This window comes from Ruania alkalisoli (assembly GCF_014960965.1).
Taxonomy (GTDB): domain Bacteria; phylum Actinomycetota; class Actinomycetes; order Actinomycetales; family Beutenbergiaceae; genus Ruania; species Ruania alkalisoli.
Genome location: NZ_CP063169.1, coordinates 401,475 through 459,145 on the forward strand (window position 1 = coordinate 401,475; position 57,671 = coordinate 459,145).

The following is a 57,671-nucleotide window of genomic DNA, read 5'->3' on the forward strand; positions in this document are numbered from 1 at the left end:
CGGGCCGCCGACATCACCTCCTCACCCACTGCCTCGGTGTGCCCGGCTCCCGCGGCTCGCGCCGACGATGCACCGACTGGACAGTCCCCGCCCAGCACCTCCTGCAACGTGGCGAGCTCGGTCGCTGACACTCCCAGCCCATAGGCGTCCTTGACCAGGATCTGCTGGACCACGTACGCGCAACGGAACCCTCGGTTCGGCGGCAGCCAGCCCGCAGCGTCGGCGGCGCCCTTGGCCTGGTTCGCTGCGCCGTCAACGGGGATGAGGTTCGCCGGATCGTTGGCGAATGCCAGTGCGTGCCCTGGCAGCCAATGCGATGCTCCCTTCCGCCACGCATCCGCGAGCGCGACCACGTGGTCGATCTGAACCGCCGCACTGGTCGAGGGACCACGTCGGAAGTCGATGACATGGCCGGTGTACGGATCGTGCAGGCGCCCGGATTCCACGACGCAGTTCACGATCGGATCGCGCACCTGCGTGGTCAACCACCTCCCCAGCACGTCGTTGCGAGTGTCGCAGCCGTTGCCGTCCACGTCGGCCCACGGGTCGCCGAAGAACTCCCGTTCGTACTCGGTCAGTGGCAGCGGCTCTACCACCGCCAGGCCAGGTAAAGCCGCGCGAGCGGATTCCAGCGCCGCCGTGGGAACCGGCGTGGGAGTCGGTGAGGCCACCTGCACCCACCAACGGGGGACCACCCAACCGGCCGCGACGAGAAGGAGCGCCACCGCGACCACGGTGACACTGCGCCGTCGGGACCCTGCCATGAGCGACAGGCTGGACTACCGGCACGCGCCCTGCAGGCCCGAGAGGGGTGGGTTGTGGACGGAGCGTCCAGTGGGGGGTGAGTGCAGCAGGCAGGCGGCGGTCCGGACGACTCGGGGGAACGTCGTCCGGACCGCCTCTGGATGGTCCTGTGATCAGCTCTGATAGCTCAGTGGCCCACCATCAGCTGCCCATCAGCCCTGCCGTGCCCAGCGACGCCGGGAGATGACCGCCAGGAGCAGGCCACCGGTCAGGGTGACCAGTGCCAGTGCGGCCAGATCCAGCGATCCTGCACCGGTGGACGGCAGTTGTGGCCCGGCCGTCACTTGCGGCACCTGCGTCTGCGGGCACTCCGGGTCCGCAAACGTCACCTCGTACGTCGCCTCGGTCGCCGAGACGAGTGTCCACCCTTCCGGCCAGCCGGCGGGCATTCCCTCATGGTCCATCGGGGCGTGCCCGATCGGTGCTCGCGCGGGAAGAGCCCGACCACCGGAGGTTGCCGCGGTCGGCGCCATCATGGACTCGCCCGGGTCAGCCCACTCGTAGCCATCGGCGAGGGTGGCCGTGACCGTGACCGTCTGTCCCGGCTCGTACGGGCCGTCCGGGTCCACCGTGTAGGTGACCCCGGCCGTCTCGACCAGAGACAGGGTCGGCGGGGCGCCGGCTCCGTCGAGGCAGTCACCGTCATCGATCGACGGCGGCTCCGGCAGTGTCGGGATGCAGGCGACCTCCTCGAAGGTCACCTCGGTGACCGCCGTGAGATCGTCGACGACGGTCCACATGTCGTCGACGTCGCCCCAGACGTAGCCCTCGGCCAGCGATGCCGTCACCTCCACCGTCTGCCCGGACATGTACGGCGCTTCCGGATCCGCGGTGTAGGTGATGCCGGGTGTGTCTGCGAGGGTGAGTGCCGGGGGAACCAGGTGCCCGTCCGTGCAGATGGCCTGGGCGAGCGCCGGGGACTGCGGAGCGGTCTCCAGGCACACGATCTCGACCACAACCGACTCGGTGACCGACGTCTTGGCCTGCAGGAGCGTGGCGGTGTTGTCGAACGTGTGCTCCCCGCACTCGTTCGTCCCGAAGTCCGACCAGTTGAACGTCCAGTCGTAGGTGACCATGCCACCCTCGGGAGCGGTGAACGTCTCGTTCAGGGTGCCGTTGATGTCGCTGATGTCCTCCAAGTCCATCGTGGCGCCGAACTCGTTGTCCGGGTCGCCCCAGGTGATAGCAGCTGGCGCGGGGTCGTAGCTCGCCTCGGCGGTGAAGATGCTCACCACGCTCTGGCCGGTGACCGCGCTGCCGACCTCCTGGGAGTACGTGCATGTGACGCTCTCGCCCGGGTCGAGCGTGGGTGTCAGCGGCGCGCAGTCGAGGTCAGGGTGGTAGTCGCCCTCGCTCGTCTCCAGCACGTGCGAACCATCGAAGGTGGCGGTGGTGTCCCCGGTGTTCTCGATCCAGATCGTTCCCGAGACCACGTGGTTGAGATCGGTGTACCCGTCGTAGCCGACGTCGATCGTCCACATCACCGTGCCGCTGGTCGGGCCGTGCTCCTCGTGCGGGTACAGCGTGAGTTCGGTGACGTCGGCCCACTTGTCCAGCGTCCAGTGATGGGCGCGATCGAAGCTGGTCTCCACCTCCTGGGTGACGGTCAGCTCTTCCTCCTCGCTGTAGCAGAACGTGACGTGGCTGATCTCGTGCTGGCCTCCGATACTCCGGACACCGCCTGACCCGCCCGCGAGCACGTGCGAGTCGGTGCTGGCCTTGACGAGAATCCCGTCGACTGCTGGATCGGCGGTGAAGGAGAAGCTGAAGCCGCTCGTGAAAGTGACGCTCAGCGCGACGTCGAGGTCACTCGGCTCCCACGGGCCGGTGGGGTAGGTGTAGCTGCCTTCACCGGTGTCGAGCTTGACCCCGTAGTCGAAGCCAGCTGCCTGACACTCGGCTGTGGGATTCCCGCTCGGCGGGTCGATCTCCTCGATCTCCTCAACCTCGATCGCCTGCAGCTCCGCGTCCTCAGTGGTCGCTTCCTCGGTACCGCGGGCTTCGGGTGCCTGCGCCGCACCGGACTCCTCCTCGACGGCCGGCTCGGGTTCACTGTCCGGCTCTTCAGCCGGCTCCTCGGCCGGAACCTCCTCAGCGGGCGGTTCCTCGGCTGGCTCTTCGTCCGGCGGCGGTGCTGCGGGCTCTTCTTCGACGATGGGCTCGGGCTCCTCGGCCGGTGGCTCTGGTGCTGGGGGCTCCTCCGCCGGAACGGACTGAGGCTGCACTGCCTCCTGCGTCTGCTCCTCGGTGGATTCGGTGGTCGTAGCGGCGCTCTCCTCGGCGACGACCGCGGGCTCCTCACCCGTGGTCTCAGCCCACACCGCGCTGGCCCCGGCGGTCATGGCGAGGATCGCTGCCATGGCACCGCCGAGGAGGACTCCGGCCGGACGGCGACGGGCCGTGCCGGGACGTGAAAATGCGTGTCTCATCAGGTCTCCTCAGGACGTGATCTCGTCCGCCGGAACGGTTGGCCGGTGATAGGGGCCGACGTCCAGCAGGCACTGTCCTTCGCATAGTCCTCTCGGCATATGCCCCGGATACATGCCGAAAAGTCGCTACCTGGGTGATCTTTGAACGGCCGCGCAGGGTGAAGAGGGTGATGGTGCAGGGTGACGTATGCCACCGACCAGCGCGTTCGTTCCAGGGCCTCGTCCTGGCCCGGCGATCAGGAAGGCTGGGACACTGGAGTCATGACCGGATCCGTCGTCGACGAACAGCCTCAGCGCGCTCAGGTGCGCCGCTGGCGCCGCTACCTTGCCGAGGAGCGCGCCGAGGCAGCCGTGTACACCCAGCTGGCTGCTCGTCGCGAAGGGGAGGAGCGAGAGATCCTGCTGGCGCTGGCGAGTGCCGAAGGCCGGCACGCGGCCCACTGGGAGCAGCTGCTGGGCGACCAGGTCGGCCGGCAGCGCCCACCGTCATTGCGCTCCCGGCTGCTGATCAGCCTGGCCCGCCGGTTCGGGTCTGTCTTCGTCCTCGCGCTCGCCCAACGAGCCGAAGGCCGGTCCGAGTACGCCGGCGACGACCACGCCACACCGGCGATGGCAGCGGACGAACGCATCCATGAAGAGGTCGTCCGATCGTTGGCGATGCGCGGCCGCGCCCGGATGTCCGGGACCTTCCGGGCGGCCGTGTTCGGCATGAACGACGGACTCGTCTCGAACCTCGCCCTCGTCCTGGGTATCGGCGCCTCCGGAGTCGGGACGACCGCCGTCCTCGTGGCCGGTGTGGCCGGTCTTCTCGCCGGGGCGCTCTCGATGGGGGCCGGGGAGTACGTCTCCGTTCGCTCCCAACGTGAGCTGCTGGAAGCCTCCACCCCCAGCCCCCAGGCGCATGCCGCCGTCGGTGATCTGGACGTGAACGCGAACGAGCTGGCCCTGGTCTACCGGGCCCGGGGCATGTCGGCCGAGGACGCCCAAGCCCGTGCCGAGGAGCGGCTCGCCACCTACAACCCGACCGTTCCACCGCGGCGGGTGGCACCGCACTCGCTCGAGGAGATCGGTTCGGCGTGGCACGCCGCCCTGTCCAGTTTTGCCTTCTTTGCCTCAGGTGCGATCATCCCCGTCCTTCCCTACCTGTTCGGGCTGACCGGTTTGACCGCCGTGGCTCTCGCCAGCGGCATGGTCGGCCTGGCGCTCGTGGTCACCGGCGCAGCCGTCGGGGTGCTCTCCGGCGCCTCCCCGACCCGACGGGCGCTGCGGCAGCTCGCCATCGGATGGGGTGCTGCGGGTGTCACCTATCTCCTCGGGCTGGCGTTCGGTACCACGGTCGCTTGAGTACTCCCGCCCCGGTGGTGAGTCCGCCCGATCGGCGTGACACTGGTGGTGTCAGAACCACCGCTCACGACGGGAGGTCACGATGAAGGCTGCAGTGGGCGACCAGGTGGTCGTCGCGTCCGCACACACCGACGTTCCGGCGCGCGAAGGGGAGGTCGTCGAAGTCTCTGACGACGGTCAGCCGCCCTGGCGCGTGCGCTGGGCCGAGGATGAGCACGAGTCCGTCTACGTACCGGGACCGGATACCTTCGTCCGGCGCCAGGAGTAGCGCGAGGGCGCCCGCTGACCTCTCACCCGCTGGTGGCTCGACGCCTGTCTGACCTACGAACGGCAAGCTGACCCACCCGACGGCGGTCGCTCAGTCCGCCCTCGGTGTGTCAGGTGGCGTGGGGTTGCCTGCCCCGCCCAGGACGGCGCTGAGTTGCGGCGCAAGGTCGAATCCATCTGCGCCGCTGACCTCCGGTGCCGGACCGGAGCGACCCCGCTCCCCGGGTTCGACGCTCGGCAGCGGGCTACCGTGGGCGAGCACCTGTTCGCCGGGGGTCAGCTGGCGGATTGCGATCGCCGCGACTCGGCCCGGGTAATCGCGGGCGAACTCCCGGTAGATCGAGGGATCGTGCTGGCCGTCGTCACCTACCAGAACCCACCGCATGTGGGGGAACTCCGCGGCCAACCGGCGTAGCGCCACGCGCTTGTGCTCCTGCCCGGAGCGGAACCATCCGGTATTGGTCGGCCCCCAGTCGGTCATCAGCATCGGGCCGGCCGGGAAGGCGTGGCTGCGCAGGAACTGCACCAGGGTCGGCATGATGTTCCAGGCCCCGGTAGAGAGGTAGAACAGCGGGGTGTCCGGGTGCTCGGACTGCAGCCGCGTGTACATCTGCGCCATACCAGGCACCACGTGCCGGGCGCTGCCGTGGCGCACGAAGGTGTTCCACAGGGCGATCAGCGGTCGTGGGACGAGCGTGACGAGAGCGGTGTCGTCGATGTCGCTGACGATCGCGAGCGAACTGGACTCATCCACGATCCGTACCCGCGCCGTGGTCGGCGTGGCCGCCTTGGCCCGGACCTCGACGTCATGCCAGCCAGCCGGTAGATCGTGCCCGGCCACCACCAGATCCAGGTAGCCGCTGCGGTCGGTGAGCGCCTGATGCTCGACGCCCCCGACGGTGACGGTCACCGGGATGTAGGAGACCGGAGCGCTCAGGTAGGAGCGCCAGCCACGCCGCTCCATCAGGTCCTCGACCAGTTGGACCGGTCCCCGGGTGGCGAGCCGGGGCCGGGACAGCACCACCCGGGCGAGCACGCGGACCATGTCCCGGTTCCCGTAGCCGATATAGGAAATCGTGCGTGGTCGCCAGCCTCGCCTCCGGAGGAACGGGATGAGCCGGCGATGGAACTCGTCCTCGAAACGGGCGGCCACATGCGTCGAGGACATGACCCCAGGCTAGGGGATGGCCCATTGGCTCGCGGGATGAGGCGGACCGCGGTCGGAGTTCATCCCACGACGGCGCAACCCACCCGGCCGGGAACGTTCACCATTCGGCTGCGCCGCGTTCGCCCCGGGTGCATAGACTGCAGAGGCGTACGGCGTCGTACGACCATCGGTGAGGTGTGGAGGAGTTTCATGGGCGTGCCCGACCGGGACCGGGTGATGGCAGCGATCACCAGCCGAACCGACGACGATCTGGGATGGCTCGCCGAACGACTCCTCGAGCACGTCGCCACCGAGGATCTCGCCGAACGGAGGCCGGAGTCGGTGGCCGGTATGGTCGCCTCCATGCGCGAACTCGCGCAGACTCGCCGACCCCACGAGACCCTGGTCCGTGTCAGCCCGCCGGAGGGGGACGCCACACCCTGGTCACCCGCTCACACCATCGTCCAGGTGTGCACCGACGACATGCCTTTCCTCGTCGATTCGGTCAGTGCCGCACTCTCGACCGGTGGTCACCTGGTCGACCTGCTCGTCCACCCCACGATTGCGGTGCGACGCGACGAGAACGGGCACCTCACCCAGGTGCGCAGCGAACGTCCGCCCACGACCGCTGGAACGGTCGAGTCCTGGATGTTGTTCGCCGTCGAGCGGATGTCTGCGCAGCGACGTGCGGAACTGACCGAACGTCTGCAGGACGTCCTGCGGGACGTTCGGGACGCCGTCACCGACTGGGCACCGATGCGCCTGCGGTGCGAGGAGATCGCCCGCGAGCTGCAGGCCGGCGCACCGGTCACGGTCGACCCGGCCGAGGTGGAGCCCACCGAGACGTTCCTGACCTGGCTCGCACGTGACCACTTCACCTTCCTCGGCTACCGCGAGTACCGGCTCGAGACCGTGGACGGTGAAGACGTCCTGCACCCGATCGAGGGAACCGGCCTGGGCATCCTGCGCGACGCTCCGGAAGGTCCCGGCATCTACTCGCGGCTGCGCCCGGAGGCGCAGGCTGGTGCGCGCACCCCGCGGCTGCTGACCATCACCAAGGCCAACTCCCGTGCCACCGTGCACCGTCCCGTCTACCTGGACTACGTCGGCATCCGGACCTTCGATCCGGACGGCAACGTCACCGGCGAACGACGATTCCTGGGCATGTTCACATCCGCTGCCTACGCCGAGTCCGTGCAGCGCCTGCCGATCGTCTCGGAGAAGGTGCGGGGCGTGCTGGCGCTCAGCGGCTTCTCCCCGCACAGTCACTCCGGCAAGGATCTGCTGCAGATTCTCGAGGCCTACCCCCGCGACGAACTGTTCCAGAGTGATGCTGAGCAGCTGTGGTCCGTGGCCGAGCAGGTGATGCACCTGGAGCAGCGGCGCCGTGCCCGCCTGTTCCTGCGGCGGGATGAGTTCGGCCGGTTCGTCTCGGTGCTGGTGTACCTGCCGCGGGATCGGTACAACACGACCGTCCGGTTGCGGGTGGAGTCGATCCTGCGGGAGGCCTTCGGGGCCGAGCATGTGGACTTCACGACCCGGGTGAGTGACTCACCGCTTGCGCAGATGCACGTGGTGGTCCGGCTGCCGCGGGATGCCTCCATCCCGGACGTGACCGAGGCAGACCTGCAACCGCAGCTGGTGGCGGCTACCCGCACCTGGGAGGAGGACCTGCTCGAGGCGCTCCACGGTCAGGACGGCGAAGACTCCGCCGTGGCGTACGTGCGCGGCTTCCCGGAGGCTTACAAGGAGGACGTCGCACCCTCCGACGCCGTCGAGGATCTCGCCCGGCTCGTGGACCTGGCGGGAAATCAGACCCGTGTCCAGCTGTACACCCCGCCGGCCGGTGCGCCGACGCACCGGCGGATGAAGGTCTATCGCGCCGAGCCCATCGTGCTGACCGACGTGCTCCCGGCGTTCACAGACCTGGGGGTCGACGTGATCGATGAACGGCCCTACCGGATCGTCGACGAGTCGGAGCGGGTGCGCTACATCTACGACTTCGGCCTGCGCGCGCGGGGACGAACCGCATGGCCCGACGGCATCTCGGAGGCGTTCGAGGATGCCTTCCTCGCCGTGGGTGACGGCCGGGCCGAGTCCGACGGCCTCGGCGCCCTGGTGTTTGCGGGGCTCCAATGGCGCCAGGTGGCCGTGCTGCGGACCATCGCCCGCTACCTGCGGCAGGTTGGCTCGACCTTCAGCGTCGAGTACATCGAGGCGGCCCTCGTGGCCAACCCCCGCACCGCGACGGCGTTGGTGGGCCTGTTCGAGACGCGCTTCGACCCTGAGCTGGGCGGCGACCGCGAGGCAGCTCAGCAGGAGTACCTCACGCGCATCCACGCCGATCTCGACCAGATCGCCAGCCTCGACTACGACCGGATCATCCGTGCGTTCATGGGGGTCATCCGGGCGACCCTGCGCACGAGCTATTACGTGGCCGGCCCCGACGGTGGCCCTCACCCTCAGATCAGCCTGAAACTGCGCTGCGCGGAGGTGCCCGGCATCCCCGCCCCGGTGCCGATGGCCGAGATCTGGGTGTACGCCCCTCGCGTGGAGGGCGTGCACCTGCGGTTCGGCCTGGTGGCACGCGGGGGACTGCGATGGAGCGATCGGCGTGAGGACTTCCGCACCGAGGTGCTCGGGCTGGTGAAGGCGCAGATGGTCAAGAACGCCGTCATCGTGCCCACCGGCTCCAAGGGCGGATTCGTGGCCAAGCAGTTGCCGGACCCGGCGCAGGACCGCGACGCCTGGCTGGCCGAGGGCAAGGCCGCGTACCGGCTGTTCATCCACGGGCTGCTCGACATCACCGACAACCGCGTGGCCGGTGCGGTGGTGCCACCGGAACGGGTGGTCCGCCACGACGGCGACGACCCCTACCTCGTGGTCGCTGCCGACAAGGGCACCGCCACCTTCAGCGACATCGCCAACGAGATCGCCGCCGAGCACAGTTTCTGGCTCGACGACGCCTTCGCCTCCGGCGGGTCCGCAGGCTATGACCACAAGGCGATGGGTATCACCGCCCGCGGCGCGTGGGAGTCCACGAAGCGCCACTTCGCCGAGATGGGCCGCAACTCCCAGGCCGAGGACTTCACGTGCGTGGGCATCGGCGACATGAGCGGGGACGTGTTCGGCAACGGCATGCTCCTCTCGGAGCACATCCGTCTCGTGGCCGCATTCGACCACCGGCACATCTTCCTCGATCCCACTCCCGACGCCGCAGCCTCCTTCGCCGAGCGCCGTCGCCTGTTCGAGCTCCCCCGTTCCACGTGGGCCGACTACGACTCGGCGTGGATCAGCGAGGGAGGAGGGGTGTATCCCCGGACGGCGAAGTCCATCGAGATCACACCCCAGGTGCGCACCGCTCTCGGGCTCGCCGACGACGTGAGCGAGCTGACGCCGTCGGAACTCATCCACGCGGCCTTGCAGGCTCCGGTGGATCTGGTCTTCAACGGTGGAATCGGAACCTACGTGAAGGCCTCGACCGAGTCCCACGCCGAGATCGGCGACCGTGCCAACGACGCTATCCGTGTCAACGGTGCGGATCTGCGCTGCCAGGTGCTGGTGGAGGGCGGCAATCTCGGTGCCAGCCAGCTCGGCCGCATCGAGGCAGCACGCAACGGCGTGCGCATCAACACCGATGCCATCGACAACTCCGCAGGTGTGGGGACCTCCGACCGCGAGGTCAACATCAAGATCCTGCTCACCGGGGAGGTGAAGGAGGACCGGCTGAGCATCACCGGCCGCAATGAGCTGCTCGCCTCCATGACCGATGAGGTCGCTGAGCAGGTGCTGCGCGACAACTACGTGCAGAACGTCCTCCTCGGCAACAGCCGTGTGCAGGCACACGCCATGCTGACCGTGCACCAGCGACTGATCCACTGGCTGGAGGAACGGGGAGAACTGGACCGGGAGCTGGAGTTCCTGCCCAGTGACGCCGAGATCGCCGAGCGGGACGCCGCGGGTACGGGCCTGACGCGGCCGGAGTTCGCGGTGCTGGTGGCCTACGCCAAACTGGCGCTGAAGGCGGATCTCTCCGAGACGGATCTGCCGGACGGAGCCTGGTTCTCCCGGACCGTCACCGAGTACTTCCCGCAGCCGTTGCGCCAGCGGTACGCAGACGCGATCGCCGAGCACCCGCTGCGGCGCGAGATCATCGTCAATGAGGTAGTCAACTCGATGGTCAACCGCGGCGGGATCACCTTCGCCTTCCGTGCGACCGACGAGACCGGGGCCGATAGTGAGCAAGTGGCGCGGGCGTTCGTGGCGTGCCGGGAGATCTTCGACCTGGAGTCCTATGTCCAGGCCGTGGAGGCACTCGACCACGAGGTGCCCAGCAGTACGCAGACGCAGATGTACATCGACTTCCGCCGGTTGCTGGATCGCAGCTCACGCTGGCTGGTGCTGCATCGTGCCGAACGTGTGGACGTGGCTGAGGAGGTGGCCCGGTTCGCCGATCCGGTCCGGCGCCTGATCGGCCAGTTGCCGGAGCTGCTGCAGGGTGGGCATGCCCGGCGCTGCGCGAGGATGGCGGCCGAGTTCTCCGAGGCCGGGGTGCCCGAACAGCTGGCACAGCGTGCCTCGACGCTGCTGCCCTCCCTTGCCTTGCTGGACGTGGTGGAGCTCGCCGATCAGTGTGCCGAGCCGTTGGACGATGTGGCGGCGCTGTACTTCGCCGTGGCTGACCGGTTTGGTGTGGACGACCTGCTGAACCAGATCGGGGCGCTCGGTCTCGACGACCGGTGGGACGCCCTCGCCCGCGCCGCTCTGCGGGACGACCTGCTGGCTACCGCGCGGGACCTCGCCCGCACGGTGCAGCAGGCCACTCCCGACGGCGGAGCACCAGTTGCCAGGATCGCCTCCTGGGAGGAGGGGGCCGGTGCAGCGCTGGGGCGTGCCGAGCAGGCGCTGCCGCAGGTCACCTCGCTCGACGGGGCAGGTCTGGCGCCGTTGTCGGTGGCGGTGCGCGTGCTGCGGTCACTGGTGCGGTGATCGAGTCTGGACACGCCCGATAGATTGGCTGTGCCGGCGTCGACACGTGGAGGGAGACCATGGGGGCCACGAAGCGAGCGTTCCGGCGCCTCGACGGAGTGCGACTGAACCTCGCCGTCGACGGGATCGACACCATCACCGGCCGCCTGCCCGTCTTCGTGGTGGGCGGCCCGGACAGTGTGGTGCCGGCGTTGGCGGAGGCCCTCGGCATTGAGGACGCCGGGACATTCGACCCGGCCCAGCCGCCTGTGTTCGCTCGCACGGTCAAACCGCGCTTCCGCGTGGTACCGGCTGAGGGCGATCCAGGGCTGGAACTCCATCACACCAAACGCGGCACGATCCAGACCTGGCCCGTGGACCCTCGGGTGGTGGCTGAGGCGACGCTGAGTGGTCAGGCATTGCTGGTGCTCGTGGACATGCAGCACGGGCAGCAGCCGGCTGGGCTGATCGCACAGGCGCGCCGGCGCCCGGTGTATGCGGCGTGGATCGATGTGCTCAGCGAACGTTCTGCGGGTGAGGCGTGACGCAAGGCTGTCCCGCCCTCGGAATGCGGCGACGCCCGACCTGACCCTGATCGAGTACATCGGCACAGGAGCCGGAGCGCTCCGGACGTTGAGGAGTCACGTCTCCCAGGAACCGGGGACGAAGAAGCAGCCGGAGGCGTCGGTGATCGTGTGCCGGATGAGATCGTCCTGCTCATCGAGGCGGCGCTGTGTGGCGACGAAGGTCTCCGGGTCGCTCAAAAACGCCACGAACAGCAGCCCGGACCCGTCGGGAGTGTCGAAACTGTAGCTGCGCCGCAGCATCAGCGGACGTCCGATGTTCGCTGGATGAGCTCGACGCGCGTGGGCTGAGGCGGGGATCATCGGTTGACCGTCCGGGCTCTTCGCGAACAGGTCGATCTCGCTCATGGTCTCGCCGCCCGAGAGCGGCGCTCCGGTGTCGCGGCGGCGGCCGATCGCTCGTTCCTGCTCGACCACCGGGGCGGTCGTGAAGTCGCTCAGTATCGTCATCCGCCGGAGCACCACGTAGGTGTCCTGATCGGCTCCCGTCCACACACCTGCGGTGAGTTCCTCCTCAGTGCGCGGGGCGATGATGCCGTCGACGAAGCCGAGCCCCGTCCGGGTGGTGCCCTGCGGTGTGGGTGCGTCCCGGTACCCGGTGCTCTCCCAGACCAGACGCGAACCGGGCACAAGCGCGGTGAGCTGCGCGGTCACGTCCCGCACGGCCACGGCCGTTTCGGCGCAGACCTGGACGACCAGGTGGCCGCCGGTGCGCAGGTCGGTGGTGTCGCCGTCGAAGGTGGGGAGCTCGGTGGCGAGGGCCGCGCGTTCTGGCCAGAGGCTGCGCGCGTTATGAGGGTCGATCCCTACCGTGACCGTCACGTCGCCGGCGTCCTCGGTCGTGGTGGGGGTGGCGGTGGCGATGGTCCTCGCGGCGTCGAGGACGGCTCGCGGGCCGGTCGTGGTGAGTTCGAGGACGCTCACCTGTACGTGCCGTTGGGGAACGGCCGGGTGGGTAATACCAGGCTGTCCGGCACCAGGGGAGCTCCCACCGCTGGTGGTCGGTTCCGGGCTGTCCGTCGCCTGATCTGATCCCTCATCGCTCACCTCGCCACGCAGCACCCACCCACCGACGCCGGCGACCGTTGCCGCACCGAGCCCGGTGAGGAACTCCCGACGGCGTCTGCTCGCTCTCGGAGTCTCTACACCTTCCGCAGGGCTGGCCTCGTCGGGCGTTCCGGTCATGATCCCGCTGCGAGCAGGTCGGCCGAGGGGATGTCGATGCTCGTGACATCGGGGAGTTCGACGGCTTCGGGAAGCTGGCGCGGCTGCTCGTCAATGTCGGCGAGTCCGGGGCGCTCGTCCGGCCGGGCCACGTCAGCGAAGCTGATGCCGTCCGGTGCTGGTGGCTGGGTGTAGGTGCCGGTCGGGAGGGGTTCCTCGCACGCGATCGCGGCGATGCCGTCGGGGTCGGTCGTGACCTCGGTGCCGGATTCGATGCAGTTCCCAGTTCCGGGAGCGTGTTCGGAGGGGGAGTAGGCGATATCGAGGCCGTTGTCAGCCCAGGTGCCCGGTCCGATGGCGTTGCCGATCGGCGCGAAATCCTCCGAGGAGGTGATCCAGAGGCCGACGTTCTCATGGCCGGCGATGAGGTTGGAACGGATGTCGGCGTCGACGGCCCCGGCGAGCCCGATCCCTATCCCGAAGCCGCCACTGGCGTGGGTCGGAGTCTCTGCCTGGTCGTTGTCGGCGATGACGTTGCCCGCCACGTGGAGGGACTGGGTTGGCCCGTGGGCTTCGAGGTAGTTCGACAGCACACTGATGCCGACGCGGTTGTCGACGATGCGGTTTCCTGTGACGCTCACCGTGGAGGCGTTCGCGAGCTCGATCCCGACGGCGTTGCGGACCACCACGTTGCCGGTGACGGCGGCGTTGCAGTCGGCGCACTGACCGACGTAGATCCCCGAGTCCGAGCCACCGCTCGCGAGGTTGTGCTGGATCACGCCGCTGGTGCGATTGAAGGCGTAGATGCCGTAGAGGCCATTGTTGCTGGCCGTGACGTACTGGACGAGATAGCCCGGCACGGGCGGGGGTGCCTCCGAGGGCACGTAGCCGTCCGGACCGCGGGCGATTCCGGCGCCGCTGTCGTCGGTGACGCCGGTGATGAGCACGCCGTTCTGGAGGTAGTTGCGCACGGTGAGATTCTCGACCGTGATCCGCTCACCCGTTCCGACGATGCCGTTGCTGGCCGTGAGGCCGCCGTCCAGCACGACGTCGTTGCGGTCTTCGCCGCGGACGGTCACGTCGTCCGCGCTCACCTCGAGCGTGCCTTCGTAAGTGCCGGGGCTGATGAGGATCAGGCCGCCAGGGGCGACCATGGCGCCTGCCTCGTCGAGGGTGGCGTCGGCCGGCACGTGGACGACGGGCCGGGTCTGGGCCTCGGAATCGCCGGCGCAGGCTGACGTGGCGGCGAGAGCGACTGCGGCCACGAGGGCAGTGAGGGCGCCCTTGACGTTGAAAGTCATGGTCCGATCAGTTCTTCCGTTCTGGTCTGATGCACCCTGCGCAGGCACAGCCTCCCACTGCGTCACGTCCGTGACGAGGCCCGGGGTTCTATCGGTCGATAGTACGCGAGCGGGCTGTGTCACCCGTGCGGGGGTCATTTCGCGCGATCCACGGGAAACGTGATAGCCGGCTGATAGTCTCGCCGTGGTCGCTACAGCCACGTCGTCGTTCGTTCGAACCCGGTGACGTTGACGTCACGATCGGTTTCAGTTCGGTTGTGCGTGTCTCCCCAGACCTCTATGAAGCGAATCTCACGACTCCTTTCTCCCCTGGTGACGGACTTGAGTCTTCAGAATCCAGGCTGGGCTACGCGATCCTTGGTGTTGTCCATACGCCGGACCGTTCTCCTTGCCACAGCGGCGTGGCAACTCGTGATGGTGGCTGCGGCGATCCTGTCCCTGGGGCCCTCCGCGTGGTTGCTCGTAGCCGGCTACATGGCGCTGGCGGCCTATGCGCTCCTCGCATTGGTGCAGGCGCGTCTTCGGCCCGTCTGGTTCGTGCCGGCGATCATGGCATTGCTCGGTGCTGCTGGCTACATTGCCAGCGGGGACATCGGATCCATACTGGTCTTTGCCGCGTGCTGGCAGATCAACTTCGCGACCTGCGCGGCCGGGTTGCTCGTGTTCTCGCGCTGGGTCGTGCCAGCAGTTCTGGCGGCAGCGATCACCATCAGCGTTCTCCTCTTGCAATGGTTGCCCGAGTGGGGCACGCATCTTCCTGCTGCGATCTCGATGACGCAGGCGGCGATCATCGCCGCACTCAGGCTCGGCCTGCCGTCACTCCTCTCGCTCGCAGCCCACGCTGACGCCGAAGAGGCCGCTGCGGAGCGTGCGCGTGATCGCGCCGAGGTCGCGCATCGAGTCAGTGCACAGGTCGCTGAGGAAGCCCGCGTGCTGCATGACACCGCGATCAACACGCTCGGAGCGATCGCCAATGGTGGAGCCGGAATCAGGGACATTCACCAGGTCCGGGCCGAGTGTGAGCGGAACCTGGCCGTGCTTGAAACCCTGCGCGGAGATCAGGTCGCAGTGGCCGGTCAATGCGAATCCTTCCACGAGATCTTCGAAATTCCGGGGATCCCGATTCGTAGACTCGGACTCGGGGACGACGCAATAGAGCGTGTACTGCGAAGCGTCCCGGATTCCGCCGTCGTCGGGATGGTGCGCGCAACTCGCGAGGTGGTGATCAACGCGAACAAGCACTCGAAGGCGTCCCACATCGATATCACGATCGCCTGCGTCGAGGGTGCGTTGCAGGTCAGTGTTCTCGACGATGGAGTTGGCTTCGACGGCAAGGTGCCCTTGGGGAGGGGAATCGCGAACTCGATCATCGGTCGCAGTCGAGACAATGGATTCGTTGCTGAGCTCACCACAGCTCCCGGCGCTGGAACCGCGATCACGCTGACCGCTATGCCGCATGGCGCGAACCAGACTGATATCGGCGGGCCGGCACATGACGCTGTAGAGGAGGTCGTCGCTCGCCTCCACGAGCGGGCAGGGCTGCTGTGGAGCGTGGGCGTCACCGCGGTATCGGTGCTGCTCACTGTTGCCGGTGGCACGAATCACCATCTCGCTCTGCTCCCGATGGTTGTTCTCATGGGGTCGGCGTGTGCGGTGTCCTATGCGCGACGGAGCCGATTCCTTCCATGGTGGGGTTTGGTAGCACTAACCGTGTCAACGGTCGTCGTGTTCTTTCTCTCAGCAGCCGCCACACAGTTTGGTACGGACGGCGCGGTTCACTGGCAGGCTCTCGCCGCTACGGGCCCCTTTATCCTGCTGCTGTCCTCGCGAAGCTCTGGGCGGGCGGTGGTCGTGGCCGGATGCGCGTGGGGTGCATTCGTGGTCTGGCTGGCCACGCTCGTCTGGCCCGAGTCGACAACCGGTGCCATGATCTGCGCGATCGCCGGCGGAGTCGGGGGCGCGTTCTCGTTCGTCTGGGCGCGGTTCATGCGCAGTGTCGCCGTTCTCGGTGCCGACACCGCACATGCGCAGCGGCGCACGCTCCAGGCACAGCGCGCCACTGACGCCGATCGGGCCGCGCAGGAGACCTACCGTCGATGGGTCGCCGCCGGCCTCGACTCCGCCGTAGAACTCCTGCGGTCCATCGCAAACGGAACGCGCGACGCGCGGGCTGCGTCGACCCAGGAGGCCTGCGGAGCAGAGGAAGCCTACCTCCGCCAACTCATCCTCGTCAGTCCGGAACTCGTACACCTCGGGCGCGCGGTACTACCGACCCTTCGATACGCACGAGAACAGGGCATCTCACTGACCCTTCGACTGGGAGAGCAGGACGCCGCCGACCAGTCCAGTGCTGAGGCGATCTCCGCCACTGTCATGCGGGCACTGGAAGCATCGACACCGGGTGCGCACATTGTCGCCTCGGCTTTCCCGGTTCGGTCGGGAATCCAATTGACATTGATCGATGCCCCCGCCGAGGGTCCAGGGACATCGAGCGATGTAGGCGTATCTCACCACGCCATCCAAGGGGCAGGTCTCCGAAGTGTTCGGCAGTACATATTTCCAGCGGAATCTCGCAGCGGGCCGGTGCCGATCGCCATCGGACCTCTTGAAGAAAGGGTGAAGTAGATGAGCCAGAAAGAAAGAACGTACCAGGTCGCTATTGTCGAAGACCATCTCCTGCAACGTAAGCGCATCGAGGAGTTGATGAGATCACAGGATGAGTTCGAGGTCGTATTCAGTGGTGAGACGGCTCCTGCATTCATGTCCTGGCTGAACGACGCGAGCATAGACGAGAGCCCCGATGTTCTGATCCTGGATCTCATGGTCGAACGCCAGCCAAGTGTAGACGTTGATCTCGTCAAGACACTGCTGGCTGCTGGCTACCGGATCGTCGTGCTCTCTGCCCTCGCGTCGCCTCCGCTCGTACGCAGTATTGTACGAGCTGGAGTCAGTACGATTCTTGGTAAGCGTGACACGGAGGCCGACATCGTAGACGCCATCCGTGCCACCGTTCGTGGAGAACAATGGGTGACAGCCGAACTCGCGGCAGTCATCGCGGGCGACCCGGATCGCCCCAAGTTGAGCATACAGGAAGAACGTGCGCTTGTGCTCTACGCGACCGGCCTGTCGCTTGATGAGGTTGCGAGTGAGATGAACCTTCAACGCTACACTGCAAGGCAGTACATTAACCGAGTCAAGTCGAAGTACGAAGCCGCCGGGATTCCGGCGCGCACCAGGCTCGACCTTGGGCGCATCGCATGGAATGACGGATATGTCGATCCAATTCTCAAGCCGCTCGAACCTCAGTGACAATATCAAGAACGATCGGCTCCTTCGAGCTAACCTAGTGGCGAGGTCGGTCACGATCTGTCGAGATGGTTTAGAGATGTCGACGTGGCCTCATCGTCAATCGTCGGGCGCCACCACGTTCCGGGGATGAGCGGTATACCGGGAACTGGGTGGACTTGGCTCCGGCGGCAGATGACCCCCGTGCGGGGGTCTGTGCTGCAACGACCTGCGCCCTATCCTGCCAGGGGCATCGAGTGGCGGTGTTCGTTGGCGTGCGTCGGTCTTACTGGACTGGGTTTGACGTGCCGCACGTTCCAAGACTGGGTGACCCAGAGGAGACATGTCAGATGAAGCCATGGAGATCGGTAGTCGCGGGGCTGGCGACCTTGGTGCTTGGTGCCATGTTCGTGAGCGTTGGCCCAGGTGTCTCTGATTCCCGCGCCGCTGCGGGCGATGGCGTCCTTACCGTGCAGGTTGACCGTGACTTCTCCGGCGACGGAGTCTATGACGCCTCCTACGATCCTCCTCAGGCAGGTATCGACGTGAGTGTCACGGACGGCACGGACACCGTCGGGCCGCTTGTGACGAACTCCTTGGGTCAAGTCTCGTTCGACCTCTCGGACCTTTCGGGGGAGAGTTTCCGAGTCGATGTGGCAGTGACTGATCCTGAACTCGACTACCTTCAAGCGGCACCGGCGGCTACTGCTGATGTAGCCGACGCCTTCCGGAGCTTTACCACGTTCGTCGGCGGTGAGACGCAGACGATTCATGTCGGAGTCTGGAATCCGGATACCTTCGTGCCGGAAGCCGCACCGCTCGCTGTCGTTCAGCAGACGGATCGGTCCGCTGCCGGAGACATCCGATCCCTCATGGTGACCGACTGGGACAACCGAGGGCCGACCACGGACGACACCGGGGACAACACGAACGGGATCACGACGGTCGCAACCCAGGAAGAGACGGGCACCGTCTTCGGTACAGCCTGGGATCACACCACCAACGAGATCTACTCGGCCGCCTATGCGAAGGCACACACGGTTTACGGACCGGGGGGCAGCGGCGGCATCTACCGGACCGACGTCGATGGCGGTGGTCCTGGGAACACCGAACTGTGGGCGACCGTACCCAACGCTGGAACGTCGGCTCACCAGACGGAAGATGGGTACGATGACGACTTCTTCATGGCCAACGGTCGTGAAGGTCTAGGCGGACTTGCCCTTTCGGAGGACGAGTCGACCTTGTACGTGGTGAATCTCAACGACCGCTCTTTGTACACGTATGCCACCTCCGATTCCGCACCGGCTACACCGGTCGAGTCGGTGCCGATCACGGACCCCGGATGCGTCGGTGGCCAGTGGCGGCCGTTCTCCGTCACCGTTCGGGACGGCGGGATCTACGTGGGCGGGGTCTGCGACGCGTCGAGCAGCCTGAGTCGCTCCAACCTCACCGCTCATGTTCTTCAGTTCGACGACGGCGCTTTCACGAGCATCTTCTCCAAGGATCTCGACTTCCGGCGGGGCAACCAGAACTACTCGGATCCGACGCCCAACTTGGTCGGCCCGAACGTGGCAACGAACTGGAACCCGTGGCGGACCAGCTGGGACGCTGACCTCGCTGACTACTTCGACGCTGGCCCCCTCTACCCGACGCCGATGCTGACCTCAGTGGTCTTTGAGAACGACGGGTCAATGATCCTCGGCTTCCGCGACCGCACGCCGGACATGCTCGTTCGGCACGGATTCAGCCCCGACCCGGACAACCGAACCAGCATCACTGGCGTGATCGTCGGGGGTGACATCAACAAGGTCTGTCTCACTGATGGTGTGTACGAGTGGGAGGGTGCTGGCTCCTGCGGCGACAACTCGACGCCGGCGAACTCAGGTGGAGAGCCCGTTGACCGTGTCGAGTTCTTCCCAGGTGACTTCTTCGACGCCAGCATCCGCTACCCCAGCTCCACGGTGCGACACCTCGAGAACTCGATGGGTGGGCTGGTGCTCAACCCGCGTCAACCGGATATCGCGAACACGACGATGGATGCGTCCGGCCTCTTCAACACAGGCGGTATCGGCTTCTACGACCGCGAAGTCGGCACGGGACCTGGGAACGAGCCCCTGGACCGTGGCTTGCTGGTGGCCGGGAACGAGACCTACAACTTCGGGAAGGGAAGTGGTCTCGGCGGCCTGTCTTTGCTGGCAGCAGCGGCCCCGAGCCAGATCGGCAACCGAGTCTGGTTCGATACCGACCAGGATGGTCAGCAGGACCCTAGCGACGAACCAGCCGTGGCGGGCGCGACCGTGCGGCTACTGTCATCGGACGGGATGACGGTTCTCGCCGAGACTGTGACAGACGAGAATGGTGAGTACTACTTCGGCGGTGACGGTGGGTATGCGCTCGAGCCAGGGATCGAGTATGTCGTCGAGTTCGATGTGACCACTGTGGACACGGCGTCGCTGCCTGGTGCACCGCCGCTCGACGAACTGCAGTTCACGCTCTCGCAGGCCGCCGGCGTCCCCGACGAGCTCGACTCGAACCCAACCCCAACGGCGGACGCGCTGATTGCTCGTGCAAATGTGATCGGGCCCGAGGTTGGCGAGGTTGACCACACGATAGACGCGGGGATCTACGTGCCGTCTCTGTCGGTGAGTGTGGGTGACTTGGTGTGGTTGGACGAGGATCGTGATGGTCTTCAGGGCGATGGTGAGCCGGGGATTGAGGGTGTTGAGCTGACGTTGACTGGTCCGGATGGGGAGCCGGTTACGGATGTGTTCGGCAACCTGGTTGAGCCGGTGTTCACGGATGAGGCCGGTGAGTACTCTTTCGATAATCTGCCCGCGTTGGATGAGGGTGAGTCCTACACGGTGACGGTGACTCCGCCGGTTGGATTCGATCCCACGGTTGAGGGTGCTGGGGATGACCCGGCGTTGGATTCTTCGACTGGGTCGGCGACCAGTGGTGATCTGACTGGTGATGGTGACCGTGACCCGTCGCTGGACTTCGGGTTTGTCCCGGATCTGGTTTCGGTGGGTGATTACGTGTGGATTGATGCTGATCGTGATGGCATCCAGGACGAGGGTGAGGCCCCCGTTGAGGGTGTGGAGGTCACGTTGCTCGATTCCGATGGTGAGGTGGTTGCTACCACGGTCACGGATGCGGATGGGTATTACGTCTTCACTGATCTGCCGATCAGCACTGAGTTCACGATCGAGTTCCCGACCACTGTTGAGGTGGATGGTCAGGATTACCCGTTGACCCAGGCGCAGGTTGGGGATGATCCGGGGGTGGATTCGAATCCGGGTGCGGATGGGACGTTCTCGTTCACGACTCCTGCTACGGGTGAGAACTCGGGTGAGCCGGGTCAGGCTGATGACCCCACGATCGATGCTGGCTATGTGTCTCCGTCGGTGAGTGTGGGTGACTTGGTGTGGTTGGACGAGGATCGTGATGGTCTTCAGGGCGATGGTGAGCCGGGGATTGAGGGTGTTGAGCTGACGTTGACTGGTCCGGATGGGGAGCCGGTTACGGATGTGTTCGGCAACCTGGTTGAGCCGGTGTTCACGGATGAGGCCGGTGAGTACTCTTTCGATAATCTGCCCGCGTTGGATGAGGGTGAGTCCTACACGGTGACGGTGACTCCGCCGGTTGGGTTCGATCCCACGGTTGAGGGTGCTGGGGATGACCCGGCGTTGGATTCTTCGACTGGGTCGGCGACCAGTGGTGATCTGACTGGTGATGGTGACCGTGACCCGTCGCTGGACTTCGGGTTTGTCCCGGATCTGGTTTCGGTGGGTGATTACGTGTGGATTGATGCTGATCGTGATGGCATCCAGGACGAGGGTGAGGCCCCCGTTGAGGGTGTGGAGGTCACGTTGCTCGATTCCGATGGTGAGGTGGTTGCTACCACGGTCACGGATGCGGATGGGTATTACGTCTTCACTGATCTGCCGATCAGCACTGAGTTCACGATCGAGTTCCCCACCACCATCACCGTGAACGGGGAGACCTACCCGCTCACCACAGCAGGGGCAGGAAGCGACACCGGGCTGGACTCCAACCCAGACCAGAACACCGGCCGCTACTCCTTCACCACTCCTGCTACGGGTGAGAACTCGGGTGAACCCGGCCAGGCAGACATGCCGACCATCGACGCCGGCTACACCCCAGCCCTGGTGGGTGGCCCGTCTCCGAGCCCTACGGATACTCCGCCCGTGTCCGAGCCGACCGAACCTCTGCCAGGAACGGGCGCCTCAGGTTCACTGCTCCTGATCGGTGGGTTGGCTGCTCTCGTGTTGCTGGTGGGCATACTCCTCCGTGCCGCGCGGCAGCGAGCAGTCCGCTCGTAGGCTGAAGCGCAAACGTCGATGCCCACTGGCACACTGGTGCGGTGGGCATCGATGTGGCCAGATCGGTGCAAGAGCAGACTGCCGGGCAGGCCATAGCCAGCGGGGGAGATGCGCGGTTGATGAGGAGCGTTCACGTCGACACCGATGACGATCAGACCTGCAGTGAGGGCGCGTGCTTCCGTCGACGGATGCTTGGAATGCTGCTGGTGATGCTCGCAGCACTCGGAGCGCTGAGCGCCTGTTCCGAAGGCCTGGACGAGGACGGTGAGCCACTCACCATCCCGCAGTCTGAGCAGTTGGCCGCCGCCCGTTTCGGCCTCAGCAACGCGGGCCTATTCGCCGCGACAGTGACCTTGGGCGAACCTGACTCAGTCGACAGGTTCACGGCCGAAATCACCGTCGATCCGGACCGCCTCTACGCGTGGGGAACACTAGCGCGAGGTCCTGACAGCCTCGCTGTCGAAGAGCAGGTGCAGCTGACCGAGGGTGCGATCGCCGTGCTACGCGACGGACGGTGGCAGGTACAGGATCAGACGCAATTGCTCAACCAGCTTCGGATCGTTTTCGCGCTCGTCAGTGACCGGCCAGAGAACGCTCAATTGTTGCGTCAATCTGATGCCCGATATCTCGGTGGCGCCGGCCTCGACGGTGTCGAGATGTCCGTTTACCTCCTTCCGACCCTGGATGGCTCGGGTGGCGCTTCTCGATTGTGGCTCAATTCTGAGGGGCTCATCCGCCGACTTGATTCCGGAGATGACCAGTTCGTGATTCAGGTCGGCGCTGGGGTGCCGACAAGCGAGCCCACCGATGGGCCATTGTTCGACTCCGTGCCAGTAACTGATTTGTAGCCTAGATGGAACGTCGGCTCTCAAGGGAACGCATGAAAGTGCCAGCGCGCCCAGCGCATCGGACGTCGTCGACGGTGAGTCCTGCCGGACCTTCCCAGCCACCAGTCGACAGCGCCTCATGGGCCGTGGCCGTCAGGCCGATGCTCGGCGCCGTTGCTCTTCGGATCGGCGGGACTGTTGAAATGACCCCCGTGCGGGGCTCCAATCTTCAGGCTCCCGAGTCCTATCGTGCTCTCGTTCCGATTCCTCTGTGGTTTCCCCACAGGGATGGTTCACGCGTCACTCTCCCCCGGGCCGATGCGTGGGCTGGCGGCACCGCGACCGGGTCCCGGTCTCGCCAGGCGTCACGGCGAGACCGGGACCGCACTCCCAGCCTCACATGTGCCATGTCATCGCGACCACGAAGCGTGACCCGTGGGTGAAGGTGTTGGGCTCTTCAACGTCCGAGTCTGAGTAAGGCATCCGGGGTGCCCATCATGCTGGTTGTGGGTGTATGTGCCGACTGTGTGAGGACGGCCCCTGCTAGGTCCGCCAGCGGTGCTGCCGGACAAGCGCGCGAACGACGCGGGACCATGTCATCCCAGAATTGACCCCCATTCAGGGGTCTTCCACGAGGGCTTGTCTTCCCTACGATGCACTCTCCATAGCCGACCGGGCTGCAGTTTTGTGCGCTCCCGCGGTCCAGTCTGAATGAACGTGGAATGGGGCAGTTTCATGCAATGTGGGCGGATGCGCAGCGGCAACCGTATCGGGCGATGGCTCGCTGCAGCGCTGTTGGCACTGGGTGTGGTCGTCGCTCCCGGTGTGGCGGCGGCTGTAGACCTGGAACCTGGTGATACGCCGTACATCGGAAGTAAGGAGGGGTACGGAGGCACCGGCTTGTTCCCGATCTGGTCCAACGGCAGTCCGACTGGCGACCCCGACTACTGGGCCTACTGCATCGAGCAGCCCGTCGCTGCGATGACGGGCCTCGTGGGTGAGGTGGACGATCTCGATGGCTACCTCGGCGACAACTACTTCGCCGACCCAGAGGTTCAGGGCAAGGTCTTCTGGGTGCTCGCCCATAGCTACCCTGAGTTGAGTCTCCAGGAGTTCGGCGAGGCGATCGGTGTTCCCGGGATCTCGCGCAACGATGCGATCGAGGCAACCCAGTACGCGATCTGGCGTTACACCGATCTCACCTTCGACGCGTCCTGGCCCTTTGAGTCGGCTGACTCGGAGGCCGCCTACTGGTATCTCGTCAACGGCGCGAACGCGAATCCCGGGCTCACGTATGACGACCTGGAGGTGACCGCCGCAATCGCGGCACCGGGGAGCGCGCAGTCGGCTGACTCTCTTGTCGGGCCCTTCGTGGTGAACACAAACCAGCCCACCGTGAGCGTGACAGTCGACCCGGCCATCACTGTGACTGACGCGAGTGGCACCCCGGTTGACACGGACGCGGTCGCCGATGGGCAAGAGCTCTACCTGGACTTGCGTGGAACGACCGCAGAAGGCGAAGCAACCGTGCAGGTGACGGCTGCGGGCACTAGCAGCACCGGAAAGATCGTCAGCGTCCCGACTGTTCCGGGGACGACACCTACCGCCGAGGATCACGCGCAGACCATCATCCTTGTGACGCCTAGCACGACCCGCACGACCGCTGAGGCCAGCGTGTCGTGGACGGCCCTGCCAGTTCCGGTGATTGGGACGTCGCTGGTCGATGCCGCCGATAGTGACCGGGTGCTGCCTTTTGATGGTGGCGTCGTGGTGGACACGGTGACATATGAGAATCTGACTCCGGGTGTGGAGTACACCGTGACGGGTGAGCTGATGCATCAGTCGGATGGTTCTGGTTCTGGGATCACCGGTTCGACCACGTTCACTCCCGATGCGGCGAGCGGGTCTGTGGACGTTGAGTTCACGGTCCCGACTGGATTCGCCGGTGAGAGTTTGGTGGCCTTTGAGCGATTGTTCGAGGGTGCGGATGTATCGGGCGAGCCGGTAGCCGTGCATGAGGACATCGACGATGAGGCCCAGACGGTGACCGTGGAGGAAGCGCCAGTTCCGGCGATTGGGACGTCGTTGGTCGATGCCGCCGATGGTGACCGGGTGCTGCCTTTTGATGGTGGCGTCGTGGTGGACACGGTGGCGTTTGAGAATCTGACTCCGGGTGTGGAGTACACCGTGACGGGTGAGCTGATGTATCAGTCGGATGGTTCTGGTTCTGGGATTGTTGGTTCGGTGACGTTCATTCCGGATGCGGCGAGTGGGTCTGTGGAGGTTGAGTTCACGGTTCCGGCTGGTTTCGCTGGTGAGAGTTTGGTGGCCTTTGAGCGGTTGTTTGAGGGCACGGACACCACGGGTGATCCGGTGGCGGTGCATGAGGACATCGATGATGAGGCTCAGACGGTGACGGTGGAGGATGCGCCGGCTCCGGTGCCGGAACTGCCATCGACAGGCTTCGGCGTCGCGGGAGGTGCGGTTCCGACGACGATTCTGCTGACTGCGGTGGGCATAGCCATGGTGCTCCTGAACCGCCGCTGGAACGCCAGTTCGGCTCTAGCCCACCCGGATGCTCGGCGCAAGGTGATCTGACCTCATCAGTTTGACCTTCCTATCGCGCACTACCTCCCAGGAGCGCTCCGGTGATGGCTCGCCTAGGCTCCTCTCCCGAGGCAGATGCGCGAGCAGCCGGCAACATCACTGCTGGTCCCGGTTTCGCCACACGCCATGGTGAACCCGGGACCGGCGTTGCCCGGGGCTCGTGGGCCGAGACCAAATGACCCCCAAGAAGGGGTCGCGGGGGCCGGGGCGACCGGAAATCATAGTGAACCGTGTGTGGTGAGCATCTGAGTCGTGATGAGGTTGGCTGTGGTTCGACGTGACGTCGTATTGCATAGATCGCTCGACTGAAGTTCGGCACATCACCGCACTGTCTGTGAAATCGCGACCTAGTCGTTGAACGTGACTACTGGGTTTCGGTGTTTGAACTCCATTTCAGCGGTCGGGCGTGAGCCCGCCAGCAGCTTCGTCTCCGGGGGAGATATGCACTTGCGAAGAATTATCGGTGCGGGCGCAGCCTGCGTTCTGACTGGTGGGTTGCTCGCCGCCGGTCTAGTGCCCGCAGCGGCAGCGCCCGCTGATGGGTCGATCACCGTCACGGTGGTCGAGGATCGCAACCTGGACAGTGCGCGCAACGGCGCGGATGCACCACTTGAGAACGTTCAGGTTCGGTTCGTCGACGCAGCCGGAGACGTGATCACCCGCAGTACCGATGCCAGCGGAGTCGCTACGCTGCTGGCTGCAGAGAACGATCTCGTTGGCGGGCAGTACCGGGTGGAAGTGGGCAACCCGAACGTCGGCATCTATACCGAGGCCCAGATCCTGGACGCTCACGCCGAGCCTGAATTCGCACCGGCAGTCTCATTCGTTGACGTTGCCGACGGCCAGGACGCGACGCTGTCAGTCGGATACGTCGACCACACCGAGCTCGGGCCAGAAGGTGCGACTCTGTATTCGGCAGTTCAGCCGGACGACATCTGGCCCGCTAGCGGTGAGTCGACCGAGTTGTACTCGATCGACTACTTCTTCTCGCCGTCAACCATCAGCGATGTCACCCCACGCTCGACGTTCGGCTCGGTCTACGGCATCGGCGTCGACCAGGATAACCGGGACATCTACGCCGGCGCATATGCGAAGCGAGGGTCTGAGTATGGCCCCGATGGTCCCGGCGCTATCTACCGCGTGAACGCGCTGACGGGTGCCACTGAAACCTACGTCGTCGTCCCGAATGCAGGCAGCACCATGCATGACATGACCGGACTGGGCGACACCGGTCATGTGATCCAGGACTTCGAGTTCCGGACCGCGGTCGGTCGCGAGGCGTTGGGTGATGTGGACGTTAACGACGACAACACGTTCCTCACCACGGTCAACATGAACACCGATTCGCTGGTGGTCTACCCGGTGCAGGAAGCCGCGAACCCGGCCCCCATTCAGAGTCTGGCGGTGCCCGTTCAGAACGGGTGTGCCGCGGACTGGGCTCCGATGGCGTTGGAGGAGCGCGACGGCGTCCTGCATGTAGGTGCGGTATGTGGCGCCACGATGGAGACGTACATCCTGACGTACGACCGCGCCACAGACGGAACATTGACGGCGACGGGCACAGTGCTGTCGGGCAACGTCTACGACACTGTCGGACGTAACGGGCAGAACGGCCCGAACCTTGCTCTTTCCGGCGGTGTCTGCCAGAAGGTCGACTGGCGGCCTTGGAATGACGACGTCGACCAAGAGTGCATCGATGCGACAGCCAACACAGCCCCCATCAACCCCGCAGGAAACGGGCTCGCGAACCAGTTCGTCTATCCGCAGCCGATGTTGGCCGACATCGTCCTGACCGAGTCCGGTGAGTACATCCTCGGTTTCCGCGACCGCGGCGCGGATCAGTACAGCTCCCTCCTGTACTACGGCGAGAAGACCAACGGGTCCGCGGCGTATGCGAACTACATTGCGACCGGTGACGTCGTTGCGACCACGGTGACCGACAGTTCCCTGACGTTCGGCGATTCGAAGGACTTCTACGACTTCGCTGGATTCCACAACCAGGCTGCCTCGGCCGGTATGGCGTATATCGATGGGAGCAACCGGCTGGTGACCAACCAGATGGATGCCACTGGACTCTTCTCCAACGGGATCCGCGGGTTCAATGTCGATACCGGCAATGCCGCCAACAACGCCTTCGTCACCGACGACTTCCAGAAGTCTCAAGGTTTGGCTGATCTCGAGGTGATCGTGCTGGAGCAGACGCAGCAGATCGGCAATAGGGTGTGGATCGACACTGACGAGGACGGCATCCAGGACCCGGGCGAGGCGCCAGTCGAGGGCGTGCAGGTGAGCCTGTACGACTCAGCCGGAGAGTTGGTCGCGACCACCGAGACGGACGAGAACGGTGAGTACTGGTTCGACTCCGCCGATGGACTGCTGCCGGAGGCTGACTATCAGGTGCGGCTTGACCGCGAGTCCGACTTCCAGGCGGGTGGGCCACTGGCCGGTACGACGCCGACGGCCGATGACGCTGGTCTGAACCAGGACATCGACAGCAACGGTGTTCCAGCGGATCCGGAGTCGGGTCTAGGCGAGTACGTGGTGCTTGCGGACATCACCAGTCCCGAGCCAGGTGAGAACGACCACTCGATCGATTTCGGATTCATCGTGCCTGGCGTCTCGGTGGGTGATTTGGTGTGGTTGGACGAGGATCGTGATGGTCTTCAGGGCGATGGTGAGCCGGGGATTGAGGGTGTTGAGCTGACGTTGACTGGTCCGGATGGGGAGCCGGTTACGGATGTGTTCGGCAACCTGGTTGAGCCGGTGTTCACGGATGAGGACGGTGAGTACTCTTTCGATAATCTGCCCGCGTTGGATGAGGGTGAGTCCTACACGGTGACGGTGACTCCGCCGGTTGGATTCGATCCCACGGTTGAGGGTGCTGGGGATGACCCGGCGTTGGATTCTTCGACTGGGTCGGCGACCAGTGGTGATCTGACTGGTGATGGTGACCGTGACCCGTCGCTGGACTTCGGGTTTGTCCCGGATCTGGTTTCGGTGGGTGATTACGTGTGGATTGATGCTGATCGTGATGGCATCCAGGACGAGGGTGAGGCCCCCGTTGAGGGTGTGGAGGTCACGTTGCTCGATTCCGATGGTGAGGTGGTTGCTACCACGGTCACGGATGCGGATGGGTATTACGTCTTCACTGATCTGCCGATCAGCACTGAGTTCACGATCGAGTTCCCGACCACTGTTGAGGTGGATGGTCAGGATTACCCGTTGACCCAGGCGCAGGTTGGGGATGATCCGGGGGTGGATTCGAATCCGGGTGCGGATGGGACGTTCTCGTTCACGACTCCTGCTACGGGTGAGAACTCGGGTGAGCCGGGTCAGGCTGATGACCCCACGATCGATGCTGGCTATGTGTCTCCGTCGGTGAGTGTGGGTGACTTGGTGTGGTTGGACGAGGATCGTGATGGTCTTCAGGGCGATGGTGAGCCGGGGATTGAGGGTGTTGAGCTGACGTTGACTGGTCCGGATGGGGAGCCGGTTACGGATGTGTTCGGCAACCTGGTTGAGCCGGTGTTCACGGATGAGGCCGGTGAGTACTCTTTCGATAATCTGCCCGCGTTGGATGAGGGTGAGTCCTACACGGTGACGGTGACTCCGCCGGTTGGATTCGATCCCACGGTTGAGGGTGCTGGGGATGACCCGGCGTTGGATTCTTCGACTGGGTCGGCGACCAGTGGTGATCTGATGGTGATGGTGACCGTGACCCGTCGCTGGACTTCGGGTTTGTCCCGGATCTGGTTTCGGTGGGTGATTACGTGTGGATTGATGCTGATCGTGATGGCATCCAGGACGAGGGTGAGGCCCCCGTTGAGGGTGTGGAGGTCACGTTGCTCGATTCCGATGGTGAGGTGGTTGCTACCACGGTCACGGATGCGGATGGGTATTACGTCTTCACTGATCTGCCGATCAGCACTGAGTTCACGATCGAGTTCCCCACCACCATCACCGTGAACGGGGAGACCTACCCGCTCACCACAGCAGGGGCAGGAAGCGACACCGGGCTGGACTCCAACCCAGACCAGAACACCGGCCGCTACTCCTTCACCACTCCTGCTACGGGTGAGAACTCGGGTGAACCCGGCCAGGCAGACATGCCGACCATCGACGCCGGCTACACCCCGCCCGAGCCTCAGATGCCGGTCACTGGAACCGATGGCGCGCTCACCCTAGTCGGCCTTGCTGCCGGTCTCGTGCTCGCCGGAATGGTCCTGGCCATGCTTCGGCGCCGCACTCCGGCCTGAGCCGGTGGGCGCCTCACGTGAGGTGCCCGCCCGATACATGACGCCCACGATGCCTGCCCGTGTCGTGGGCGTCATGTATCCAGGTGGACGATGTGGTCGAGTCAGGAGATGACCAGTTCATCATCTGCATGGAGGGGGTGGCCATTGTGAGCGACCCGGTCGACGGTCCGTTGTCCCGAGCCCGGCGGGTCACATCGGCTTCGCAGCGTGACCAGCGTGAAGTCACTGGTGTGCCGTAGACGATGGTCAAGATGGCCGGTTTCGTCTAGTACCGTCCGGACACTCGCGGCGATTGTGTGTGGCCCAAGAATCAGGCAGAGCGGTTCGCCACCCTCAGAGAACAGGCCGACGTTTACCGAGTCCGACGGTTCGCAGCTGTCGATGACGCCCAGGAGGACTTCCCCGACGGCCTTCGCGGTCGCCATGTCTGGCATGTCCGTGCCGCCCGCCTGGACCTGGAGCGACAATGACCGCGCGCGAGCCTGGGTAAGGGCGAGTGCGAACCAGGGACTCATATGGATCAGGCCCGGATCGAGTGAGATCAGTTGGCGGAGGTAGCTCTCCTCCTCGGCGCACAGCCTGCGAATAGCTGGGTCCCGGGGGCTCGCCTCACCCGTCGCGATGCGTTCAAGAAGCGCAGCCGAGGAACGCGTGCCGGCACTGATCCATCGAGCCCGTGCGGTTGTCAATGCGGTGTGAGAGGAGCTCGCGACCTCGGACTCCAGAGTCATCAATCGATGACGTTCGTATCTGCGGATGGTGCGAGTGAGAACGGGCAGAAAAACCATCCAGCCCGCGAAGAGACCGAGTTGTGGGCAGACTGCGACGATGGGGAGCAGCGTCAGTTCTGGTGAGTCCTCCCGCATGATCGCGCCTGCCACCGCGACCGCGACTCCGAGCGCGACGAGCGCCGCGGACAGAGGGAATCGAGACCGAGAGGTCACCCACAAGATCAGCAACGGCACCGTCGCGAGGACAGCGGGCAGGTCGGTCATGGGGGCATCCAGCGCGTGAACCGTCAGAAGCGAGGTGAGGAATGTTGCAGGGACGGAGCAAATGACGAGGAACGTCAACCAGTGAGGCAGTCGTCTCCCCCCGCGAGTGAACCACCAGCACAACACCGCAAGAACTCCGATTGCGGTGGCGGTGGCAGCGGCAGCACCGGCTACGGGCGGCGAGCGCACCAGGGTTGCTGCGAGGTCGGCGACTACGATGAGGATCGCCCAGACCCAGCAGCCTGCCATCGTGATGGAGGTGGGGTCGAGTCCTGACGCGGGTTCGGCACGGGCAGTGGGAGTGCCGTCTGCTGAATAGGAGAGGGTTGTCGTCGTTCCTTTCCCGGGAGTCGATCGTAGATCGACATGCACCCCAGCTTCGCTGCACCGTCTGACCACCGATTCTGCGAGGCCACGGCGGGGGATTGTGCGCCCGTCGAATCCTGACCCAGAGTCCGACACGGTCACAGTGAGATGCGCATCCTTGATGGTGATGCCGATGGATACCCGGCCAACACCCGCGTGCTTCGCCGTGTTGGTGGCGAGCTCAAGGATTGCGCGTCGGATCGCCCGAGAAGTGTCGGCCGGAAGCAGCGATTCGAACCTCTCGAGATCTTCGGTAGGCGGCCCTGAATAGTCGACGTGAATTCCGGTGCGCAGACGGAGTGCCTCGATGCTCAGATCCGGAGCGTCAATATTCCTGCCATTCGCCAGTTCGGCGACCGCTGCCACGTCTTGTGCACAACGATCTCGCACAGCGCGCAGGTCTGCGACGCCAGCTCCGCCGCGAGCGATGGCAGACAACGTGTTCACGACCGTGTCGTGAAGGACGCGAGCATCCTCTGCGAGCTGTCGGCCCGCATACCGCGCTACGCGTTCGAGACGGACTGCTTCGTGCGTTCGTGCCGCTTGAATGTCCGCACGAGTGGCTCCGTTGTGCATGACGCGTACTAGCACGTGCGCACCACACGAGAGCGTGACGGAGGTCACGATCACGATCAGTCGAGCGCTCGGCGGCCAGTTGGGGCTGAGAATGATCTGCGCGCTGGTCAGGAAGACGATTGCTGTGGCGGTCACCGCGATGGCGGTGCGGCGTCGCATGATCAGGGCCGGGGTCGCGCAGGTGAGGCACGCCGTCCAGATGGCAGCGAATGCCAGGGCGCTACCAGCATCGTCCGTGACCGCGTAGTCGACAGCGGTCAGAACGTAGCTTGCCGCGAGGCACAGGGACGCCGGGCCGCGGCGCAGAAGACAGAACGCCAACGCTGCCATCAGCAGCACGTGTGCCAACAGCACGGGAACTGGATGATCGAGCGTAGGGGTGGCCATGACCGCGATGACGAGGACGAACTGCCAGACTCCTATGCCGCCGATGGCGGACCGATGCAACGCATCCACCACCAGCGCGCCGGCCGCAGAGCCAGACCCCTGACCAGGTTGCTCAGTTTTGGACATCCTTGAGCCACGTCGTTGACGCTTGGACCAGGCTAATGAGAGCACCCCTCGCGTTGCCACGAGTTTGATCCTATTCAGGGGAGTTCCCAATCAGGGAGTCACGCTCACGGGAACAGGACCCCAGGACTAACCCACAGAAGGTACTGCGTCACCAGGAACCCCACCGCCGGGTTCAACCACAGGAACCGCCGCCACCCGGCCGTCGCGCGCTGCGCGTCAGCATCGCTGACGTTCAGATAGGGAGCCGTCGACACCAGGTAGGGAACCACCAGCACGGCCAGCGGTGCCCACGCGCCACCCCAGACCGCCAGCATCACACCCGCCGCCACGTACAGCCCGGCAGCGATACGCACCGTCGCGGCCGCCCCAGCCCACGTGGCGATCGAGGCGATCCCACCCGCACGATCGGCCAGCACGTCCTGTACCGCCCCGAATGCGTGTGAGGCCATCGACCAGGCGAAGAATGCGGACAATGCGGCCAGCACGACAGCGTCGAGCTCGATGCCGGAGAGTGCCACGGCGTACACCGCCGGACTCACGAAATGCGTCGCAGACGTGACTGAATCCAGGCCCGGCCGCTCCTTGAAGCGAAGCAGTGGTGCCGAGTACGCCACCACCGCGAACACACTGACGGCGAGCACCAACGTCGCCGGCAACGACCCCAGCACCACCAGAGCCGCAATGAACGGCACCGAGGAGCCCACGGCAGCGATCACCGTGGTGCGATGCAATGAGCGTTCCAGGACCACACCGTGCACCCCGCCCTTGCGAGGATTGTGGATGTCGGACTCGTAGTCCCACACGTCGTTGAGGCCGTACATCAGCAGGTTGTAGGGCACGAGGAAGAAGAGCGTGCCCACGACCATGGTCAACGCTGGAACATCGCCCGCCAGCAGGCAGGCCACCAGGAACGGATATGCCGTGTTGATCCAGCTGATCGGGCGCGAGGAGGCGAGCACGTGACGCCACGGGAGGACCTGCTGCACCGCGCTCACGATGTGTCGTCCGCTCCGCGCCTGGTGCGGCCGTCCCGTCCCGCTCGCGCGGCGAGCGACCAGAGACCGGGCACCACCATCGCCGCCACGAGTGGCCACGCGAAGTCCTCGATCGGGGCCAGACCCACCCGGACCCCCACCGTGTGGTCGTCGGCGTACCCGAACAGGTCAGCGGCGATCATCACGTTGTCGAAGACGGCGGTGAGAACCACCAGGACCAGCGCCAGCAGGCCGATGTGCCTCCACGGTCCGCGATACGTCAGCGCACAGAACACCGCGGCCAGCGCCAGCACGACCAGGGCGAGTCCCAGGTAGGTCATGAACTTTCCGTCCTGCTCGTACGCCCGAGAAGTTGCAGCACGATGAGGCTCAGGTAGCACAGGAAGGTGATGAACACGAGCTCCTCCACGGGGAGCTCGGGCAGCACCTCGATGCCCGTCATCGCCGCGCTCTCACCTCGGTGGTAGAAGCCTGCACCGATGGCGACGACATCCCACACCAGGAAGATCGCCCCAGCTCCGAGCACGGTCGCCGCAGCACGCACCGGCGCGTGCCAGAACGCGAGTCGCCAACGGGCATCCATCAGCACCAGGCACCCCAGCGGGATCAGCAGGAACAGCAGGTAAAGGTACGGCGTCATCGACGTGCCCTGGTGCGCAGAGCGGGAAGCGGTTCCGGTAGTGGGCCGGTGCTGACATCGCCACGCAGGCGCTTGAGTACCAGCTCGGCGCTGATGAGGCACATCGGTAGTCCCACACCCGGGATCGTCCCAGATCCGGCGTACAGCAATCCGTCAACGTGCCGGGACGCGTTGCGCGCCCGGAACATGGCGCTCTGGCGCAACGTGTGGGCAGGGCCGAGCATCGTGCCCCGCCACGCGTGCAGGTCGGCGGCGAAGTCGGCCGGGCCCACGGTCCGGCGCAGGACAACGCGCTCGCGCAGGTCGGCGACCCCGGCCCGCTCGCCGATCTGATCGAGCATGCGGTCCACAAGCTCCTCGACGGCGGGCGAGCCCTTGCCGTCGAGGCCGCCGTGGCCCAGGGCCGGGTCCGCGCCCACCGGCACCAGCAGGAACAGGTTCTCGTGGCCGGCGGGTGCGACGTCGTCGTCGGTGGCCGAGGGACGGCAGACGTAGGCCGAGGGGGTACCCGGGATGCGGCCGGCGTCAATGTCGGCGAACGTGCTTGCCCAGTCCTTGGCAAAGAACAGCGAGTGGTGGGACAGCTGAGGGAGCTCGCCGCGGATGCCGAGGTAGGCCAGGATGGCGCCCGGGCCTGGGTCGCGGCGGCGCCACCACGCCTCCGGATATGTCTGTAGGTGCTCCGGCAGCAACTGGGTCTCCAGATGGTGCAGGTCCGCGGCGCCGACCACCACGTCCGCCTCGAGGTGTCGGCGCAGCCCGCGCCGGACGTAGTCCACGCCGCTCACCCGTGCCCGGCGGGTGCCGGTGGTCGCGATCGCCGTGACCTCAGCACCGGTGTGTAGCTGTGCCCCGTTCTCGGTGGCGAGATCGGCGATGGCCTGGATGAGCCGGGTGAACCCGCCCATCGGATACTGCACGCCGCCGGTCAGATCGAGCGAACTCATCAGGTGATACATGCTCGGGGCCCGCCGAGGGGAGGTGCCGAGAAACACCGCCGGGTATCCGAGGATCTGCTGCAGCGGAACGTTCGCGAACTGTCCTTTCACCTTGGACTCCAGCGAGCGCAGCAGCAGCGTCGCCAGGCGCGGCAGCCGGCGCAGTACCTCCGGCGTCAGGAACCCACGCAGGTCCGCGAAAGTGGTGTAGAGGAACCGATCCCGGGCAAGCACCTCGGTTTCAGAGGCCGAGTCGAGATAGGAGCGCAGGCGGACGCCCGCTCCTGGTTCGCGCGCCTCGAACAGGGCCACGTTCTGCTCCACGTCGGCCGCGATCTCGATCGGCTCCGCCTCTCCCTCGGCGAATATGCGATAGGCGGGGTCCAGTGTGCGAAGGTCGAGTACATCGTTCATGTCCCGCCCCAGCAGCGAGAAGAAGTGGGCGAAGACCTCCGGCATCAGATACCAGGAGGGTCCGGTGTCGAATCGGAACCCCTCGACCTCCCACGAGCCAGCGCGTCCGCCGACCTCGCCGTGCCGTTCCAGCACGTGCACCTCGTGCCCTTCGGCTGCGAGCAGGGCCGCCGTGGCCAGTCCGGAAATCCCACCGCCGATCACCGCCACCACGGAGCCCGTCATGCCCGGGCTCCGATCGCCGTCACGAGAATGCGGGCCTTCACCGCATCCGGAACGCGGATCCTGCGGCAGAGGATCTCTTCGGCAGGGGTGCGGCGCAGCCGACGGGACAGCTCCGCGAAGAAGTGATGCGCGGCCAGCACCGCGCGGCGGCTGCGAGGTGGCAGGCCCGCGATGGCCACTCGCGCGGCGGCGAGGTCGGCGTCGATCTCGTCCAGGAAGGTGTCACGCTCGGCGTCACTCAACCGCGCCACGTCCACCCCGGGCAGGTAGTTGCGCCCGAGGAGGTCCCGGTCCGCGGCCAGATCGCGCAGGAAGTTGACCTTCTGGAATGCGGCACCAAGCCTGATCGCGCCGGCTCGCAGACGTTCGTAGGCAGCGTGGTCACAGTCAGTGAACACGCGCAGGCACATCAGGCCCACGACCTCCGCGGAGCCGTGTACGTACGCATCGAGTCCGGTCCGGTCGTGATCACGCACGTGCAGATCGCTACGCATCGATGCGAAGAAGGGATCGATCAACTCGGCCGTGATGCCGTACCGCCGCGCCGTCCCAGCGAACGCATGCACCACCAGGTTGGCGCTGCGTCCACTCTCGAGGGCAGCCAACACGTCCGCCTGGAGACCATCGAGCAGGCGCGCGCGGCAGGCGGGATCGAGGGCTGGATCCGGATCGTCGACCAGTTCATCAGCGATGCGCACGAGTGCGTAGATCGTGCGCACGTGGGTGCGGTCCGGCTCGCCCAGCAGCGCTGTCGCCCAGCCGAAGGAGGTCGAGTACTGGCGGATCACCACCTGCGCGCTGGCGTGAGCAGCGTCGTCGTATCGCGTGCGTCCGGTCGCGTCAGTCATGCGGCGCTCCACGCGAGGTCATGGGCGAGCCAGGCAGCGCCGATGAGTTCGGCGCCGGCACTGCCGAGGAGGATCGCGCGCTCGCGGGCTGCGCGCTCGTGCTGGTCGGCCAGCTGCTCCACACTCGTGCGGGCGCCGCACTCGGTCAGTAGGTGGCGCACTCTCGCCAGTGCGGCCGTGTCGACGTCGGGATCTCCTACGTGCGGTCGCACCTGGTCCCACGCATCGGTCGTGGCGGCATGGGCGAGTAGGGCGGTCCGCTTGCCTTCGCGAAGGTCGGAGAGGGGGTTCTTGCCGGTGCTGGTCTCGTCGCCGAACATTCCGCCGAGATCGTCGCGGAGCTGATAGGCGATCCCGAGCAGCCGTCCGACCTCTCCGATCTCGGTCACGACCTCCTCATTGGCACCTGCGAGCACCGCACCTGCCTGCAGCGGCAGGGAGAAGGAGTATGCGGCGGTCTTCAACTCCTCCATCCGGAGCACCTCAGCCACCGGGAGCGAGTCGTCCAGCGTGGCGCGCACATCGGCGAGCTCTCCAGCAGCACTGTCCAGGAGAGCATCGTCCATGAGATCGAGCAGTCGTGCGACGCGCTCGGCCGGCGCCCCGCAACGGGCCACCAGCTGGACCGCACCAGCGAGAGCAAGGTCTCCCGCGAGGAGCGCGGCAGCCTCACCGTAGCGGCGTGCCACATCCGGCGCGGCACCGACACGGGCGCCGTCGTGGGCAAAGGAGCCGGAGATGTTGGGGAGGCCGCGCCTGGTCTGATCGCCATCGATCACGTCGTCGTGGATGACGAAGGCCGTGTGCAGCAGTTCCACCGCGGCGCCGATCGTGGCGCTGTGGTCGGCGTCGGCGCCACCACAGGCAACTGCTCCTGCCTGGACCAGCCGCGGCCGCAGCCGCTTTCCGCCGTCGCTGGCATGTCGGAGCGCCGTCCACAGGTCGTCGGCACCGCGCGCTGCCATGCGGGCTGCGCGGGAGGCGAAGAAGGCATCGAGCCGTGCCTGGACGGCTGCGTCGTGATCGTGCGTCATGATCGCCGCTCCGCGTCCAGCAGTGGCACCTGGAGGGCCATCCACGGGCTCACGCTCCAAGGTGCGAGCCGAACGAGGTCGACGACGTCCGACCATGGCTCCCACCGCCACGAGACGACCTCGCCCGGGTTGGGTGCCGGATCGGTACCGACCGTGGCGGTGAACACCGGGCACACCTCGTTCTCGACGATTCCGGAGTCATCCACGGCCCGGTAGCGGAAGTCCGCGACCGCCATCCGTATCCCGTCGGCCCGGAACCCGAGCTCGTCACCGGCGCGACGACGAACAGCCGATTCGAGCTCCTCGCCAGGCCGGGGGTGCCCGCACCAGGAGTTGGTCCACACGCCCGGCCACGCACGCTTGGACAGGGCACGTCGGGTCAGCAGGACATGGCCGTTGACGTCGAAGGCGTAGCACGAGAAGGCCTGGTGCAGCGGTGTCGATCGATGGTGGCTCTCCTCGCGCGGCGCCGTCCCTCGTGGCCGGCCGTCGTCGTCGAGAAGGATCACGAGGTCCTCGGAATTCATGACACTCCCTCCTTATTGCTAGATAATCTAGCAATAAGCGTGCTGAGTAAAAAGGGGAGTGCTGATGGGTCGCCGTAGCATCGACGTCATGTCAAGCGAGGGCTACTGGTATGACGCGAGCGCCGAGGGCACGCAGATCCTCGCGGCGCTGCGGCGATTCCGGGCGGCCGAAGAGCATTTCCGGCGCCAGCTGGTGCGAGATATGGGGATGAACATCACCGATGTGGTGGCGATCCGTCACGTAATCGCCGCAGAGCAGGCCGGTGCTGCGCTCACCCCCCGCGACCTCGCCGACCGTCTGGAGATCTCGACGGCGTCCGTGACCACTTTGCTGGACCGCCTGGCTGGCTATGGGCATCTGGACCGTGTCGCGCACCCCACCGACCGGCGCAAAGTGGTGGTGCGTGCCACAGCGCACGCTCACGAGGAGGTGCGCACCCGTCTGGCCGCGATGCACGAGGAGATGGCCCGGATCGCTGCCGGCGTCCCGCCGCACTGCCGGGACGCCGTCGTGGGCTTCCTCGACGCGATGGCGGGCCACTTTGCCGGAGCTACGGTCCCAGCCGACCACGACCCAGCCGGTACGTGATCAGCCGATCGATATGCCGATCGATTCCAGCAATCCGATCCGGGAGGCGGCATCGCGTAGCAGCAGGAACCCGGCGATGCCCATCACCCAGGCGATGGTCTCGCCCGAGGATTTCGCCATCCAGGCCGAGACCCGGATCAGCAACGGTTCGATCAGCCGGCGAGCGGCGATCCGTGCGCCGAGCAGCAGCAGCGCCGGAAGCACCATCACCGCGCAGTAGCCCGTGAGCAGCAGCACCCGCTGCGCCACCGGCAGGTCGGCGGCGGTGAGCATCCCGACGGCGCCCAGGTAGGGAAGCATGGTGGCCACCTCGAGCGTGGCCGCCCCGAGCGCCAGCCCCATCAGGGCCGGCAATCCGCCCCGCCCCTCGGCCGAGACCGTGCGCTCCCGCCAGCGGGAGAACCGGCCCGGTGCGGGGCTGCTGCCGTCCTTCGGCTCTCGCCCGACAAAGAACGCGCCGACGAACAAGACGGCCCCCAAGACGAGTTGCGCGTAGGTGAGCACCGGGGAGTCCTGGTCCAGCGCCGTCATCAGGGTGTCGGCTCCAGCGAGCAGGAGCAGCCCGACAGCCCAGTAGAAGGCGGCCACGGTCACCAGGAACACCAGTATCCGGCCCGGGCGTAGCCGCCCCGGGGCGAGCATCAACCAGATCGGGATCAACAAGGTCCCGAAACTGGCGGAGTCCACGAGCGCGAGCACGGCGAGCGTTCCGAGCAGAGGTGCAGTCATGCCAGCAGCATGCGTGGGCGGGCATCGATGCGGCATCGGCCAGGAGGAGAGGGCGGATCTCATCCTTTCGTCGCATCGGTGCAGGCCCGTCGTGGCGCAAGAATGGACGGATGCAGCGGTGGATCGAGGTGTGGCGCCGGCGTCTGCGCGGCACGTCGCGACGCCAGGTGGTCACGGAGGCGATGGCCGTGGCCATCGTCGGTCTTGCACTGCACGGGCTGGGTGTGGGGCCGGTCATCAGCGATGCGCCGTTCGACGTTGCCCCGTTCTGGCACGTCCCGTTGCTGCTCGCCGGAGCCTTGATCATGCTCGGTAAGCGCCGCCATCCGGTCGCTGCTCTGGGCGCCGGTTTCGTGGTGTTCGCCGCAGATTTGCTCATCGGCGGCAGCCTCGGCGCGATGCTCGTCCTCATCGACCTGCTGTATACGCTCGCGTTGCACGGGTCCGCGCGTGCTGTCCGGCGCCTCATTGCCCTCACGGCCATGATCATCGCTGCCGTGACAGTGCTCGGCTGGGCACTGCTGCACGATCTGCGCGCCGGCCTCCTCATCGGCCTGCAGGCGTTCGCCGTGCTGGCGACTCCCACATGGTGGGGAACCTCGGTCCGGCGGCAATCGGAGCTGGCCGAACTTGCCTCCGCCCGCGCCGCCGACCGTGAACGACTCACCCGGATGGAGCACGAGGAAGCCCTCCGTGACGAACGCGAGCGGATGGCCCGCGATCTGCACGACGCCGTCGCCGGGAACCTCTCGGCCATCGCCCTGCATGCCGAGGCAGGGCTCACGCGACCGGTCACGGACCACGGTGCCCGCCGCGCGCTCGAGGCGGTGCGCGCCTCGAGCCTGTCCGCCCTCGCCGAGATGCGCACCATGATCCGGCTGCTCCGCGGCGGTACCCCGGAACGATCGCCCACCGGCATCAGCGACGGCCGGGCCGTCCGGGAACTGGTGGTGGCGCACCACGGAGCTATCTGCGCTGACCCAGCCGATCTACCCCAGCTCCCGACGGCGGTCGATCAGACCGCCTTCCGGCTTCTGCAGGAGGGGCTCACCAATGCGACCAAGCACGGATCGGGTCCGCCGGAGGTGGAGGTCAGCCTCGCCGGAGGTCACCTGGACCTGTTGCTGCGCAACCCCAGTCCTCCACGCTCGGATCGGGGGAGCGGCATGGGACTGGAGATCATGGCGGAACGGGCGTGCGCCGTCGGGGGCTCGTTGACGGTGGGGGAGGATGATGGGGTGTGGACGGTGCGAGCGCGACTGCCGATCGAGGGGGAGGCGGGATGATCCGCGTGCTGCTTGCCGATGATCACGCCGCTGTGCGGGCCGGCCTGCGGATGGTGCTGGAGACGGACCCGCAGCTCGAGGTGGTCGGTGAGGCCGCCGACGGGGAGAGCGCCGTGACGAATGCCCGCGCGCTGCGCCCGGATGTGGTGCTGATGGACATCCGGATGCCGCGCATGGATGGCGTGGCGGCCACCACCCAGATCGTCCAGGCAGGTATCGCTCAGGTGCTGGTGCTCACCACCTTCGACCTGGACGAGTATGTGGTGGCCGCGTTGCGGGCGGGGGCGGCCGGGTTCCTGTTGAAGACCGCCGACGGCGCCACGCTGGTCGACGCGGTGCGCCGGGTGGCCGCGGGGGAGGGTGTGGTGGCGCCGGAGGTGACGCGTACGCTGCTGGACGCCTTCGTCGGCTCGCGCCCTGGGCCAGGGGAGAGCAGCGGGGGCGAGGCAGACGACGCGCGCTTTCCCGGGCTGACCGTGCGTGAACGGGAAGTGCTCGACTGCCTCGGGCGTGGCTGGTCGAATCAGGAGATCAGCCGCGCACTGCACATCACCGAGGCGACCACCAAGTCGCATGTCTCCCGGGTGCTCACCAAGCTCGGATGCCGGTCGCGGGTGCAGGCGGCGATCCTGGCGCGGGAGGGGCTCCGGACGTGAGTGCACCGCTGATGTGCGGGCGAAAATGACCGGTGATGGTCCGGCGAGCGGGATCCGTTCCGAGTGCTCACGGCTAGGATCAGTGCCCAGTCAGTCGTCCGATCGTGGCACCGCTCGGGCGCCTGCGAGTCGGAACGACACCACGCTCGTTCGTCCCCGGGTGCCGGACAGGTCCACCTCCAGCACCACGCGGGGCGTCAGTTCCCGGACCGTGACGTTCTCCGGTACCTGCGTGGCGGCCGAGACGGACTGCCGGTAGGTCACCCGTAGTGGCTGTGTGGCTGTGCGGCTCGGGTCGCTGACGGCGATGTCCAGCCGGCCCCCGTCCCGGACCACCAACACCGAGGCCGGACCGGAACAGGTGAGTTGATCGAGCGCCGAACCCGTCCAGAAGTTCGCCCCGAGCACTCCACCGGCGCGGACGGCCTGAACATCGCGGGTGTTCGCGACCACCTGCGCACCGGGGTTGCGGGAGTACTCCAGGACCTGCTGGCGGGAGGCACCAGGCAGCAGCGTGAACATGTACGAGGCCGTGGTGGGGTCGATGCCGTGGTCGGTCCACAGAGTCAGGTACTCCCGATCGAAAAGGGTGTCGTCGATGAAGGACGCCCGCTTATTGATCTCCGACCACGCGTGCGTGCGGACCTCGCGCCGGGCGTGCAGTCTCATCCCGTGACCGAAAACGTAGCCGATGTCCGCGCTTGGGGATGGACCGGACAGGTGCGCCCAGGCGGCATTCTCGACCGTGGTCTCGGCGCCGTCGTGGGCGGGCTGCTCGACGTCGTCGATCACGAGCCGCTGCGCCGTGCTGATCTTGCGGTTCTCGATTGCCGTCTCGACCAGATGCTCCGAGCTCGCGGAGATCCCCGCGCCGAGAGCGACGATCCGATCGTCGACGGTGAACCACGACTTCACACCGGACGGGGCTCCGGAGAGGAGATCGGCGTCGACCTCGTCGGCCGGGAACGAGTGTGCCTGGTGGGTGCGAGCGCCGTTGACCATCGCGACGAAGGTGAACCGGTCCCCACCGCCGCCGTGCAGACGCTGGATCCGGATGTAGTTCCGGTCGTCGGAGTACAGCACGATCCCGGCGTGCTGATAGTTCACCCGCGGCTGGAGGTCGAGCACTACCTCAGCGCTCCAGGCGCCCGTGGGCGCGGTCTGCAGAATGATGTTGCGGGTCGAATCGTCGCCCTTGTCGAACTCACCACGAGCGGTCGGGAGCACCAGGGAGCCCTCGTCGAGCCAATACCGGTCCGGATCCTCGCGAACGATCCGCGTCCATCGAGTGGTGTCCAGCGTGGAGCCGTCGAAGGTGTCGGAGGCGCCCGCGCAGCTGCCGTCGGCGCAGGTGAGCGAGAACTCGGCGAACCGCGCCTCGATCGTGGGGGCGTCGGCCAGACCGCGCGCGGCGTAGACACCGAGACCGGGGTCGGTCAGGGCACCGATCGGGGCCGGCTGCCCCACCCGCACATAGGTGTCGCCATCGGGGGACCAGGATGCTGTCACAGTCTCCCCGTCACTGACGAGGCGCAGCCGCGAGCGCCGGAATGCCAGGGGCGCGTTGCTGCGGAACCGCATCCCGGTCATGCCGACGCCGCTGTGCGCGGTGCCACCCACCCAGGAGTACGGGGTCCGGCGGTTGTTTCCGGAGGCATCGGGCAGGGGGGTCACCGGCACCGTGGTGCCCGGCAGCCGGTACGGGTCTACGGTCGCCCAGTAGCCGTCGTCGTAGTGGGTGAGATCGGCGTTGTACAGGTACTGCATCCCGTCCCCGGTGTACCACCCGTGCAGGTTCTGGGCCGAGATCGATTCATAGGTAGCGATCCGGGTGGAGGACATCGCGACGGCGAACGCGAAGCCCGGACGCTGGTGCACCATCCGATCCATATCGGGGAACAGGGTGGTGCCGGTGGCGGGCTGTGCCTGCGGATGTGCCCCAGCGACGATCTCGAGCTCCCGGGCGATCGAGCCGAGATCGTTCCCGGGGACGGTGTTGCCGTAGCTGTACTCGAGCACGTCGGCGAAGGTGTCTGCTTCGACCGTCTCCTTGACGAGTGCCCGCATGGCCGGTGCATGGTCGTCAGGGGCCACACCGGCGAGCCAGGCGATCCCACGGATCGCGTCGTGGCCGGAGGTGTGGTCCTGCTGGTTGTGCCGGGCGATGTTCCGCCCGCGGACGGGACTCATCATCGAGCCACGGAACAACCATGGCTGGTACGTCTTCGGGACCCAGTCGTAGACGTTCACCACACGCGCGTCGCTCACCTGCCAGGGCGAGTCGTGCAGCAGTGCGAGCGTCCGGGCCATGTTCAGCAGCAGGGGCACACCGTAGCCACCGGTGTAGGCGTACTGACCGTGCTGGATGAACGACCCGTCCGTGTGGAAGCCGTCACCGGTGGTGGTGTAGGCGAACACGGGACCGAGCCCGGCGCTGGCCGCCGCCAGGGCATCGCCGTCGTCGACCAGAGCACCACGGCCGGCCACCACCAGGCAGGACCACACCCGGTTGGCGCCGGTCCAGAACGGACGAGGTGTCCAGTGGCCGACGGCGTTCATGGAGTTCTCCCGCTGCGTCGCGCTCAGCGCGTCGTACATCAGCATGGTGGCGCCGATCAGCGCGAGCGGGGCGCCGATCTGCCAGTTGAACCAGTTCCCGGTCCGGGGGACGTGCTCGTTGTAGACGTTCGCGTACATCCAGTCCAGTCCCGCAAGGATCTCCTCGGCGAGTGCGGGATCGCCCGTGTTCCCCGGCGCCGCCTGGGCGATCGCAAGCTGGTGCAGCCGCTCATAGCTGAGCCGCATATCGATCGAGTAGTCGTCATCACTCCCGCTGAAGTCCAGGTCCGGCCAGAGGAAGGAGCGCTCCGGATCGAGCACTAGCGTGGCCCGGAGGGCGCGGGCATCGTCGTGGATCGCCTCCAGGGCGGCGGCAATCGCCGGGTCGGCCGTATCGATCCCGGTGCCGCCGGTGTACTGGTCCCGCCAGCGTTGCCGCAGCGTGGCGTAGGAGTCCTCGGCGTGTGCCGGGACCGCGGGCACCAGGGTGGCACCAGTCCCGGCGAGGAGAGCGGCGGCAGAGCCGGAGAGAAAACCCCGACGGCTCGGCCCGTTCGGACGGCAACTGGCATTCATCGTCGAATCCAATCTGTGTAGGGGACTGGTCATTCAGCGCGGTGTCTGGAAGGTTGTTCGTCACTCGATCTCGAAGCCGATGAAATCGGCCCTGCTGGTCGCCTCGGCATTGTTCGCGGTAACGAACAGTCCGACGTCCTGCTCCTCGGCGGCACCGACGATCTCGACGGTGGCGATCTGCTGCCAGACACCATCGCCCTCGGCGTAGTAGCCGGTCACGTGGTCGCGATCGCGTTCGAGCATCAGGCGGGCTGGGTAGGTGGTCGTGCCGGTGCGATAGCTCCGGTCCATCCCACCGTCTCCGTCGATATCGACGTTCATCACGTAGCCACGGCCGGCGGTGGCGGCGACCAGCACATACCCGGTCGGCGATTCCTCGCCGGAGATGTCATTCCTGAGCATCAGGCCGGCACGTGCGGCCTCGTGGGTGTTCTGCTGGTAGGCGACCGTGGTGGTGACCGACGTCGACGGTCCGGCCGCGTCATCGAGGTAGATGGTGCCGAACTCGTTGACGGACTCCCAGATGCGGCCACCGCTGGCGGCCACCAGGAAGGTGTTCCCGCGCTGCCCGAATCTCGCATCCGTCGACGCGAAGGTCTCCAGCGGTGACTGGACAGATCCGAACGCCTCCTCAGGTGGAAGGTCGCCGGCATAGCGGACCTCCATCGTGGCGTGCTGCCTGCGCTCGTGGCCCTGGTGGCGGTACTCCGCCGCAGCGGTCAGGTGCAGATCCCCCGCATAGCCCGTATCCGGCGCGGTCACGTCGAACGCTGCCTGGACGCCTTCTCCCGGCATGAGCATTGGTGAGTCCGTCGGTTCCTCCGACTGCGGCACGGTGGCGACATCCCAGCCCTCTGGCGCCTCCAGCATGAGCTCCACCGCTTCCGCGCCAGGCATCGCATTGGTGTTCGTGAAGGTCACCTCGACGCGCGTGGTCTGTCCGGCGAGGTACTCCTGCGTCGGCGCGACGATATCCATCGACATCTCGCCCAGCGGACCGTACACCTGTGCGGCGATATCGCGGGTGACCCCGTCCGGGACCTCGATGGGCACATCGCCGTCGGTCGACCGCACCGTCTGCGTGTCGACGTGCTCACCGGTCCAGGTGTCGATCCATTCGACCCGGTAGGAGCCTGGAACCGTCCCTGCGAGGGTGAACTCATTGCCGTCCACCGCAGCTCGATCGACGTACTCGTCGCTCGGCGTCCGCACGACCCACAACAACGCTCGTGGACCGTCCGTCCCGTTCGGCCGATCGCCCGCGGTGGGCCCGGCGTGCGTCATACCGAAGTACTGCAGACCGCCCGGACCGCTGGTCTGGGTGAGCTCAGCCGCTTCCCACTCGTAGTCGCCCAGCTCGACATCGTTGAGGAACGCCGCCGCGGCACTATAGACCTCGTCGTACAGATCGAGCGGACCGAGATGGGTGTACTGCCACCAGTACAGCGCCCCGCTCCGGTGCCCCATGATCGATGCCCAGAGGCCCTCATGCGCCTTGTACCCGTTCGGATCATCGTCAACCGGGTAACGGAAGTACCACTTCTTGCCATACTCCTCCAGCACGAGCGGCATGTCGTCCCCCGGTGCGAACTCGGCCTTGTCCAGGAAGACCCCCTCACCCCAGCAGTCCTTGAGCTCGTCCTCGTCGTCATCGCACCGGTACGCGTGCTCGACCTCCTGATCGATGGGCGTGTAGGAGTTGAACACGAGGTGCGGGTTGGGGTCGATAGCACGAAGGTCCTCGATGGCCTCGGTGTAGAACGGAGTCGTCATGTCCAGGCGGGTCTCGTTGAAGAACGACCATCCGTACATGTGCGTGCTGTAGCTCCATCGGGCCACCTGGTACCGGAGCCGGCGGTCGGTCAACTGCTCATTCTCACCCCCAGGTGTCGCGTACGCCGATCCACCCCACGGGCTGTGCTGGTTCCAGGTCACCGGAGTGACATAGAGGCCGTACTGCTCGGCGAGCTCGACCACCTGGTCGGCGATCCATGCGTTCGCGGCGTGGTACCGGCCGACGTCGAACCCGGGCACGCCCTCGGAGTATCCAGGGATCGGGTAATCGGAGTCGATCTCGAGCGGCAGCCACCACGAGTCCAGGCGTAGTCGCACGGCGTTCCCTCCGGCTTCCGCGAGGGAGACGATGGCGCGTCGGTATTCCTCGTAGACCGCATAGAGGTTCTCCGGGGAGGCACCTTCGGCCGGGCTGGTGATGTCGTCGCCGAAGAGTCCGTGATAGCGCGAGTCCGGCTCTGCGTGATGGTTGCCGAGCCGGGTGAGCACCGGGATGTCGAGGTTGACCCCCATCGGGAAGAACGTCTCTGCGGTGCGTTCGAACTGGAAGTACCGCGGGTTGTCCGGGTTGACCGTGACGAATCCCCGCGCATCGTCGGGGGCGGGAGTCACGCTCAGGTCCTGCCACGGGGACGCCGCCGCTCCCCCGTCGGTCGTGACGTGCATCCGCACCTGGTAGGTGCCGGGCTCGGGTGGGGTGTACCGCGCCGTCCAGACGGGGGCGCCGGACTCGACCACGCGCTCCCCGTCCAACCGGAAGTCCTGGTAGAGGAATCCTGGAACCGTGACCACCTCACCCCCTGGTCGGCGAACCTGCGCCTGCACGTCGATCAGATTCGGGTCGTCCGGGTTCGCGACGGACGCGTCGATGTCGGCCGTCAACTCGACCATGGTCAGCGCCTCGACCTGGTAGGCGGACATCCTGACGGCACCCATCTGCGGAGCCTGGTCGGTCTGCGCCGGCGCCGCGTCATAGTGGGCGCGAACCTGGTCCGCGGTCAAGGACTCGTCGTATAGGGCCACCTCGTCGAGCGTTCCGTACAGGGTCCGTTCCCAGTCCGGTATGCCACGTCCGAGGTAGACAGTGCCCGGTTCCACGGTGGCGGTCCGCGTCGTCGTGGCGGTGCCCCGGGCCGCACCATCGCGATAGAAGGTGACCTCGTCGCCGTCGTAGGTCACCGCGACGTGATACCAACGCCCTTCCTCCCAGTCCAGGAGCTGGCTGAACCTCCACTGGTCCTCCCAGCGGAAACCGATCCGACCGTCCGCGGAGATGCGGAGGCCGTAGTTTCCGGCACGTTCGACGATCTTCTGGACCGTGCCCTGATCAGTGAGGTTGATCCGTGCCTCGATCGACATCGCCGCGTCCATCCCGAGGTCGGCGGACTCGTCCTCGACGAGCACGCCGTCGTCGTAACCGTCGATATACAGCCCGCCGCCGATACGTCCAGGTCCCCACGTTCCACCCTCGACCACGCCGTCGTGGCCACCTCCTGTCTCATCGACAACGACATCCCCCGATCCCGCGTCGAACGACCATGCCGCTACTGGTTCGGGAGGCGGGTCGGATGCTGCCGCGGGTGCCGATGCGAGAGCGAGCATCAGGACTGACGCGGTGCCGACATGGACCGCACGCGGGAATCGAAATGGCTGAGAGATCATGACGTCCTTCCTTGGATGTCGTGTACTAGGGATTGGCAGGGAGTGGTCCGTCGTCGAAGCCTCGTCACTGATGCGCGGGACGGATCAGACCGCGTCCGCAGAGTCGACCGCGCGGTCACGCTTGAGGCCACGGAAGATCACCGGCGTCAGCACCACGAGCGCAGTGAGCACCACGATCGTCATCGTGATGGGCCGTTGCAGGAGCACGGTCGGGTCGCCGTTCGCGAACGCCACGGTCTGGGTCAGCGACGACTCCAGGATCGGGCCGATCACGAAGGCGAGCATCAGGGCCACCCGGGAGAGCCGCAGCTTGACCATGACGTAGCCGAGGACCCCCATCGCGAAGAGCCAGAACACGTCGATCAGTGCGCTCCGAGCGGCATAGGTGCCGATGATCGCAATCAGCACGATCAGCCCCAGCAGCACGTCACGGGGGATGCGTAGCAAGGACGTGAAGAGCCCGACGAGCGGGAAGTTCAGGATGAGCAGGGTGATGTTCGCTGCGTACATCCCGGCGACGAGGCTCCAGAAGAGGTCAGGGGAGTTCTCCACGAACAGCGGACCGGGGATGATCCCGTGGATCGTGAAGCCGGCGAGCAGCAGGGCCGTCACGCCGTTGAACGGGAAGCCCAGCACGATGAGCGGCACCATGGCGCCACCCGCCGCACCGTTGTTGGCCGACTCCGGGCCGGAGACTCCTTCGATCGCTCCCTTGCCGAACTCGTCGCGGTGTTTCGAGATCCGCCGCTCCAGCATGTAGGAGGCATAGGTCGACACCGCGGCCGACGGCCCGGGAACCAGGCCGAAGAAGAAGCCGAGCAGTCCACCCCGGAACATCGGGGGCACCGCGCGGCGCATCTCGGTGCGCGTGGGCCACAGGCTGCGGAACGGCACCTTGGGCAGTTGGGGGACGTGGCCGCGGTTCTCCGCGAGGAGCAACACTTCCGCGATACCGAACAGCCCGACCGCGACCGGGGTGATCTCGACACCCTGGATCAGCTCGCCGATGTCGAAGGTGAAGCGCACGTTCCCGGAGAGATCGTCCAACCCGATGGTGGCGAGCATGAGCCCGAGCCCGACGGCGAGCATCGAGCGGGTGAAGGTGCCGCCGGAGAGACGAGAGAGCACCAGGATCGCGAAGATGCACAGCGCGAGATACTCCGGGGCGGAGAAGCGGATGGCGAACGCGCTCAACGGTTCGCTGAGCAGCATCAGCAGCGCCACGGCCATCGTGCCCGCGACGAACGACCCGATCGCGGACACTGCGAGCGCCGCACCTGCGCGCCCACGTTTGGTCATCTGGTGCCCATCGAGGGTCGTGACCACCGATGATGCTTCGCCCGGCACGCTGAGCAGGATCGACGATGTCGAGCCGCCGTACTGCGACCCGAGATAGATCGCGATCGTCATCAGCAGGCCCACAGCCGGATCGAAGGCGAAGCTGAGCGGCAACAGCAGGGCCATGGCGCCGACGGGGCCGATCCCGGGCAGCACCCCGACGACGCTGCCGATGACGACTCCGGCCAGGAGGGCGATCAGGGCTGTCGGCGCGAGCAGTGCGCCGAAGCCGTCGGCGAGGGCGGAGAGGGTGTCCACCGGTGAGGTCCTTCCTGGGTCAGAACGTCAGGCCGAGGCGGCCGGCGGGGAGCGGGAGTCCGAGGAGGGTGGCCAGCAGGAGATGGGAGCCGACGGCGCACCCGAGGGCGATCGTGAGGATCTGCCACCACGGCCGGGTACCGACCACGCGGAGTACGACACCGACGACGATCACTGAGCTCGCCATGTGGCCGAGCAGGGGCGCCACGAGGAAGTACGCCAGCACCGTCATCAGGACGATCAGAGGCTTGGCCCACGACCCCTCGGAGCCGGAGCGCTCGGTGCGCGCGCGGATCTCGACCACGAGCACACCGATCAACGGCAGGACGAACAGCGCTCCGGCGAACCTGGGGTAGAACCCGTGGCCCGGTTGGTCCATCGTCCCGTAGGGCAACAACGATGCCTGCCACAGGTACACCAACCCCACCAGCAGCAGTGCGGTCAACGCGGCGATCCGCCAGCGCTTACCCGGTTCCCAGGCTCCGCCCTCGCCCTCCTCACCGGCACTGGTGAGTTCGTCGGGCTCCTCGATCGCGTCGGCGGGCACGTCCTCGTCGCCTGCGGAGGACGTGGCCGGTGGATCACCGACCTGCGCCGATCGAGGAGTCGCTTCGTTCACAGGCCGTACCGTTCGATCAACTCGGTGGCCGTCGCAGTGCCGTCATCGATCTTCTGGGCGAGGTCGTCGGGACCGGTGAACTGGGCGATCCCGTGGGTGGAGCTGATGTACTCGCTGAACTCCTCGGACGCGACGGCGGTCTCCACGGCCGCGGCCAGCGCGTCCACGATCTCTTCCGGTGTGCCTGCCGGGGCGACGATGCCCTCATAGCCGGCCACCGCCGTCGGGTCGATCTCGTACTCCGAGTCGGCCACGAGCGGTGCGTCGATACCGGCCGGTACGGCGTCGCCGAAGACACCGATCCAGGAGAGGTCGCCGCGTTCGACGTACTGGACAACCGGGGGTGCCTGAGCAGCACCGAGATCGTAGGTCCCGTTGACGACCGGCTGGATCTGCTCACCGGCGCCGACGTAGATCCGGTCGAACTCGATCTCTGCTGCGGCCTCGAGCTCGCGGACAGCCAGATCCATCCCCGACCCTTCACCGGGCAGGGCCACGGAGATCTCGCCCGGGGCCGCCTCAGCGGCTGCCACGATGTCCTCGATCGTCGTCAGGCCCGAGTCGCTTGCGGCGAACATGACCGTTCCGACGCTGATCGCCTGAGCGACCGGGGTGATCGCCTCCGGCCCTTCGAAGGGCGTGTCGATCCGCTGCCACTGCATCGTCACTCCCGGGCTCGCGAACCAGCTGATGGTGTATCCGTCGGGCTCGGCGGCAGCGAGCTCGCTCAGCCCGATGGTTCCCGATCCGCCCTCCTTGTTCTCGATCACGATCCGCTGACCGAGCTCGGTCTCCATCACGGAGGCCAGCGTGCGAGCGGTGCTGTCGGGTGCTGAGCCGGCTGGGAACGGCACGATCATCGTGATCTGGTCCGAGGGGTAGTCCTCACTCCCGTTCCCGCTCCCGGAGGCGTCGGTGCAGGCGGTGAGAAGTGTTCCCGCGAGCAGGAGGCTCGCGGCGGCGAATGTGCGTCGTTGCATCGGTGGTCTTCCTTCTCTACTGGTGGGGCAGTGCGTGCCGCGCACCCGGGTCGGGGGCGGTCTCTGCTGCGGTGTCTCGCACAGGGGCGTCGGAGGCACCTCGTCGGACGGTGAGCTCCTTGAGGACGTTGCGGCCCCAGTGCTGGTAGGGGGTGAGGTGCGGCCAGGGGACTCCCAGAGCGGGGCCCGTGGCGAAGGCCCGATCGGCACGATCGGCCAGGTCGTGGATCCAGGCGGCACCAGAGCCGACGGCGTCGGCCACCTCTCCCGGATCGGTCACCGTGTCGAAGGCGTGCAGCACGAGACCGTCCTGGATCTCCACCTTGTGGCGGCCGTCACTGATCATCTGCCTGTCCTCGACCTGGGAGAGGACGACATCGCGGTGCCGATCGGGTGACTCCTCGCGCAGCAGTGGCAGCAACGAGCGCCCTTGGTGCCCGTCGAGGGACGTGCCGGCGATGTCGAGGATGGTGGCGGAGACGTCGATCAGCTCGACCAGGCTGTCGCGGACCATGCCGCGCGCATAGCCGGACCCGTCCGGCGGCCGGACGATCAGTGGAACGCGCACGGCCGGGTCGAAGAACTGCGCCTTGCCGACGAGCTTGTGGTCACCGAGCATCTCCCCGTGATCGCTGCAGAAGATCACCCAGGTGTCCGAGAGCAGGTCCCGGTCGCGGAGCACCTGCATGAGCCTGCCGACCCAGGCGTCGATGTAGGTCACGTTGGCCAGGTACATCGCCCGCATGCGCTGGATCTGCTCGGGTGTGGCGTCGGGTACGTCCTTGCTCGCCACGCTCGGCCCGACGGGGTACTGGTAGTCCAACGGCCCGAGCGGCATGTCCGCCGGGTCGTACAGGCTCGCGTAGGGCTCCGGCGGATCGAACGGGTCGTGCGGTCCGGGTGGTCCGACCCAGCAGAAGAACGGTTCGGTCTCGACGGCGGACAACCAGTCGGCCGCGCCACGCATCACCCAGCCGTCGATGTGGTCCTCCTCGTCGAGGATGGACGGGCGTGCTTCGTACGGCCCGTCCTCGACGCGGGTGAGCAGGTCGTCGAGGTAGCCCTCGAGCAGACCCTTCGAGCGCAAGTGCTCGGTGTAGGGGCTGGCGCGCACGTTGCCCCGGCTCATCTTGCCGGTGGTCTCCAACGGCTCGTCGAAGCCCATCCGGCGCAGGATCGGGTCGGCGGCGAGCAGCTCGACGTCGTGGAACCAGGTGAAGTGGAGCTTGCCGACGTTCGCCGTGCGATACCCCTCGTCTTGCAACGAGCGCACGAATGAGGGCGCCTCCGGCCAGAGGGAATGGTCGTTGTCCTGGCAGCCGTGCTGATGGACGTACCGGCCGGTCAGCAGGCTGGCCCGGGACGGGACGCACAGCGGGCTCTGCACGTAGGTCCGGCGGAACCACACGCCGTCGTCGGCCAGGCGATCTAAGTTCGGAGTCTGAACAGGGAAGGTTCCTGCGTGCGCCAAGGCGTCCCAGCGTTGCTGGTCGGTCATCACGAGCAGGACGTTCGGCCGGCCGGTCATGAGCTCGCCCCGATCGATTCCGGCTCCTGCAACATCAACGCCACCCCTCCCATGGCTCCGGCACGGTCGCCGAGGTCACCCCACCCGATCGAGAGGGCCTGTGTGGCGATCGGTAGGGCATGATCGGTGACAGCCGTGCGTAGCGGTCCCATCACGAGGTCACCCGCGGCGGTCAGATCGCCGCCGACGATGATGCTCTCGGGGTTCAGCAGGTTGCAGACACCAGCCAAGCTGCGCCCGAGCATCGTGGCCGCGTCTGCCAGTGCACGGCGGCACGGTCGATCTCCGTCCGCGGCGCGCTCGGCGACGCCTTCGAAGGATGCGTCCGGGTGGTGCGGTCGGACCGCCTCGAGAATCGCCGGCGTCGCGGCGTAGAGCTCCAGGCAGCCACGACTGCCGCAGGAGCAGAGTGGCCCGTCGGGAACCGCGCACGTATGCCCGAGCGCCCCCGTGGCGCCGAGCGCGCCACGGCACATCTGCCCGTCGATCACTAGACCGGCGCTCAGGCCTGCGGATACCTTGACGTAGACGACGTGCCGACTGCCTCGCGCCGCGCCCCACACCGCCTCGGCAAGTGCGCCGAGGTGGGCAGTGTTGTCCTGCCGAACCGGCACCCCGAGCCGCTCGGCGAGCTGTGCCGACGGCCGCGCGCCGGCCCACTCCAACGACTTGCTCGACGTCCCGATCTCACCAGTAGTCCAGTCGACCGGGCCGGGGATCCCGAGACCAACGCCGGCGAGCGGTCGGCCGGTGACACCAGCATCGGCGCGCATCTCGTCGATGAGCTCGACCCCCACGTCGAGGCGGCCCATCCACCCCAGCTGCGGAGCGAGTGCGCGTGTCCCATCGGCCAGGACCTGGTGGCTGAGGTCCGCGATCACGCCGGTGACGCTGCCGGCGCTGAAGTCGAGGCCGACGATCACGCCGGCTTCGGGATTCAGCGTGAGGGCAGCGCGCTTGGCGGTCGGACCGCCATTCGCGGGCTCACTCCCGGCGCCTTCCACCACCACGCCGCCTGCCAACAGTTCGTTCACGATCGTCGTCACGGTGGCGCGGGAGACACCTGCACGGCGTGCGAGCTCGGCGCGGTGCAAGGCGCCATGCTCGCGCAAGAGGGCGATCAACCGTTCCCGATTGCTCTCCCGCAGCGACTGGAGCGATCCTCCGACATGATCCGTCATGAACATAAGTGTGGATCTGAAAGTCTTCGTATGTCAATAGTCTAAACATTATAGAAGACTGGCGATCGTGGGCGAAGGCGAAACCGTGGCACACCAGCGGGGCCACCGCGGGCACAGCCGGTTCCGCTCGTCCAAGGCCGGAGGGAGCTATCGACCTCGTCGGTTGCTGGATCCGCGCACGACGAGTTCGGGTGTCATCACGACCTCCTGATGATCGTGGTCACCGCTTCCGTCGATCTCCGCCAGCAGCAGCTCGGCCCCGCGGCGGCCCAGCTCGTACCGTGGCTGTCGGACCGAGCTGAGCGGAACGGCCGACCCAGCGGCGAATTCGATGTCGTCATAGCCCACCAGCGCGAGCTCATCCGGGACGGCCACGCCTGCGGCGAACATCGCTTGCAGCATCCCGAGGGCGAGGAGGTCGTTCGCGCAGATCACCGCCTGTGGACGTTCGGGCGCACCGAGAAGACGCTCGCCCGCGTCCCGCCCGGCCGCAAGGGTGAGGTCCGGGCACGCCATACTGGCCAGGTTCCCGGCAGGAACCCCGGCCGCCTCGAGCGCGGCGACGATCCCTTCCCGGCGCGCTCGCACCTGGCCGATCTCGAGCGGGCCGTGCACGTACATCAGGCGTTCGTGGCCCTGATTGAGCAGGTGCCGGGCGGCAAGGTTCCCTCCGGTCACATCGTCGACGGAGACCGAGCACCGATCGATCGGACCTGCGCTGCTTCCGAGGAAGACGGCTGGGAGGTCGTCGCTGATGAGTTCTCGCAACGCCGGATTGTCCGCGTCGATCGGCGAGATCAGCAGCCCCTGCACCTGTTGCTCCGCCAGCATCCGGAGGTTGGCTTCCTCCCGGTCGTGCTGGCCGTTGCTGTTGCAGAGGATGACTGACATCCCGGCGCGGCTGAGGGTGTCCTCGACCCCGCGCATCACGTCGGTGAAGTACGGGTTCGCCACGTTCAGGACCACCAGGCCCACTGTTCGCGTGCGGCCCACACGCAGCTGGCGGGCGGCATTGTTGCGGACGTAGCCGAGGCGATTGATCGCCTCGAGCACGCGCACCCGGTTGTCCTCGGAGACGTAGTCGGGCCGGTTCAGGACGTTCGACACCGTACCGACCGAGACGCCGGCACTGCGCGCGACCTCCTTCATACTGACCACGACGACGTCCCTTCCGGTACCGCTCTCGAACTCGTCCGGGATGCCTGAGCAGTCCCGTAGGGGACCATCATGCCCGGTGGGTGTGCCGACGCGGGCACGCGTCGGCACACCGCCATGAGGACACGGTTGTCATCCGTTGACGGTCTCGACGGACAGGCTCGTCCGTCCACTCTCGTCGAGGGTAAGGGCGTCACCGCTGGTCTGCCGCACCCGTGCCTGGATGATGTCGCCGCCGGAGACCGGGACGATGGCTGTGTGCACGGTCTGCATGTCGACGTCGCCGGACCCGGGTGTGTTCGCGACGCCCTTGTCCTGCACACAGCTCCCCGCGGTGACCGGTTCGGAGTTGCGCAGGATCTGCAGTTCGCGCACTCCGCTCGGGGAAGACTCCCACCCCACAGAAGCGATCACCTTCACGTAGCGCACACCCTGCCCGGCGGGGATGGTGATCGAGTCGGGTTCGGAGCTGTTCCAGAACCCTGCCGTGTCCAGTTCCGTCCCGTGCCACTGCACCGTGGTCCACTCCGCATCCGGCACCTGTTGGGACTGCTCAGCCAGGGCAGTGACGGCGCGGAGCTCGTCGGAGGAGAAGGCCACAGCTCCGGCAGGGTCGTCGAGAATCGTCGCCACCAGCGGGGTGCCGTTGTAGGGGTCGGGTTCGGTGTGGAACATGTTCCCGGTGACGTTCACCCGGGTGGCGTTCGGCGCCACCGAGATCGCGGTTCCGGGGGAAGTGAAGTGGTTCCCGGAGATCAGCAGGTGCGAGGGATCGCCGGTCACATCGTTCTGCTGGTCGGCGATGCGCACGCCGGTGCGGTTGAGGTTGAACGGCTGCCGGAAGATGTTGTGAGAGATGGTGCCCAACCAGCCCGACTCCACCAGGATGTCGGTGTACTCCGGCGCCGTCTCGGGGGTGAAGTCGTCGCCTGGCAGGGAGTTGTAGAGCAGGCAGTTCGTGATTGTGAACTGTGCGCGGTTGATGTGGATGCCGATGTCGCGCCCGTTCGCGTGGCAGCGCTCGATCGCCGTCCCAGGTTCGAGGCTGTTCGGGGTCCGAACTTCGAACCCGACGCGCACGCCCACCGCGGAGCAGTTGTAGAACCAGCCCCCTTCAGGAGCAGGATTCGCACGCTCGGTGACGAGGTGGTAGCCGGTGAAAGCGGACCAGACGTAGCAGTTCTCCACCACCGGCGCGTAGCACTCGTCGATGAAGATCCCGCATGTGGCGGCGTACAGCAGTGAGTCGTCGGTCCGGTCCCGGTTGACGCCGCCTGCGAACGGCCCGGCGAAGATCACGTTCGTGACCAGCGGGTTGACCTGGCTGATGGCGCGCAGCCCGTAGTCGAAGTAGTCGTTGTCGAGAGCGACGCCGCGCATCTCCACGTTCCGGACGGTCATCGTGCGGTTGTGACGGTCACCGATCGGGCGAATCGCCTCCAGGGCGGTGCCGCCACCGGCGCGCATCGCAAAGAAGGACAGGTCCGTCACGGTCACCTGGCCCCGACGCCCGGTCTCGATCGACAGGACGCCGTCGGGGTTGTCGGAGAACAAGTTGGACACACCCTGCCCGGCCCCGACGATGCTCACGTTCAGTCGTCCCGCCGTCACGGTTACACGATGGTCGAAGAGGTAGTTCCCGGGCGGGACGTACAGGCACCCCTCCTCGGCGGCCACGATCGCGTCCAATGCCTGCTGGAAGGCAGCGCTGTCGTCCGTGACGCCGTCGCCTACGGCTCCATGGTCGCAGACGTTGATCATCCCTGTGGTCGACGTGCTCGCGCTCGACGGTGGGGGTGTGGCGTGGGCACGGCTACCGACGAGGCTCACGCCAGCGACGGCCGACGCCCCGACGGCGGTGAGGAAGGCTCCCCGGCTGACGGGTGCGGGGGCTGGAGATGCGGAGGTGGTCCTGCTCATGGGTTCACCTTTCGTCGATGAAAGTTGAGATGAATGGATTCATCTCAACCTAAGGGTCTTGGTGTCACCTGTCAACGATCTGTTGGTTCAGGTGTGGGTTGACGACTGGTTTGGGCCTGATAGGATCATGAATCGATTCATGAATGGGCCGTTCCAGACCACCAGTGGCCACCGGGCCCGGCAATGGAGCACCGATGAGAGCACATGTCATGACTTCACCCACGACCGACGCTCGATCCCAGACACAAGGAGCAACGATGAACCTCGTGAACAGGCGTACTTTTCTCACCGGAGCCTCCGTGGTGGCCGGTACCTCGTTCGCCGGCATGCTCACCGCATGCAGCAGCGACGACAACGGCGGCGGCGCGAACGGCGGCGGCGCCCTCGACCTCCGGATGAGCTGGTGGGGCTCCGACGCCATCAATGGTGCGGTGACCTCGATGGTCGACCTCGCGAACCAGAACGTCGAGGGTGTCGCCATCGAGGGCGAGTTCACCGCCTTCGACACCTACTTCGACCGGCTCACCACCCAGGTCGCCTCCGACAACCACCCGGACCTGTTCGAGATGAGCGTGCCGGGACTGCGCGAGTACGCCGAGAACGGAGCGCTGCTCGAGCTGGACAGCCTGGACTCCCTCGACCTGTCCACCTACTCCGACGCCGCCGTGGACGTCGGCAAGGTGAACGGCACCCTGTACGGCGTGCCGTGGGGTGTGGCCGCCCAGACGGCGTTCCTCGACGTCGGCTCGTTCGAGTCCGCCGGTGTCGCGATCCCGGACGGACGGTGGACCTGGTCGGAGTTCGCCGATGCCATGCAGAACATCTCCGACGCCACGGAGGATGGCTTCTACGGCACCGGTGACCACGGCGGCTATGACACCTTCCTGGAGATCTTCGTCCGGCAGCGGGGTGGCACCCTGTTCACGGCGGATGGCCTGGGTTTCACCCCCGACGACCTCTCGGCCTGGCTCACCTACTGGGAGGAATTGCGCCAGTCTGGTGCCGCGACCCCGGCGGACGTGACGGCCGAGGGTGGGCTCGGGCTGAACGACTCCCCGATGATCCGAGGCTTGGCCGCCGTCCGCTTCGCCGGTATCAACATTCTGGACGCGGTGCACAACCTCAACGACGGCCCGGCAGACTTCACCAGCTTCCCCGTGGCTGAGGACGGCACGACCGGCCAGTATCCCCGGCCGGCGGTGTACTTCTGCGCCTCCTCCGCCACCGAGGACCCGGAAAAGGTCGGCGAGGTGATGAACTACATCCTGAACGACCCGGAGGCACGCGAGCCCCTCGGCCTGCTGCTCGGGGTCCCGGCCTCGTCCACTGTGGCGGACGAACTCTCCGCGGCCGGGGACGAGAACACCGCACGCGTGATCGAGTACACCGCGAGCGAGACCGAGGGCGCCGTGGCACCCGAGCCGGCACCGGTCGGTGCGAACAC

37 protein-coding genes and 1 pseudogene (2 of these 38 cut by a window edge) are annotated in these 57,671 nt (G+C 66.4%); 15 read left to right on the plus strand and 23 right to left on the minus strand.

Going from position 1 to position 57,671, the window contains the following annotated elements; genetic code table 11:
• Both IM660_RS01770 and IM660_RS01775 read right to left on the minus strand, forming a co-directional pair.
• Positions 1-764: the 5' portion of an HNH endonuclease family protein gene (locus tag IM660_RS01770; RefSeq protein WP_193497737.1), read on the minus strand. Its footprint begins 175 nt before the window's first position; 764 of the gene's 939 nt are visible here — the first part of the coding sequence; its start codon is at positions 762-764; the stop codon falls past the left edge of the window.
• Positions 765-956: 192 nt separating this feature from the next.
• The gene (locus IM660_RS01775; protein WP_193497738.1) at positions 957-3,233 is read right to left on the minus strand and encodes a hypothetical protein; all 2,277 of its coding nucleotides are present in this window, start codon (positions 3,231-3,233) and stop codon (positions 957-959) included.
• A gap of 261 nt (positions 3,234-3,494) precedes the next feature.
• Here IM660_RS01775 and IM660_RS01780 point away from each other — a divergent pair, with 261 nt between their 5' ends.
• Positions 3,495-4,577 (plus strand): VIT1/CCC1 transporter family protein, encoded by a 1,083-nt coding sequence (locus IM660_RS01780; protein WP_193497739.1) that lies wholly within the window; start codon positions 3,495-3,497, stop codon positions 4,575-4,577.
• A gap of 82 nt (positions 4,578-4,659) precedes the next feature.
• Positions 4,660-4,845, plus strand: a complete 186-nt coding sequence (locus IM660_RS01785) for a DUF1918 domain-containing protein (protein WP_193497740.1) — start codon at positions 4,660-4,662, stop codon at positions 4,843-4,845.
• Between the two features lie 90 nt (positions 4,846-4,935).
• Here IM660_RS01785 and IM660_RS01790 read toward each other — a convergent pair whose 3' ends face one another.
• Positions 4,936-6,012, minus strand: a complete 1,077-nt coding sequence (locus IM660_RS01790) for an App1 family protein phosphatidate phosphatase (protein ID WP_193497741.1) — start codon at positions 6,010-6,012, stop codon at positions 4,936-4,938.
• Between the two features lie 189 nt (positions 6,013-6,201).
• Between IM660_RS01790 and IM660_RS01795 the strand changes: the two genes are divergently transcribed.
• Entirely contained in the window at positions 6,202-10,980 is a 4,779-nt protein-coding gene (locus IM660_RS01795) for an NAD-glutamate dehydrogenase (protein WP_193497742.1), read from the plus strand.
• A 59-nt stretch (positions 10,981-11,039) separates the two neighbouring features.
• Positions 11,040-11,504, plus strand: a complete 465-nt coding sequence (locus IM660_RS01800) for a hypothetical protein (protein WP_193497743.1) — start codon at positions 11,040-11,042, stop codon at positions 11,502-11,504.
• 96 nt (positions 11,505-11,600) lie between these two features.
• Here IM660_RS01800 and IM660_RS01805 read toward each other — a convergent pair whose 3' ends face one another.
• Together IM660_RS01805 and IM660_RS01810 are read right to left on the minus strand one after the other, a co-directional pair.
• The gene (locus IM660_RS01805; RefSeq protein WP_193497744.1) at positions 11,601-12,728 is read right to left on the minus strand and encodes a Dyp-type peroxidase; all 1,128 of its coding nucleotides are present in this window, start codon (positions 12,726-12,728) and stop codon (positions 11,601-11,603) included.
• Complete coding sequence (locus tag IM660_RS01810; RefSeq protein WP_193497745.1) at positions 12,725-14,008, minus strand: NosD domain-containing protein; 1,284 nt, start codon at positions 14,006-14,008, stop codon at positions 12,725-12,727. Before IM660_RS01810 ends, IM660_RS01805 begins: the two co-directional genes overlap by 4 nt.
• A 360-nt stretch (positions 14,009-14,368) precedes the next feature.
• Between IM660_RS01810 and IM660_RS01815 the strand changes: the two genes are divergently transcribed.
• The 7 genes and pseudogenes from IM660_RS01815 (at position 14,369) to IM660_RS19805 (ending at position 29,326) form a co-directional block, all read left to right on the plus strand.
• The gene (locus tag IM660_RS01815; protein ID WP_193497746.1) at positions 14,369-16,633 is read left to right on the plus strand and encodes a sensor histidine kinase; all 2,265 of its coding nucleotides are present in this window, start codon (positions 14,369-14,371) and stop codon (positions 16,631-16,633) included.
• Positions 16,634-17,317 (plus strand): response regulator, encoded by a 684-nt coding sequence (locus tag IM660_RS01820; protein ID WP_193497747.1) that lies wholly within the window; start codon positions 16,634-16,636, stop codon positions 17,315-17,317.
• A 326-nt stretch (positions 17,318-17,643) separates the two neighbouring features.
• Positions 17,644-21,636 (plus strand): SdrD B-like domain-containing protein, encoded by a 3,993-nt coding sequence (locus tag IM660_RS01825; protein WP_193497748.1) that lies wholly within the window; start codon positions 17,644-17,646, stop codon positions 21,634-21,636.
• 41 nt (positions 21,637-21,677) lie between these two features.
• Positions 21,678-22,484 carry a hypothetical protein gene (locus IM660_RS01830; protein WP_193497749.1) on the plus strand — a complete coding sequence of 269 codons (807 nt, stop codon included), beginning with the start codon at positions 21,678-21,680 and terminating at the stop codon, positions 22,482-22,484.
• A 729-nt stretch (positions 22,485-23,213) separates the two neighbouring features.
• The gene (locus IM660_RS01835; RefSeq protein ID WP_193497750.1) at positions 23,214-25,061 is read left to right on the plus strand and encodes a VaFE repeat-containing surface-anchored protein; all 1,848 of its coding nucleotides are present in this window, start codon (positions 23,214-23,216) and stop codon (positions 25,059-25,061) included.
• 2,067 nt (positions 25,062-27,128) lie between these two features.
• Positions 27,129-28,751: pseudogene (locus IM660_RS19800) on the plus strand (SdrD B-like domain-containing protein); the annotation flags it as partial.
• Positions 28,752-28,840: 89 nt separating this feature from the next.
• On the plus strand, positions 28,841-29,326 hold the full coding sequence (locus IM660_RS19805; protein ID WP_246465090.1) for an SdrD B-like domain-containing protein: 486 nt from the start codon (positions 28,841-28,843) through the stop codon (positions 29,324-29,326).
• Between the two features lie 101 nt (positions 29,327-29,427).
• Here IM660_RS19805 and IM660_RS01850 read toward each other — a convergent pair whose 3' ends face one another.
• From IM660_RS01850 to idi, 8 genes are all read right to left on the minus strand, one after another.
• Positions 29,428-31,776, minus strand: coding sequence for a sensor histidine kinase (locus tag IM660_RS01850; RefSeq protein WP_193497752.1), 2,349 nt, complete (start codon positions 31,774-31,776; stop codon positions 29,428-29,430).
• Between the two features lie 104 nt (positions 31,777-31,880).
• On the minus strand, positions 31,881-32,774 hold the full coding sequence (locus tag IM660_RS01855) for a prenyltransferase (protein WP_425503876.1): 894 nt from the start codon (positions 32,772-32,774) through the stop codon (positions 31,881-31,883).
• Positions 32,768-33,091, minus strand: a complete 324-nt coding sequence (locus IM660_RS01860) for a lycopene cyclase domain-containing protein (protein WP_193497753.1) — start codon at positions 33,089-33,091, stop codon at positions 32,768-32,770. Before IM660_RS01860 ends, IM660_RS01855 begins: the two co-directional genes overlap by 7 nt.
• Positions 33,088-33,411 (minus strand): lycopene cyclase domain-containing protein, encoded by a 324-nt coding sequence (locus IM660_RS01865; RefSeq protein WP_159621137.1) that lies wholly within the window; start codon positions 33,409-33,411, stop codon positions 33,088-33,090. Before IM660_RS01865 ends, IM660_RS01860 begins: the two co-directional genes overlap by 4 nt.
• Complete coding sequence (gene crtI, locus IM660_RS01870) at positions 33,408-34,988, minus strand: phytoene desaturase family protein (RefSeq protein WP_193497754.1); 1,581 nt, start codon at positions 34,986-34,988, stop codon at positions 33,408-33,410. The genes IM660_RS01865 and crtI overlap by 4 nt, the downstream gene beginning before the upstream one ends.
• The gene (locus IM660_RS01875; protein ID WP_193497755.1) at positions 34,985-35,836 is read right to left on the minus strand and encodes a phytoene/squalene synthase family protein; all 852 of its coding nucleotides are present in this window, start codon (positions 35,834-35,836) and stop codon (positions 34,985-34,987) included. Before IM660_RS01875 ends, crtI begins: the two co-directional genes overlap by 4 nt.
• A complete protein-coding gene (locus tag IM660_RS01880) occupies positions 35,833-36,870 on the minus strand; it encodes a polyprenyl synthetase family protein (protein ID WP_193497756.1) in 1,038 nt (345 codons plus the stop codon). The genes IM660_RS01875 and IM660_RS01880 overlap by 4 nt, the downstream gene beginning before the upstream one ends.
• Complete coding sequence (idi, locus tag IM660_RS01885; RefSeq protein WP_193497757.1) at positions 36,867-37,397, minus strand: isopentenyl-diphosphate Delta-isomerase; 531 nt, start codon at positions 37,395-37,397, stop codon at positions 36,867-36,869. Before idi ends, IM660_RS01880 begins: the two co-directional genes overlap by 4 nt.
• 64 nt (positions 37,398-37,461) lie before the next feature.
• Here idi and IM660_RS01890 point away from each other — a divergent pair, with 64 nt between their 5' ends.
• Positions 37,462-37,986 (plus strand): MarR family winged helix-turn-helix transcriptional regulator, encoded by a 525-nt coding sequence (locus IM660_RS01890; RefSeq protein WP_246465092.1) that lies wholly within the window; start codon positions 37,462-37,464, stop codon positions 37,984-37,986.
• Here the strand turns inward: IM660_RS01890 and IM660_RS01895 are convergent, their stop codons facing one another.
• Positions 37,987-38,715: a GAP family protein gene (locus IM660_RS01895; protein ID WP_193497758.1), complete on the minus strand. Its 729-nt coding sequence runs from the start codon at positions 38,713-38,715 to the stop codon at positions 37,987-37,989.
• A gap of 110 nt (positions 38,716-38,825) precedes the next feature.
• Here IM660_RS01895 and IM660_RS01900 point away from each other — a divergent pair, with 110 nt between their 5' ends.
• Positions 38,826-40,001: a sensor histidine kinase gene (locus IM660_RS01900; RefSeq protein ID WP_193497759.1), complete on the plus strand. Its 1,176-nt coding sequence runs from the start codon at positions 38,826-38,828 to the stop codon at positions 39,999-40,001.
• Entirely contained in the window at positions 39,998-40,657 is a 660-nt protein-coding gene (locus IM660_RS01905) for a response regulator (RefSeq protein ID WP_193497760.1), read from the plus strand. Before IM660_RS01900 ends, IM660_RS01905 begins: the two co-directional genes overlap by 4 nt.
• Before the next feature lie 90 nt (positions 40,658-40,747).
• On the opposite strand, the gene IM660_RS01910 is transcribed toward IM660_RS01905, so the two are convergent.
• The 9 genes from IM660_RS01910 to IM660_RS01950 all read right to left on the minus strand — a co-directional run bounded on the left by IM660_RS01910 (position 40,748) and on the right by IM660_RS01950 (position 56,227).
• The gene (locus IM660_RS01910; RefSeq protein WP_193497761.1) at positions 40,748-43,792 is read right to left on the minus strand and encodes a polysaccharide lyase family 8 super-sandwich domain-containing protein; all 3,045 of its coding nucleotides are present in this window, start codon (positions 43,790-43,792) and stop codon (positions 40,748-40,750) included.
• Between the two features lie 60 nt (positions 43,793-43,852).
• Complete coding sequence (locus IM660_RS01915; protein WP_193497762.1) at positions 43,853-47,248, minus strand: LamG-like jellyroll fold domain-containing protein; 3,396 nt, start codon at positions 47,246-47,248, stop codon at positions 43,853-43,855.
• A gap of 84 nt (positions 47,249-47,332) precedes the next feature.
• Positions 47,333-48,844, minus strand: a complete 1,512-nt coding sequence (locus IM660_RS01920; RefSeq protein ID WP_193497763.1) for a tripartite tricarboxylate transporter permease — start codon at positions 48,842-48,844, stop codon at positions 47,333-47,335.
• 19 nt (positions 48,845-48,863) lie between these two features.
• Positions 48,864-49,463, minus strand: coding sequence for a tripartite tricarboxylate transporter TctB family protein (locus IM660_RS01925; protein ID WP_193497764.1), 600 nt, complete (start codon positions 49,461-49,463; stop codon positions 48,864-48,866).
• A complete protein-coding gene (locus IM660_RS01930) occupies positions 49,460-50,443 on the minus strand; it encodes a tripartite tricarboxylate transporter substrate binding protein (protein WP_193497765.1) in 984 nt (327 codons plus the stop codon). The genes IM660_RS01925 and IM660_RS01930 overlap by 4 nt, the downstream gene beginning before the upstream one ends.
• A 16-nt stretch (positions 50,444-50,459) precedes the next feature.
• Positions 50,460-51,971 (minus strand): sulfatase family protein, encoded by a 1,512-nt coding sequence (locus tag IM660_RS01935; protein WP_193497766.1) that lies wholly within the window; start codon positions 51,969-51,971, stop codon positions 50,460-50,462.
• The gene (locus IM660_RS01940; RefSeq protein WP_193497767.1) at positions 51,968-53,152 is read right to left on the minus strand and encodes an ROK family transcriptional regulator; all 1,185 of its coding nucleotides are present in this window, start codon (positions 53,150-53,152) and stop codon (positions 51,968-51,970) included. Before IM660_RS01940 ends, IM660_RS01935 begins: the two co-directional genes overlap by 4 nt.
• Before the next feature lie 147 nt (positions 53,153-53,299).
• Entirely contained in the window at positions 53,300-54,418 is a 1,119-nt protein-coding gene (locus tag IM660_RS01945; RefSeq protein WP_245708903.1) for a LacI family DNA-binding transcriptional regulator, read from the minus strand.
• A gap of 21 nt (positions 54,419-54,439) precedes the next feature.
• Positions 54,440-56,227, minus strand: coding sequence for a glycosyl hydrolase family 28-related protein (locus IM660_RS01950; RefSeq protein WP_193497768.1), 1,788 nt, complete (start codon positions 56,225-56,227; stop codon positions 54,440-54,442).
• A gap of 257 nt (positions 56,228-56,484) precedes the next feature.
• Here IM660_RS01950 and IM660_RS01955 point away from each other — a divergent pair, with 257 nt between their 5' ends.
• Positions 56,485-57,671, plus strand: the 5' portion of a protein-coding gene (locus IM660_RS01955; RefSeq protein WP_193497769.1) for an ABC transporter substrate-binding protein. 109 nt of this gene lie beyond the right edge of the window; only the first 1,187 of its 1,296 coding nucleotides appear in the window; the start codon lies at positions 56,485-56,487; its stop codon lies beyond the right edge, outside the window.

Coding starts and splice junctions, on each gene's coding strand:
- IM660_RS01850 (WP_193497752.1), bottom strand. CDS start 31,776: ATGTCCAAAACTGAGCAACCTGGTCAGGGGTCTGGCTCTGCGGCCGGC.
- IM660_RS01905 (WP_193497760.1), top strand. CDS start 39,998: ATGATCCGCGTGCTGCTTGCCGATGATCACGCCGCTGTGCGGGCCGGC.
- IM660_RS01835 (WP_193497750.1), top strand. CDS start 23,214: ATGCGCAGCGGCAACCGTATCGGGCGATGGCTCGCTGCAGCGCTGTTG.
- IM660_RS01935 (WP_193497766.1), bottom strand. CDS start 51,971: ATGACCGGCCGGCCGAACGTCCTGCTCGTGATGACCGACCAGCAACGC.
- IM660_RS01915 (WP_193497762.1), bottom strand. CDS start 47,248: ATGATCTCTCAGCCATTTCGATTCCCGCGTGCGGTCCATGTCGGCACC.
- IM660_RS01820 (WP_193497747.1), top strand. CDS start 16,634: ATGAGCCAGAAAGAAAGAACGTACCAGGTCGCTATTGTCGAAGACCAT.
- idi (WP_193497757.1), bottom strand. CDS start 37,397: ATGAATTCCGAGGACCTCGTGATCCTTCTCGACGACGACGGCCGGCCA.
- IM660_RS01825 (WP_193497748.1), top strand. CDS start 17,644: ATGAAGCCATGGAGATCGGTAGTCGCGGGGCTGGCGACCTTGGTGCTT.
- IM660_RS01800 (WP_193497743.1), top strand. CDS start 11,040: ATGGGGGCCACGAAGCGAGCGTTCCGGCGCCTCGACGGAGTGCGACTG.
- IM660_RS01950 (WP_193497768.1), bottom strand. CDS start 56,227: ATGAGCAGGACCACCTCCGCATCTCCAGCCCCCGCACCCGTCAGCCGG.
- IM660_RS01795 (WP_193497742.1), top strand. CDS start 6,202: ATGGGCGTGCCCGACCGGGACCGGGTGATGGCAGCGATCACCAGCCGA.
- IM660_RS01890 (WP_246465092.1), top strand. CDS start 37,462: ATGGGTCGCCGTAGCATCGACGTCATGTCAAGCGAGGGCTACTGGTAT.
- IM660_RS01805 (WP_193497744.1), bottom strand. CDS start 12,728: ATGACCGGAACGCCCGACGAGGCCAGCCCTGCGGAAGGTGTAGAGACT.
- IM660_RS01860 (WP_193497753.1), bottom strand. CDS start 33,091: ATGACCTACCTGGGACTCGCCCTGGTCGTGCTGGCGCTGGCCGCGGTG.
- IM660_RS01775 (WP_193497738.1), bottom strand. CDS start 3,233: ATGAGACACGCATTTTCACGTCCCGGCACGGCCCGTCGCCGTCCGGCC.
- IM660_RS01790 (WP_193497741.1), bottom strand. CDS start 6,012: ATGTCCTCGACGCATGTGGCCGCCCGTTTCGAGGACGAGTTCCATCGC.
- IM660_RS01780 (WP_193497739.1), top strand. CDS start 3,495: ATGACCGGATCCGTCGTCGACGAACAGCCTCAGCGCGCTCAGGTGCGC.
- crtI (WP_193497754.1), bottom strand. CDS start 34,988: ATGACGGGCTCCGTGGTGGCGGTGATCGGCGGTGGGATTTCCGGACTG.
- IM660_RS01810 (WP_193497745.1), bottom strand. CDS start 14,008: ATGACTTTCAACGTCAAGGGCGCCCTCACTGCCCTCGTGGCCGCAGTC.
- IM660_RS01900 (WP_193497759.1), top strand. CDS start 38,826: ATGCAGCGGTGGATCGAGGTGTGGCGCCGGCGTCTGCGCGGCACGTCG.
- IM660_RS01875 (WP_193497755.1), bottom strand. CDS start 35,836: ATGACTGACGCGACCGGACGCACGCGATACGACGACGCTGCTCACGCC.
- IM660_RS01930 (WP_193497765.1), bottom strand. CDS start 50,443: ATGCAACGACGCACATTCGCCGCCGCGAGCCTCCTGCTCGCGGGAACA.
- IM660_RS01910 (WP_193497761.1), bottom strand. CDS start 43,792: ATGAATGCCAGTTGCCGTCCGAACGGGCCGAGCCGTCGGGGTTTTCTC.
- IM660_RS01895 (WP_193497758.1), bottom strand. CDS start 38,715: ATGACTGCACCTCTGCTCGGAACGCTCGCCGTGCTCGCGCTCGTGGAC.
- IM660_RS01940 (WP_193497767.1), bottom strand. CDS start 53,152: ATGACGGATCATGTCGGAGGATCGCTCCAGTCGCTGCGGGAGAGCAAT.
- IM660_RS01865 (WP_159621137.1), bottom strand. CDS start 33,411: ATGACGCCGTACCTTTACCTGCTGTTCCTGCTGATCCCGCTGGGGTGC.
- IM660_RS01785 (WP_193497740.1), top strand. CDS start 4,660: ATGAAGGCTGCAGTGGGCGACCAGGTGGTCGTCGCGTCCGCACACACC.
- IM660_RS01880 (WP_193497756.1), bottom strand. CDS start 36,870: ATGACGCACGATCACGACGCAGCCGTCCAGGCACGGCTCGATGCCTTC.